The 57,671-nt window shown below is 61.1% G+C and carries 46 protein-coding genes and 1 pseudogene (1 of these 47 running past the window's edge); 23 read left to right on the top strand and 24 right to left on the bottom strand.

All coding sequences use genetic code 11. From position 1 onward, the window contains the following. Nucleotides 1–283: the 3' portion of a hypothetical protein gene (locus A462_RS11135; protein WP_008436720.1), read on the top strand. It extends 566 nt beyond the left edge of the window; 283 of the gene's 849 nt are visible here — the last part of the coding sequence; the start codon falls outside the window, past its left edge; its stop codon occupies nucleotides 281–283. A gap of 301 nt (nucleotides 284–584) precedes the next feature. On the opposite strand, the gene A462_RS34295 is transcribed toward A462_RS11135, so the two are convergent. Beyond that, nucleotides 585–779 carry a carbohydrate porin gene (locus A462_RS34295; protein ID WP_008436719.1) on the bottom strand — a complete coding sequence of 65 codons (195 nt, stop codon included), beginning with the start codon at nucleotides 777–779 and terminating at the stop codon, nucleotides 585–587. An 883-nt stretch (nucleotides 780–1,662) separates the two neighbouring features. Between A462_RS34295 and A462_RS11145 the strand changes: the two genes are divergently transcribed. The 4 genes from A462_RS11145 (at nucleotide 1,663) to A462_RS11160 (ending at nucleotide 4,683) form a co-directional block, all read left to right on the top strand. Continuing rightward, on the top strand, nucleotides 1,663–1,950 hold the full coding sequence (locus A462_RS11145; protein WP_008436718.1) for a DUF6124 family protein: 288 nt from the start codon (nucleotides 1,663–1,665) through the stop codon (nucleotides 1,948–1,950). Nucleotides 1,951–2,059: 109 nt separating this feature from the next. Then, on the top strand, nucleotides 2,060–2,569 hold the full coding sequence (locus A462_RS11150; RefSeq protein ID WP_008436717.1) for a hypothetical protein: 510 nt from the start codon (nucleotides 2,060–2,062) through the stop codon (nucleotides 2,567–2,569). Next, the gene (locus A462_RS11155) at nucleotides 2,566–3,114 is read left to right on the top strand and encodes a nucleotidyltransferase family protein (RefSeq protein ID WP_008436716.1); all 549 of its coding nucleotides are present in this window, start codon (nucleotides 2,566–2,568) and stop codon (nucleotides 3,112–3,114) included. The genes A462_RS11150 and A462_RS11155 overlap by 4 nt, the downstream gene beginning before the upstream one ends. Nucleotides 3,115–3,225: 111 nt before the next feature. Then, nucleotides 3,226–4,683 (top strand): ArnT family glycosyltransferase, encoded by a 1,458-nt coding sequence (locus A462_RS11160; protein WP_008436715.1) that lies wholly within the window; start codon nucleotides 3,226–3,228, stop codon nucleotides 4,681–4,683. A 6-nt stretch (nucleotides 4,684–4,689) separates the two neighbouring features. Here the strand turns inward: A462_RS11160 and A462_RS11165 are convergent, their stop codons facing one another. Then, nucleotides 4,690–5,913: an OprD family porin gene (locus A462_RS11165; RefSeq protein ID WP_032899532.1), complete on the bottom strand. Its 1,224-nt coding sequence runs from the start codon at nucleotides 5,911–5,913 to the stop codon at nucleotides 4,690–4,692. Between the two features lie 172 nt (nucleotides 5,914–6,085). On the opposite strand from A462_RS11165, the gene A462_RS11170 reads away from it, so the two are divergent. The 6 genes and pseudogenes from A462_RS11170 (at nucleotide 6,086) to A462_RS35260 (ending at nucleotide 18,265) form a co-directional block, all read left to right on the top strand. Beyond that, entirely contained in the window at nucleotides 6,086–6,982 is an 897-nt protein-coding gene (locus A462_RS11170) for a LysR family transcriptional regulator (RefSeq protein WP_003212270.1), read from the top strand. Between the two features lie 108 nt (nucleotides 6,983–7,090). After that, nucleotides 7,091–8,530, top strand: coding sequence for a YfcC family protein (locus tag A462_RS11175; protein WP_008436711.1), 1,440 nt, complete (start codon nucleotides 7,091–7,093; stop codon nucleotides 8,528–8,530). Between the two features lie 19 nt (nucleotides 8,531–8,549). Beyond that, nucleotides 8,550–10,352: a CocE/NonD family hydrolase gene (locus tag A462_RS11180; RefSeq protein WP_008436709.1), complete on the top strand. Its 1,803-nt coding sequence runs from the start codon at nucleotides 8,550–8,552 to the stop codon at nucleotides 10,350–10,352. A 64-nt stretch (nucleotides 10,353–10,416) separates the two neighbouring features. Further along, on the top strand, nucleotides 10,417–16,161 hold the full coding sequence (locus tag A462_RS11185; RefSeq protein WP_008436708.1) for a membrane-targeted effector domain-containing toxin: 5,745 nt from the start codon (nucleotides 10,417–10,419) through the stop codon (nucleotides 16,159–16,161). Between the two features lie 151 nt (nucleotides 16,162–16,312). After that, nucleotides 16,313–17,410, top strand: a pseudogene (locus A462_RS35265) (methyl-accepting chemotaxis protein); the annotation flags it as partial. Then, a complete protein-coding gene (locus A462_RS35260; RefSeq protein WP_443200826.1) occupies nucleotides 17,402–18,265 on the top strand; it encodes a methyl-accepting chemotaxis protein in 864 nt (287 codons plus the stop codon). The pseudogene A462_RS35265 and the gene A462_RS35260, both read left to right, overlap by 9 nt. A gap of 651 nt (nucleotides 18,266–18,916) precedes the next feature. On the opposite strand, the gene A462_RS11195 is transcribed toward A462_RS35260, so the two are convergent. Genes A462_RS11195 through A462_RS11210 form a run of 4 tightly spaced genes read right to left on the bottom strand, consistent with a single transcriptional unit; the run spans nucleotide 18,917 to nucleotide 23,060 of the window. Continuing rightward, the gene (locus A462_RS11195; protein WP_008436705.1) at nucleotides 18,917–19,285 is read right to left on the bottom strand and encodes a glyoxalase superfamily protein; all 369 of its coding nucleotides are present in this window, start codon (nucleotides 19,283–19,285) and stop codon (nucleotides 18,917–18,919) included. A gap of 30 nt (nucleotides 19,286–19,315) precedes the next feature. Continuing rightward, a complete protein-coding gene (locus A462_RS11200; protein WP_008436702.1) occupies nucleotides 19,316–20,779 on the bottom strand; it encodes an N-acyl-D-amino-acid deacylase family protein in 1,464 nt (487 codons plus the stop codon). Nucleotide 20,780: 1 nt separating this feature from the next. Continuing rightward, the gene (locus A462_RS11205) at nucleotides 20,781–21,641 is read right to left on the bottom strand and encodes a MurR/RpiR family transcriptional regulator (protein ID WP_003212283.1); all 861 of its coding nucleotides are present in this window, start codon (nucleotides 21,639–21,641) and stop codon (nucleotides 20,781–20,783) included. Nucleotides 21,642–21,656: 15 nt separating this feature from the next. Beyond that, nucleotides 21,657–23,060 carry a GntT/GntP/DsdX family permease gene (locus A462_RS11210; RefSeq protein ID WP_017478510.1) on the bottom strand — a complete coding sequence of 468 codons (1,404 nt, stop codon included), beginning with the start codon at nucleotides 23,058–23,060 and terminating at the stop codon, nucleotides 21,657–21,659. 192 nt (nucleotides 23,061–23,252) lie between these two features. Between A462_RS11210 and A462_RS11215 the strand changes: the two genes are divergently transcribed. Then, nucleotides 23,253–23,645, top strand: coding sequence for a lysozyme inhibitor LprI family protein (locus A462_RS11215; protein WP_008436701.1), 393 nt, complete (start codon nucleotides 23,253–23,255; stop codon nucleotides 23,643–23,645). Between the two features lie 129 nt (nucleotides 23,646–23,774). Here the strand turns inward: A462_RS11215 and A462_RS11220 are convergent, their stop codons facing one another. The 5 genes from A462_RS11220 to A462_RS11240 form a co-directional block, all read right to left on the bottom strand. Continuing rightward, complete coding sequence (locus A462_RS11220; protein ID WP_008436699.1) at nucleotides 23,775–25,220, bottom strand: SulP family inorganic anion transporter; 1,446 nt, start codon at nucleotides 25,218–25,220, stop codon at nucleotides 23,775–23,777. Nucleotides 25,221–25,427: 207 nt separating this feature from the next. Beyond that, nucleotides 25,428–26,321: an NAD-dependent epimerase/dehydratase family protein gene (locus A462_RS11225; RefSeq protein WP_008436697.1), complete on the bottom strand. Its 894-nt coding sequence runs from the start codon at nucleotides 26,319–26,321 to the stop codon at nucleotides 25,428–25,430. A 104-nt stretch (nucleotides 26,322–26,425) separates the two neighbouring features. Then, nucleotides 26,426–27,322 (bottom strand): LysR family transcriptional regulator, encoded by an 897-nt coding sequence (locus A462_RS11230; RefSeq protein ID WP_008436694.1) that lies wholly within the window; start codon nucleotides 27,320–27,322, stop codon nucleotides 26,426–26,428. A gap of 41 nt (nucleotides 27,323–27,363) precedes the next feature. After that, nucleotides 27,364–27,954 (bottom strand): NAD(P)H-dependent oxidoreductase, encoded by a 591-nt coding sequence (locus tag A462_RS11235; protein ID WP_008436691.1) that lies wholly within the window; start codon nucleotides 27,952–27,954, stop codon nucleotides 27,364–27,366. Between the two features lie 117 nt (nucleotides 27,955–28,071). Next, the gene (locus A462_RS11240) at nucleotides 28,072–28,836 is read right to left on the bottom strand and encodes a sulfite exporter TauE/SafE family protein (protein ID WP_008436688.1); all 765 of its coding nucleotides are present in this window, start codon (nucleotides 28,834–28,836) and stop codon (nucleotides 28,072–28,074) included. A gap of 190 nt (nucleotides 28,837–29,026) precedes the next feature. Here A462_RS11240 and A462_RS11245 point away from each other — a divergent pair, with 190 nt between their 5' ends. After that, on the top strand, nucleotides 29,027–29,941 hold the full coding sequence (locus A462_RS11245) for a LysR substrate-binding domain-containing protein (RefSeq protein WP_008436686.1): 915 nt from the start codon (nucleotides 29,027–29,029) through the stop codon (nucleotides 29,939–29,941). A 15-nt stretch (nucleotides 29,942–29,956) separates the two neighbouring features. Here the strand turns inward: A462_RS11245 and A462_RS11250 are convergent, their stop codons facing one another. After that, complete coding sequence (locus tag A462_RS11250) at nucleotides 29,957–31,387, bottom strand: amino acid permease (protein WP_008436684.1); 1,431 nt, start codon at nucleotides 31,385–31,387, stop codon at nucleotides 29,957–29,959. 165 nt (nucleotides 31,388–31,552) lie between these two features. Then, on the bottom strand, nucleotides 31,553–32,803 hold the full coding sequence (gene kynU / locus A462_RS11255; protein ID WP_003212302.1) for a kynureninase: 1,251 nt from the start codon (nucleotides 32,801–32,803) through the stop codon (nucleotides 31,553–31,555). A 142-nt stretch (nucleotides 32,804–32,945) separates the two neighbouring features. Between kynU and A462_RS11260 the strand changes: the two genes are divergently transcribed. Next, on the top strand, nucleotides 32,946–33,419 hold the full coding sequence (locus A462_RS11260) for an Lrp/AsnC family transcriptional regulator (protein WP_003212305.1): 474 nt from the start codon (nucleotides 32,946–32,948) through the stop codon (nucleotides 33,417–33,419). Between the two features lie 124 nt (nucleotides 33,420–33,543). On the opposite strand, the gene catA is transcribed toward A462_RS11260, so the two are convergent. From catA to A462_RS11275, 3 genes are read right to left on the bottom strand one after another with little or no spacing between them, the layout of a single operon-like run. Continuing rightward, on the bottom strand, nucleotides 33,544–34,473 hold the full coding sequence (gene catA, locus A462_RS11265) for a catechol 1,2-dioxygenase (protein ID WP_008436682.1): 930 nt from the start codon (nucleotides 34,471–34,473) through the stop codon (nucleotides 33,544–33,546). A 42-nt stretch (nucleotides 34,474–34,515) separates the two neighbouring features. Continuing rightward, on the bottom strand, nucleotides 34,516–34,806 hold the full coding sequence (catC, locus tag A462_RS11270) for a muconolactone Delta-isomerase (RefSeq protein WP_008436679.1): 291 nt from the start codon (nucleotides 34,804–34,806) through the stop codon (nucleotides 34,516–34,518). Nucleotides 34,807–34,822: 16 nt separating this feature from the next. Further along, nucleotides 34,823–35,947, bottom strand: coding sequence for a muconate cycloisomerase family protein (locus tag A462_RS11275; RefSeq protein ID WP_008436677.1), 1,125 nt, complete (start codon nucleotides 35,945–35,947; stop codon nucleotides 34,823–34,825). A gap of 114 nt (nucleotides 35,948–36,061) precedes the next feature. On the opposite strand from A462_RS11275, the gene A462_RS11280 reads away from it, so the two are divergent. Next, complete coding sequence (locus A462_RS11280) at nucleotides 36,062–36,937, top strand: LysR family transcriptional regulator (protein ID WP_003212314.1); 876 nt, start codon at nucleotides 36,062–36,064, stop codon at nucleotides 36,935–36,937. Nucleotides 36,938–37,076: 139 nt separating this feature from the next. Here the strand turns inward: A462_RS11280 and A462_RS11285 are convergent, their stop codons facing one another. Continuing rightward, nucleotides 37,077–38,075 (bottom strand): AraC family transcriptional regulator, encoded by a 999-nt coding sequence (locus tag A462_RS11285; RefSeq protein ID WP_008436676.1) that lies wholly within the window; start codon nucleotides 38,073–38,075, stop codon nucleotides 37,077–37,079. 312 nt (nucleotides 38,076–38,387) lie between these two features. Here A462_RS11285 and antA point away from each other — a divergent pair, with 312 nt between their 5' ends. The 4 genes from antA (at nucleotide 38,388) to A462_RS11305 (ending at nucleotide 42,920) form a co-directional block, all read left to right on the top strand. Further along, nucleotides 38,388–39,779: an anthranilate 1,2-dioxygenase large subunit gene (gene antA / locus A462_RS11290; protein WP_008436674.1), complete on the top strand. Its 1,392-nt coding sequence runs from the start codon at nucleotides 38,388–38,390 to the stop codon at nucleotides 39,777–39,779. Further along, nucleotides 39,779–40,270: an anthranilate 1,2-dioxygenase small subunit gene (gene antB, locus A462_RS11295; RefSeq protein WP_003212320.1), complete on the top strand. Its 492-nt coding sequence runs from the start codon at nucleotides 39,779–39,781 to the stop codon at nucleotides 40,268–40,270. The genes antA and antB overlap by 1 nt, the downstream gene beginning before the upstream one ends. A gap of 170 nt (nucleotides 40,271–40,440) precedes the next feature. After that, on the top strand, nucleotides 40,441–41,448 hold the full coding sequence (gene antC, locus A462_RS11300; protein ID WP_008436672.1) for an anthranilate 1,2-dioxygenase electron transfer component AntC: 1,008 nt from the start codon (nucleotides 40,441–40,443) through the stop codon (nucleotides 41,446–41,448). 71 nt (nucleotides 41,449–41,519) lie between these two features. Further along, nucleotides 41,520–42,920, top strand: a complete 1,401-nt coding sequence (locus tag A462_RS11305) for an amino acid permease (RefSeq protein ID WP_008436670.1) — start codon at nucleotides 41,520–41,522, stop codon at nucleotides 42,918–42,920. Nucleotides 42,921–43,097: 177 nt separating this feature from the next. Here A462_RS11305 and kynA read toward each other — a convergent pair whose 3' ends face one another. Next, entirely contained in the window at nucleotides 43,098–43,955 is an 858-nt protein-coding gene (gene kynA / locus A462_RS11310) for a tryptophan 2,3-dioxygenase (RefSeq protein WP_008436669.1), read from the bottom strand. Continuing rightward, on the bottom strand, nucleotides 43,952–44,602 hold the full coding sequence (gene kynB / locus A462_RS11315) for an arylformamidase (protein ID WP_008436659.1): 651 nt from the start codon (nucleotides 44,600–44,602) through the stop codon (nucleotides 43,952–43,954). The genes kynA and kynB overlap by 4 nt, the downstream gene beginning before the upstream one ends. 389 nt (nucleotides 44,603–44,991) lie before the next feature. Here kynB and A462_RS11320 point away from each other — a divergent pair, with 389 nt between their 5' ends. The 3 genes from A462_RS11320 to A462_RS11330 all read left to right on the top strand — a co-directional run bounded on the left by A462_RS11320 (nucleotide 44,992) and on the right by A462_RS11330 (nucleotide 49,387). Beyond that, the gene (locus A462_RS11320) at nucleotides 44,992–45,336 is read left to right on the top strand and encodes a cupin domain-containing protein (protein WP_003212331.1); all 345 of its coding nucleotides are present in this window, start codon (nucleotides 44,992–44,994) and stop codon (nucleotides 45,334–45,336) included. A gap of 557 nt (nucleotides 45,337–45,893) precedes the next feature. Next, entirely contained in the window at nucleotides 45,894–46,094 is a 201-nt protein-coding gene (locus A462_RS11325) for a hypothetical protein (RefSeq protein ID WP_003212332.1), read from the top strand. 239 nt (nucleotides 46,095–46,333) lie between these two features. Further along, nucleotides 46,334–49,387, top strand: coding sequence for a UDP-N-acetylmuramoyl-tripeptide--D-alanyl-D-alanine ligase (locus A462_RS11330; protein WP_008436656.1), 3,054 nt, complete (start codon nucleotides 46,334–46,336; stop codon nucleotides 49,385–49,387). On the opposite strand, the gene A462_RS11335 is transcribed toward A462_RS11330, so the two are convergent. From A462_RS11335 to A462_RS11355, 5 genes are all read right to left on the bottom strand, one after another. Continuing rightward, the gene (locus A462_RS11335; RefSeq protein WP_008436655.1) at nucleotides 49,384–50,247 is read right to left on the bottom strand and encodes an alpha/beta hydrolase family protein; all 864 of its coding nucleotides are present in this window, start codon (nucleotides 50,245–50,247) and stop codon (nucleotides 49,384–49,386) included. The two genes, A462_RS11330 and A462_RS11335, sit on opposite strands and share 4 nt — an antisense overlap. A 35-nt stretch (nucleotides 50,248–50,282) precedes the next feature. Further along, the gene (locus A462_RS11340; protein WP_032899551.1) at nucleotides 50,283–51,473 is read right to left on the bottom strand and encodes an HlyD family efflux transporter periplasmic adaptor subunit; all 1,191 of its coding nucleotides are present in this window, start codon (nucleotides 51,471–51,473) and stop codon (nucleotides 50,283–50,285) included. Nucleotides 51,474–51,499: 26 nt separating this feature from the next. After that, a complete protein-coding gene (locus A462_RS11345) occupies nucleotides 51,500–53,683 on the bottom strand; it encodes a type I secretion system permease/ATPase (protein WP_008436652.1) in 2,184 nt (727 codons plus the stop codon). Then, nucleotides 53,680–55,077: a TolC family outer membrane protein gene (locus A462_RS11350; RefSeq protein WP_085984651.1), complete on the bottom strand. Its 1,398-nt coding sequence runs from the start codon at nucleotides 55,075–55,077 to the stop codon at nucleotides 53,680–53,682. Before A462_RS11350 ends, A462_RS11345 begins: the two co-directional genes overlap by 4 nt. Nucleotides 55,078–55,259: 182 nt before the next feature. Beyond that, nucleotides 55,260–57,233 carry a BapA/Bap/LapF family large adhesin gene (locus A462_RS11355; RefSeq protein ID WP_238544250.1) on the bottom strand — a complete coding sequence of 658 codons (1,974 nt, stop codon included), beginning with the start codon at nucleotides 57,231–57,233 and terminating at the stop codon, nucleotides 55,260–55,262. Here A462_RS11355 and A462_RS33520 point away from each other — a divergent pair. After that, on the top strand, nucleotides 57,183–57,671 hold a 489-nt coding region (locus A462_RS33520), incomplete at its 3' end, for a hypothetical protein (protein WP_157222848.1). The two genes, A462_RS11355 and A462_RS33520, sit on opposite strands and share 51 nt — an antisense overlap.

Below are 57,671 nucleotides of genomic sequence, written 5' to 3'. Positions count from 1 at the left end.
AATATATTTTGACGAAAACTTTATCATCAACGAACAAAGAGAGCTCTACCTTACTAAAATTAAAGCACGATGGAGCCAGCAAAAATACAGAAGCAACCTATTAGGAAAGTCTCAGTACAACTTTATACTTTCCGACAAGGCCATTCGAAGTTTAGACAAAATATGCGAACAACATGAAATCAGTCGTGCTCGAGCAATAGAAATCCTCATAGCGCAAGAAGAGATAAACGCTACGTACATTGCTGAAAAACTGAAAAACTCCAAACTACTCAATCAAGATTAGTGGACTTTGCAGAAATAGATACCTGATAGATCTCCGGTCAAGACCCGACCTCACTCTCGGATTATTTCCCGCCCCAGCAGGATCTAGCTCAAGAGAGCGATACAATGGCTGCTCTCTATTTACATGCTCTACATTGTGCCAATCCATGCTGTGACGCAGCTGTTATGCAGAGCATATTGTACGGCCTGGGTCCGTCCTCCCCGACTGAACTAGTATGGGCTCTCATAACTCACGCAGGCAAAGAAACTGGGCCCAGCGCCAAACCTGGCACATCTTGCATTTACAACGTAGTTTCAAACTTCTAACCGGCAATCCAGGCATTGTCGACATCGTTGACGCCAGGACTCACCACGTATTGAATGTTTGGCCGCGCTGTCAGCCACTTGCTGACCAGGAAGTCGTAGTAAAGCTCCACTTTGGATGTAGAACATCCCGGGTGGATGTAGCGATCGATCTTGTTGGTGGCCTTGTCATGCACAGTGGCGTCGCTAAACAAGGTCAGCGCCCGTGCCGGGTTGGTCGCATCCTTGTAGACCTAATGCTGCACCACCCACTAGGCGCCGTGTTTGTTGTTGTGGGATTTGAAGCCTGTATCGCTCAGCGGCTCCTGTGCCACGTCCGCAGCAAGATAGAAATCGTCAGCCTTGGTGGTACTGTAGTAGCCGCCGACGCGGTATTCGCCGGGCGTTGGAGCAGGAAGTAGTAGAGACCGCCCATTTGCTGTACTCGAAGGCAATATGGCATGTGCTGACTCACCAGAGCGAGTGAAGGAATGCACAATCGCCAACAATGGCTATCAGAAGCCGTTGGCTCCGCTCAAAAGTGAGATCCGACGAACAGCTGTGGAATTGAGCATTGATCGACGTAAAGGTAGGAATTTAAGAAGATTCGCGAATGGTATTCCAAAAGGTATTCCAATAAAAAATTTAACCGAAAACAATCTATAATAATCAACATGTTATAGAATCAATTCAGATTACCCCGGCCCACCAAATACGAAGCACCACCAAAACCCGCCTCGTGCGGGTTTTGCTGTTCTGGGCTCCTGAAAACACACCGCCGATTGAACCTTCGGATTTTTCCCGCAAGACATCGCGCCCATGGTGAACTGGTGCTAATCAATCGACACGACTAGCCTTGAAACGTCGCTGCAAAATCAGCGACCGGGTTTAGCAGCTCGGTTAATATCAAGGCATGCAATGCCACCATCCGTTCAAGCGAGCATCCGCGTTCGCTTGTCCGCGTTATGGCGGCTGTGCGTGGGGCACTTTCGAGTGCGCTGGGTTCCTTGATTCCTGGTCTGCTAACCCGCGTACAGTCGCCACCCTTTTCGTTTAGCAGCGATGTCTGGCGACTCCACCAATCAAGGAGTTGCAGTCATGAAAAAGCACAGCCCCAACCCTCCAAGCCCGAGCCAATCCGGCACGGATATCTTCTCTATCGCCCAAAACATCGACCCCGAAACCCTGCTCGTACAGGCCTGCGAAACCCTCGCCTCACTGAACGCGCTCACTACCGACCTGGCTTTCGAGTTCGATGGCGCCTTTCGCCATAAACTCCTCGCCACCCAGCAATTGAGCGTCCTCGGCGAGTTGCTGGTGACGCGCGCACTGGACATTCTTGTGCCAACGGCAGATTCAGAAGCTACGGGAAGGTCCGTTTCCTGACAGGAAACATGACGATCCGTTTGAGCGCCCCAAAAGTAAGAAAAGGTGAGGGTCTATTTTCTTTTAAGATAAACCCCACCTTTGTTGAAACATAAGGATGTGTGCCGCAGTGAACAAGAATTCCTACGCCTACCTGATACCTGTCGTGCTGGGCGTACAGCTTCTGTTGGCCGTGCTGTTTATATGGCAGTTCAGCATCTCACCGGCCATCCACTTCAAACCGGTCGCGGAGAAAGCCTGTTTATCCGTATCTCTCGTCCTGACCCTGGCTGCGTCCGTGATTGTCTGGCGGGTAAGAAAACCTCAGCTGCGGCTCGAAAAAAAATGGACCCTGCTTAAGGCGTTTGCCGGGATGTTCATCCTATGCACGCTGTTCTCGGTGACGCTGTTTTCGTTGGCCATTTTATGTTCGGGCGGCACCCGCAGCAGCTATACGGCTCACTACGAATATTCGTCAGGCGGCAGTAAAAGCTGCAGCGGAATCACGGTCTTCGATGCTGAGCTGAATAATACGATTAAAATCTGCCGCCCCACGTGCATCGGTTATCGCGATGAAGTGAGGGTGGTGAAAGTCAGCAATGACCTGGGGATCGTTGTGAAAGAGGCCGTTATCCTTTGAGCGAGAAAGCCCTCCAGACCCTGATCAGCAGCGATGCCCAACGCTGGCACCTACTGGACATCGTCCGCTCCCTCGCCCTCCCCGACTGCTGGATCGGCGCCGGCTTCGTACGCAACGCGGTATGGGATCACCTCCACGGTCGCCCACTATCTCCACTGACCGGTGACGTCGACGTACTGTGGTTCGACGCCACCTGCACCGACCCCGACGAAGACCGCCGCCTCGAAGCCCTGTTACACGCAGCAGAACCCTCCATCATCTGGTCCGTCAAAAACCAGGCCCGCATGCACCTGCGCAACGGCGATGCGCCCTATCGCAACGCCAGCGACGCCATGCGCTTCTGGCCCGAGACCGCCACCGCAGTAGCCGTCAGGAGAACCGCAGAAGACCTATGCGAAGTTTCAGCCCCTCTCGGCCTGGAAGACCTGTTCAATCTCCAACTCAAACCCACGCCCCGCTTCACCCAGGAAAAACACGCCATCTACCAACAACGCATCACCTCCAAACGCTGGCTAACCCACTGGCCACTGCTGAAACAACCCTGACCCTACAAAAGCCTCACATTCATTCACGAATTATTAAGAATCGCCCTCGTATACTCGCCGATTGCCCGGGCCGTTCCCCCGAACGGCCCCCTGCCCCGGTAGCCAGAATCCATGACGCGTTCCGCTCCTCTGCTGCTCCTGCTCGCTGCGCTGTTGTTTTTCTTTGCCCTTGGCAATCACGAGTTGCAAGGCTCGACCGAGGCCCGTGTGGCCGGGATCGCCATGGCCATGCACCTGGATAACGATTGGGTGGTGCCGCGATTGTTCCGTGAACCCTTCCTGGAGAAACCGCCGCTGAGCCTGTGGCTCGACGCCGGGGCGATTCGCCTGTTTGGCGGTACCACTTGGGCAGTGCGCCTGGCGTCGGCGTTTGCCGGGCTGTTCAGCGTGATGCTGCTGTACGGAATGCTGCGCAAGTTTGGCCGGCCCAAGACGCTGGCGTTTGTCGCGGGCCTGATGCTGGCGACCATGGCCAGTTACTGGAGCAATGTGCGCGGCGTCGGTGAGGATTCGCTGCTCACCCTCGGGGTTACCATGGCGCTGCTGGCGTTCTATCAGGCCGCTCGGCCCGCGTCGGAGCGTGACAGTTCCAACCTGGGCACCTGGTTGCTGTTCACCCTCGGGATGGTGATCGCCACCTTGAGCAAAGGGGTTCTGGGCCTGGCCATGCCGGGTGTGGTGATCTTCGTCTATCTGGCCAGCACCAGCCTGATGGACAAACAATTCAAGCTGGGCGACTGGATCAAGCCCGGGCTGTTCACGCTGCTGGCGCTGGTGCCGCTGATGATCTGGCTGGGTTTCCTGTACCAGCGCGACGGGTTGCAGGGGGTACGTGAAGTGCTGCTGACCAACAGCGTCGGACGCTTCAGCGGTTCATTTGTCGAAGCCGGTCACTACGAGCCGTTCTATTACTACATCGTCAAATTGCCCGAAGCGTTTTTGCCGTGGAACATCCTGGTGTACCTGGGGCTGTGGCACTTCCGCAAGAGCCTGGTGCGCAACCGCTACCGGCTGTTTTTCAGCGTATGGCTGGTGGCGCAGTTCACCCTGCTGACGTTCGCCTCCAGCAAGCGCACGGTTTATCTGATGGCCTTGACGCCCGCCGCGGCAGTGCTGGCCGCCGAGTATGGCGGCGTGCTGCTGGGCTGGCTGAAAAGTCGTGGGCAGGTTTCACACGTTGCCGAACACGTTTATGAAAACCGACGGGGTCTGGTAGGTGGCTTCTTCACCGTGGTGGTGGCCTGCTACCTGATTGCGGCTTTCTGGTTCGCGCCCAAGGCCGATGTGCGCCAGTCGTTTGTGCCGGTAATCAGCCAGATCCAGGCGATGCAGGCGCAAGGCAAGGAAGTGGTGCTGTATCAGGCCAACGAGCGAATCGCCGGCGCCGGGGTGTTCTACATGCAGGGTTACTTGACGATTCTGCAGACGCCGGAGGAACTCAAAAGCTACCTCGCGGCCAAGCCCGGTAACGTGGCCCTGGTGGACAATACTGACCGGCTGAACGTCCCGGTGACGGTGGTCAAGGAGATGGCGATTAACCGTCAGCCGTACTATTTCGTCGAGCAGTAGGGCCTGTCACCACAGCGCCAGGTCGTACGTGAGGTAGATCCGGTAGTTGTCACGATCGCTCGCATAGGTCGAGCGATAAGTGGCCTTGCGCAACTCGATGCCTACGCCTTTGAAGGTGTTGTCCTGGATCACGTAGCGCAGGTTGGTGTCCGACTCCCACTCGCGGGCTTCGCGGCCCTTGAAGTCACCGTTCTGGCCCTTGTAGTAACGGGTCATGAAGGTCAGGCCTGGCAGCACGGCGGCAAAGTCGTAGTCATAACGCAGCATCCAGGTTTGCTCACCGGCCTGGATGAATTTGCCGACACCTGCGTTGCTGAAGGAATACACCGTCGACACGCTGGCGTAGGGCAACGCGGTATTGCCGGTGACTTTCTGATAACCCACGCCCAGCGCCTGCGGCCCTAGCCGGTAGGTGAACAACCCGCTGAACATGTCGCTGTCGACCTTGCCGTTGCGTGCCTCGCCCGCTTCGTTGCTGATGAAGTAACGCAAGTCGCTGGTCAGGCTGCCGGCACCCACTGGCTGTTTATGCAGCAGGCCAAAGAACTGCTGGCGATAGAATTCACGCATTTCGCCGTAGTACCAGGTACCGCTTAGCTTGGGCGTGAAGGCATAGGTGGCGCCGGCGAAATCAAAGTCGCTGCCCTTTTTGCCGCTGTAGCCCTGGGGATAAATGTCCACGCTGTCGGTCGAGTTTCGCAGCTTGAACTTGTCCAGGTGCCCGGCGTGCACGTACAGGTTACGGACGCCGCTGTACTCGACCTGAGTGCCCTGGAATGTTTGCGGCAACAGCCGGCCATCGTTGTACACCAGCACTGGAATCTTCGGCAGCAGCGTGCCGGTTTTCACCACGGCTTCACCGATGCGCATCTTGGCGGTCACGCCCAGGCTGGAGAATTCGCTGGCCGCGCGGCCATCGTCGTGCACCGGCAATAGCCCGGTGCCAGCATGGGCGCGGCTGGAGTCGAGCCGGATCCCCGACAACCCCAACGCATCCAGACCGAAACCCACCGTGCCTTCGGTATAACCCGATTGCAGGTTGAGCAAAAAGCCCTGGGCCCACTCCTTGCGGTCCTCGCCGCCGTCGCGGTAACCGTCGTTGAAATAGTAATTGCGCAAGGTCAATTTGCCGTGGGATTCCTCCCAGAAACCCTGGGCCATCAATGCCGGTGACAGGCTCGCCAGCAAGCCCGTGCACACCACTCCTCCCCTCGTGAAAAGCTCACGCATAACCGTCTCCCGAATGCCGTATTGTGATTTTTTATGGGCAGTTGCTGCCTGCGATACGCTGGACGGCGCCTCGCATTGCGGCGGACACTAACGGCTCCTCGAACGCCCGGCAACGTTATGCGAGAAGCGCATCAGGCTATGCGCAAAGCCCTCAAACCACAGGAAAATCACGGTGAATCTCAAGCAGCTCGAAGCCTTCAAGGCGATCATGTCCACCGGTTCGACCATCGGTGCGGCGACCCGCATGGGCCTGTCGCAATCCGCGGTCAGCCGGTTGTTGAGCCAGCTGGAAGAGGCATTGGGTTTCGCGTTGTTCCTGCGCAAAAAGGGCCGCTTGATGGCGACCCCGGAGGCTGAAGAACTGCTCGCCGAAGTGGCCGGCCTGGTCGACGGCATGCAGCGTATCCAGCGCCTGGCAGATGAGATGCGCGTGGGCCGTTCGCGCAAGAGCCTGATCAAGGTCGGGGTGCCCACCAGCATGACCCAGGAGCTGCTGCCGCGGATCGTCGCCGAGTTTCTCAAGGGCCGGGAAGACATCGTCGTCGAGCTGCTGACCGGTTCCTACGACATGATCGAACGGGCCGTGCTCGACCGCTCCGCCGACCTCGGTTTTGTGCGCTTGCCTACCGAGATTCCCGACTTCGAGATTGAACCGGTGCTGGAAACCGAAGGCGTGTGCGTGATGCCCGCTGACCATCCGCTGACCCGCCACGCCTGCATCGAAGTGCAACACTTGCGGGACGTGCCGCTGGTAATGCTGGGCCGGCAACGGGCCCTGCGGGCGGAGTTGAACCAGGTGTTTCGCGCAGCCAACCTGACGCCACAGGTGCGGGTGGAAGTGCACTCGGTGGGCGCCGCGTGCAGCTTTGTCGCCGAGGGGTTGGGGGTGTCGATCGTCAATGGTTTGCTGGCCAGCCACTTCATGCATTTGCCGATTGTGGTCCGTCCGTTTCGACCGGCATTGCCCTATGCATTCGGCCTGGCGTTTCGCGCGGATGAACCCAGGTCCAAGGTGGTGACGGCGTTTGCCGAGCACCTCAAGCACCGCCTGGCCGCACAAAACGCATAGCCCAACCCAGCCCGCGCATAACGTTGTCGCCGCTAAAACTTTGCCCTAGTGTCCGCTCCACAAGTGTCACCCGACACAACAATAACAGCGCACACCGGGGCAACCAGCATGACCGAACCGCAGATCGTCCGTACCCACTCGCCCACTGATACGCCGGTGGAAAAACCCGCGCAGCGCAAGCAGATCAACCCGGCCCTCATTCTGCTGAGCATCGTGCTGCTGGCTGTCGCCTTCACCTACGCGGTGAACTCGGGCAAGTTCCAGCGCCAGAAAGGCCTGGTGGTTCCGGGCTCCTATCAGGTGCTGGAAAAGCACGACTCCCTGGGCCAACTGTTCTCCGTCGAACCGCGCAAGGCCAGCGATACGGTCGCTCGGCCGGTATCGTTGGTCGAGGGCTTCATGGCCATTCCCCAAGGCATCGAAAAACGCGCCGCGCTGATTTTCATGGTGCTGTTCATCGGTGGGATGTTCGGCGTGTTGAACAAGGCCGGTGTGATTGATGCCGGTCTTGAACGCCTGCTGGGGCTGACCCGGGGCAATATCTACGTGCTGGTGCCCAGCCTCATGCTGGTGTTTTCCGCCGGCAGCACCTTCATGGGCCTGGCCAAGGAATTCATCCTGATCGTGCCGTTGATGGTGGCCATGGCCAACCGCCTGGGGCTGTCGAACCTGATCGGCCTGGCCATCGTGGCCATCTCGGTGAAGATCGGCTACCTGGCCTCCATCTCCAACCCGGTGGCGCTGTCCGTGGCGCAGCCGATGGTGGGGCTGCCGATTTTCAGCGGCCTGAGCATGCGCGTCCTGGCCTACTGCACGTTCCTGCTGGTGGGCATCGCGTTCGTACTGTGGAGTATCCGCAAGCATGGGTTTGATGCCAGCGCGCAGATCACCTTCGAACGCAAACCGCTGCCCCTGCGCCACCTGCTGAACCTGATCGTGCTGGGGGCCGGCATTGGTTTCCTGGTGTACGCCTCGAACCGCTGGGAGTGGAAATACCACGAGCTGTCGGCGTTCTACCTGCTGCTGACCGTGGCGTTCAGCGTAATCGCCGGCCTGGGTGCCAGCACCGCCGCCAGCGCCTTTGTCGACGGCATGAAAAAGGTGCTGATCGCCGGTGTGTTGATCGGCCTGGCGACCGCCGTGGAAATCATCCTCAGCACCGGCCAGGTGCTCGACACCATCGTCAACAGCCTCGCCAATCTGGTGGGTGATCATGGCCCGGTGGTCTCGGCCTACGGCATGTTCTTCGCACAACTGGGCCTGGATGTACTGATCCCGTCCACCTCGGGGCAGGCGGCGGTGACCATGCCGATCTTCGGGCCGCTGGGACAGCTCTCCGGCGTCAGCCCGCAAACCACGGTGTTCGCGTTTTTGATGGGCAACGGCCTGACCAACATGATCACCCCGACCTCCAGCGGCCTGTTGGTATTGCTGGCCACCGCCAACGTCGGCTGGGGCCAGTGGGCACGCTACATCCTGCCGCTGTTTCTGATCTATGCGGTGCTGGCGATGGTGTTGTTGGCCATTGCCGTAGGCACCGGGTACTGAACCCATGAGTGTTTTCCCCATGCAGACGCTGCACAACCAGATGATCGCCATGCGCGACGGCATCCACCTGGCCACCGATATCTACTTGCCCCACGGTCCAGGCCCTTTTCCGGTGGTGATCGAACGCACCCCGTACGACAAGAGCAAACCATCGCGCTCGGAAATCCAGCTCGACGGCCAGCATATTTCCCGCGAGCAAATGGCCGCGCGGTTCACGGCCCAGGGCTTTGTCGCGATCTTCCAGGATTGCCGCGGGCGCTATGCCTCCGAAGGCGTGTTTACCAAATACACCGCCGAGGGCGAAGACGGTTGCGACACCTTGGCCTGGATCGTCGAGCAGCCGTGGTGCAACGGCAAGATTGGCAGCATGGGCCTGTCCTACGCCGCCCACACGCAACTGGCGATGGCCTGCCTGCATCCGCCGGGCCTCGCCAGCATGGTGCTGGACAGCGGCGGCTTCGCCAACGCCTACCAATGCGGGATTCGCCAGGGCGGCGCGCTGGAGCTCAAGCAGGCCACCTGGGCGTTTCGCCAGGCCAAGGAAAGCCCGGCGGCCCTGGCGGATCCGAAGATCCTCGAAGCCCTGGAACAGGAAGACATCCACCAGTGGTTCAAGCGCATGCCGTGGCACGCCGGGCAATCGCCCCTGCGGCATGTGCCGGAGTACGAAGCCTATCTGCTGGAGCAGTGGGCCCAGGGCGACTTCGGCCCGTACTGGCAAGCGCCGGGCATCTACGCCGAGGGGCATTACCACGATCTGCCGGATATCCCGGTGCTGTTCATGTCCAGTTGGTACGACGCCTATGTCAGTTCGACCCTCGCCAACTACGCGGCGTTTTGCGCCGGCAGTACGGCGCAGCATCAGTTGATCATGGGCCCCTGGCTGCATGGTGATCGCAATATCACTCACAGTGGCGATGCGCAATTTGGTGCGCCAGCGGCCTTCGACGGGCAGGTGGCGAAAGACTGGTTGAGCTGCCGCCTGGACTGGTTTGAACGCACCCTCAAGGGTTCGCCGCTGCCTGCACCCGCGGCGGTGAAGGTGTTCTTGATGGGCGGTGGCACCGGTGAGCGCGATCAACAGGGGCGCTTGCAACATGGCGGGCACTGGATCGACAGTCATCAATGGCCGCTACCGGATAGCCGGCAACTCACCCTGCACCTCACCGCACAACGCCAACTGCAACCTGAACCACCGACCACCGAGGGCCAGCTCAGCTACTGCGCCGACCCTGCCGATCCGGTGCCGACCATCGGTGGCGCCCTGACCTCCGGCGCGCCGATTTTTGTCGGCGGCGCTTTCGACCAACGCGAGCGGGCGGACTTCTTCGGTACCCGTGGCGACCAGCGCCCCCTGGCCGAGCGCAGCGATGTCTTAAGCTTCCAGACCGAGCCACTCAGCCACGACCTGATCGTCGCAGGCCCGCTGCGCGTAGAGCTATGGATCGACAGCGATGCGCCCGACACCGACTTCACCGCCAAACTGGTCGACGTCTACCCGGACGGCTACGCCATGAACATCACCGACGGCATCCTGCGGGCCCGCTACCGAAACACCTGGGAGCACCCCATCCTGCTGACCCCGGGTGAGCGGGTCAAGGTGGTGATCGAACCCTTCGCCACCTGCAATCTGTTCCAGCGCGGCCACCGGTTGCGCCTGGACGTCGCCAGCAGCAACTTCCCGCGCTTTGACGTCAACCCCAACAGCGGCGAAGCACCCGGCCAGGCAGAACATCCCAGGGTGGCGCGCAACACGCTACACCTGAGTACCGATTGCCCGTCACGCCTGATACTGACCGTGGTCGAGGCCTTGAGTAACTAACTACCGCCATCCACACGTCGAGACTGCGCACCCTCAGGGACCATTGACTCCCTGAGGACCGGCCATGCCCGCCCAGCCCCCGAACACATCACCACTTACCCCGGAACAACTGAACGGCTACCTGCTGCAAATCGGTCATCGTCTACAGATTTTCCCCAACGGCCACGCACCGGCAGCGCAGTCTTCTACCGAGTTGCTGGAGGTGCAGGCATTGCACACCGCCCTGGCAGAAGAAAGCCGCTGGAGCCTGCAGAACGCACAAGTGCATTACACCGTCCCCGGCGACTGGCTGATCCAGGGCGAGCCCGGCCGGTTGAACCGCACGCGCATCAGCCAGGCATTGCACAAGAAGCTGGCCGCCCTGGAAATCGAACGGCGGCCCAACGGCCATCTACGCAAGAACTGGATACTCGACAGCCACCAGCCGATGCTGGAGGCCGAGGCCAGGCTGAAGGTCAAGGATCGCCTGCTCAGCCCTGCCGACCAGCTGCTGGTGACGAATATCGTCAGCGGCCCCGAGCTGCGCCCGGGTATCCATCGCCTGACGTTTCGCTACCGCCAGCAGACCATCGAGTTCGCCGGGGTGTTCATACTCACGCGCAGCCAGACACCAGTCACCCACCTGGAGATCGAGGACGGTGATGTGTTGCTGTTCACCCCTTCCCGAGGCCTGGAGGCTTTCACCTCGCTCAAACACCTGGACCGCACGTTGCAAGAGCGCATGAAGCAGGCGGCCTGGCGTCAGGAACTGCTGCAACACTTGCCGCGCTGTTACCAGCACTTGCGCGCGGCGAGTATCTGGCCGCTGGTGCCAGGCCCTATCGACAGCCTCCCGCTGAACGAACACACCTACAACGCCCTGCAGGACAAACAACATCAGGACATCGCGTTTGCCCTTGGCCTGGAAGGCCACCCCGCGCCGACAGACGTCGCCAGAATGACCCTCGAACTGGACCAGGCGCTGCGCTGCTCGCCTTGGGACCTGGCCTCGCGCCTGGAACTGCGCGCGCAACAGTTACTGGAAAAACTGCTCCACGAATCCGCCCCCGACTGGTACCGCAGCGCCAATGAGTCTCAGCGCAAAACCCTCGCCGAACACCTGCGCACTTACGAACACCTCAGCCTGCAAGTGCTGGCGCTGCTCGGCCCGGCGGCCTCGCCCGAGGCCATGGCACGCCTGCAATTGCTTGAGCACCTGGACGACGACATGGATATCCAGGGCCTGATCCCCGAGCAACTGCAGATCAGCACTGAACGCACCCTTAAGTCGGGCAACTCGTACAACCAGCACAACAACCTGGTGCAACTGGCAGTACGTGGCTTGCACCGTGGCGATGAACACGCCGGTTCCGAGTTTCTCGAGCACACCCAACTGACCTACGCCCAGCAGCCATTGCCGCCCGAGTTCCAGGACGTCACCCCGGCTTACCTCGCCGAGCTGCTGGCCAAGGTTCAACCAAGCCTGACCTTCGCCGAAGAACAAAAGCGCGCCCACAGTTTGCCCGCCGTACAGGAAGCCATGCAGCAGATGCTCGACAGCCGCCTGCACGCGCTGGCCTACAGTGCATCGTTGCAAAACCATATCAGCGCGGACGACTACGCACTGCTGCAAACCCTGAGTGAAGGCCCCTCGCCCACACTCACTGCCTGCTGCCTGTTCCTGCACAAGGCTCCGCTCAAGGACCTGTGGGTGCTGCGCCAGACCGATGCAACGGGCGCGGTCAAACGCTTGCTGCTGTGCACGCCTCACGCGCCACGCGCCGAACAGTTCCAGGCCTTTGGCAGCGAGCGGGAATTGCAGGCGCATATCCTCGGCTGGAGCCAGGAGATAGCGTTCGCTCCCGGTTCGCGCAGCATGAAAGACTACCTGCTTGAACAGTTGGTCAGCCGGATCCGGCCCAAATACAGCGCGATGCTTTCCGCCCTGGGTTTTACCCCGGCCAGCCTTGAGTATTTGATGATCAGTTTCGGCGCGCCCTCCACCTATGAGGCCTGCCTGGTGGAAATGAGCACCACGACGCTGGCCATGCAGGCCGATGAATACCTGTATCAGATGCCCAAGTGGCTGAGCCAGGCATCGGCAGCCGACCGACAGAAACTCGCCGATCTCAAGGAACAGGCACTGGGCGCGGCAAAGGCCTACGCCGCAAGCCCGGGTAGCCCACAACAGTTTCCCGACTTCGACAGTTACTTGCACAAGGCGGCAAAAACCGCCCTCAACCAACTGCTCGGCAACCCGATCCCGGCGGTAGACCCAAATCTCGTGGGCGTGATCACCCCGCGCGAACGCGTCAGCTACACCACGCTGTACCGCAATGGCTACGACGCCAGCCTGGGCTTTATCAACCCCGACGCCAGCACCACCGCGCAGTTCAAGGGAACGCCCGGCGTCGACCTGAGTCGACTCACCGCGCAAACGGTGAGCAACTCGGTCAGAGGCACCTGGATCGGTGACCGCTATGTCGCCGAGGTCGAGAAAACCCTGTTGGACCCGCAAGGCCCCCACTATGCATGGCGCCGCAACATGGCCCTGGAGGTTGCCCAACTGCACATGCACGTCGCTGCGCTTGAGTGCTGCCTGCAAGGCTGCCTGGCAACAAGCGACCTGGCCTGGCTGGAAAAAAGCATCGACAGCCTGGCCGATAACAGCGATGCCGTGCGCAATCGGTATCGGCTCTATCCCCTGCACATCAGCGGCCAAGTGATCGATGGCTGCTACCTGTTCCACCACGCCAACGACCTGCCCCTGCTCTACACCCCGCACGCACCGGATGGCATCGCCTTCAGGCCGCAACGGGAATTCAACGAACGCCTGAAAAACCTTGAAGGCATGGACACCTACTACATCAGCCGGGTCGCCAGCGTTGAGCGCGCGGCGTTCGAGCCGAGGTTGCATGCGTTGGTGGCCGGCCTGCCGGCACAGCTCAAGGGGGTGTATTCCAAGCCGGTGTTCGACGAAGTGCCTCGCACCGCACTGCCGCTGAAGAACCTGCATTACCATACCTACGACAAAAAGCTGCGTCACCGTATCGACGAAGTCAAAAGCACCACCACCGGGCGCTTGCAGATGATCATGGAGCTGGTCAGCGTGATCGGCGAAATCACCATTGCCGTGCTGACCGCGCCCTTCCCGGCACTGAGCCTGGCCTTGGGCGGCTTGCTGGTGTTCAAGGATTCGATGCTCGCCCTGCATGCCTACAGCCGCAACGACACCGCCGCCGCGCTGGGACACTATCTGGGTGCGCTGCTCAATGCCGGCGGGACGTTGTTGACCGACCTGCGGCCCCTGCTGTTCGCCCCCGTCAAGCTCGCCCGTCCGCCGTTACGCCATATTGCCCGGGTGACCAAGGACCAACAGGCCATGACCTTGATCAAGCAACTGCAACCGCAGCCCCCATTGCCCCAGGGCATGCAGCCTGTGCTGTTTGCCGGCGACAGCCTGTGGGCCTCGCACACCCCGGACAGCCTGGGGCGATTCCTGTTGTTTCGCTACGACAACACCAGCGGGCAATTGCGCTCCACCGGCAAGCTGGTGAACCAGACGGTGGACGGCCAGTGGCAGCGCTCCGGTGTCATCGGTGGCATGCCTGGCCCTGAAAGGCTCGGGCAGCCCTATGAGTTGTCGGAAAAGTTTCGCCGGGACGTATCGGCTGTCATCGCCCCCGAGGACCGGTCGGCGCTGTTCCTGCAAATCGCCTACCTGGATCGAGACCTCAATACCCACAGCATCTGGATCTCGCGTCGGCAACTCGCCCCGGCACTCAAACAGCACCTGGACAATGTCAGGGCCCTGACGGATGACGCCGACGCGTTTTTTGCACGGTTGCCCGCCGTGGTTCCCCGGGCCGAAACCCTGAACCCGGCGCCAGACATTGCCCTGCGTGATTTGCTCAAGCTGCTGATCGATGACGCGCACCACCTGGTAGTGGGCGAGGCACCGTTTTCCACCGCAGCTAAACAGGTGCTGATCGAAAACATGCAATACCTGCGCGAACTGAACGTGACGGTTCTCTATATCGAGCCGCTGTGGCGCGACATTCATCACTTGAAAACCCATTCACGGTTTTCCAGTGGTCTCTCCAAACGGGCCGAGGGCCAGCTCAAATCCATCGACAAGGAAAATTACCGCGACCCCGACGGGTTGCACGGCCACTGGATGCTGGTAAACACCGCGCAACAGCACGGGATTGAGGTTCGGCCGTTGAACGCCTCAAGCTCCTACGACCTGGAAAACACCCTGTGCCTGTTTGATTCACGCCCGGCCCCGATTCGCGCCAACCGGCTGACCAACTTTTACTCCCACACCCTCATCAACGACGACCAGGCGAAAAAACCGGGCGAGCGCTGGATAGCGTTGGTTGATCAAAAACGCATGAGTACCTATCGCGGCACGCCGGGCCTGGCCGACCTGCAAAAGAGCATTGCCCTGCGGGTCGACGACGCCTTCGACCAACCCACCCGAGTCATCGCGGATGTGGCCGGCGGCATTCCCGGCGATGCCCTGGCCAAGGGCGACCTGAAGCTGTCGCTGCACACGGCACGCCAACCGGCGCCGCACCCGGGGCCCTCGGTGGAGCGCTCACACGCGCTACGGCCAACGCGCCCTCTGCCTGTTGAGGCGCCGCGCCACTTCAGCACCTTTGACCTGCCCCATGAACACCTGGGCCTGATCAGCGAGGAAATCACCTTGCCGATAGGCACGCGTGAAGCGCTCTTCGCCACCGCCTACAGGGAGACCGCCAGCAGCCGTCGCGCGGCGCAAACCACCTTCGACCAGACCCGCAAAAAACTTCAGGATCAGGCCCAGGCGTTTTTTACCGAACACACACCGCCTGCTCGGGGAGCACTGCCTGCGGTCGACCCGGCCCTGGATGAGGCGAAATTTATCGATCAACTGCTGGACACCGCCGATGGCCTGGTAGTCGGCGAAGCCCACGCCGGTACGTCGAGCAAAGGCTTCCTCAGCCGGCACATGGAATACCTGAAGGGCCCGCGAGAAGTAAAAACCCTGTACATGGAGCAACTCACCACCGAGCTGCATCAAGCCGACCTGGATATCGTCCACAGCCTGGGCTTTATGCCAGATGAACTGTGGAGCTACCTCAACGCATTGGACAAAGGCCACGGCGTACCGGCCGACAGCCCCTACAGTTTTGTCAGCCTGGTGCAGGTGGCGATGAAGCATAACGTGCGGATCCGCGCGCTCGACTGTGTCGCCAGCTTGCGGGTGGACGGCATGACCGGCTCCAGGACATCAATGTTCAACTACTTTGCGACCCAGGTGATCCGCGCCGATCAACTTCAACAGGGGCCACACAAGTGGGTCGCGCTGGTGGGCGAAACGCACGCCAATACCCATCGCGGCGTGCCGGGCATTGCCGAGCTCAACAACGGCATCAGTCTACTGCTGGACGATGTGCCTCCCGGCTCGGCCAGCGGCTTTGTGCGTGAGCCCGCCAGCGTCCAGGCGCTGCCGCGCGAGCAGCAATGGCCATTGGTGCGCTACGACTTCAAGAAAAACGTCGAAGTCGCCGGTGCGCCATTGCCGCTACCTGCCACGCCCGCACCACCCCTCAGCCTCGAACAACGCCTGCGGCGCAAAGGCGACTACCTGCTTCAGCGCACCCTGGACGACGGGTTGGAGATGGTCCATAAAAACCGCGACGGCGTACTGGTCCACACCGCGTTGCAGCAGGATGCCAGGGGGCACTTCGTCAATCGCTGGAACCTGGATGACCGCCGTTTCAGCAGCAGGGAAGCGTTGATCGACATCATCACCACCAGCAAAAGAATGCGCCAAGTCCACTGATCCTCGCACCGCCCTCTGCATGAGGGCGGTGCGACCGCTCGTCGCTCACGTTCCATAAATCCTGCCCTCACGAAAAAACCGTTTCAGCTCTCGCCAGGGCTGCCGATACCTCCTGACTACCCATCGGCTGGTCGCTACTTCCAGCAACCGGATGTACCCGCAAATCTGTTCCTGGAGGAATGCGATGAATAGTTGGTTCGGCAACATCAGCGTCAATATGAAACTGGGCCTGGGCTTCGGCCTGGTACTGGTCCTCACCTCGATCCTCGCGCTCACCGGCTGGACCAGCCTGGGCGGCCTGATCGACCGCAGCAACTGGATGAGCGACATCACCCAGCTCAACGCTTCGCTGACCAAGTTGCGCATCGTGCGCCTGCAATACATGTTGGCCAACGGCGACGAAGCCGTGGCGCAAAACGTGCAGACCAACCTCGACGGTTTTGTCGCCCAGCAACAGAAGCTGCTGGACAGCTTCAAGAGCCCGGACAACCTCAAGCTGCTCAATGAGCAAAAAGCGATCATCACCGCTTACCAGCAGTCCTTGAACAAAATGCGCGAGGCCTACCGCAACGGTAACGCCGCGCGCCAGGTCATGGGCGACAAGGCTGACATCGCCAATGCGCAGATCAGTGCCCTGGACGCCAGCGTGCGCCAGATGCCCGAGAGCACCGAGCGCTTTGCCCAGTTCGAGGCCGTGACCAGCGCCAAGGAACAGTTCCAGTTAGCCCGCTACGAAGTGCGCGGCTACACCGGTAACGTCAACGCCGAGACTGAAGCCCGCGCCGCCGCGCAGATCGAGAAAGCCATCGACGGTCTGAAAGGCCTGCACGCAGCGTTTGGCGCCAGCCAACAGCCTGCACTGACCGCCCTGGAAACCGCCCTCGGCGCCTATCGCAGCGCGGTGCAGAACTACAAGGCGGCCAACGCCAACATCGTCTCGGCCCGGGCAGAAATGACCACCCAGGGCACCGACATTGTCACCATCAGCGACAAGCTGTACGACATCCAGCTGCAACGCCGCGACGCCGAAAGCGCCCAGGCCCGCAGCCTGCAACTGATCAGCACATTGCTGGCCTTGCTGGTGGGCATCGTGGCTGCGGTGATCATCACCCGCCAGATCACCCGCCCACTGCGCGAGACCCTCGCCGTGGTGGAGCGCATCGCTTCCGGCGACCTGAGCCACAACATCCAGGTGACCCGCCGCGACGAACTCGGCGTGTTGCAGCAAGGCATTCAGCGCATGGGCACCACCTTGCGTGAACTGATCAGCGGCATCCGTGACGGCGTGACCCAGATCGCCAGCGCCGCCGAAGAGCTGTCGGCCGTGACCGAACAGACCAGTGCCGGGGTCAACAGCCAGAAGATCGAGACCGATCAAGTGGCCACCGCCATGCACGAAATGACTGCCACCGTGCAGGAAGTCGCACGCAACGCCGAACAAGCGTCCCAGGCTGCCTCGGCCGCCGACGGTGAAGCCCGTGTCGGTGACAAGGTGGTGGCCGAAGCCATCGCCCAGATCGAACGCCTGGCAGCTGAAGTGGCACGCTCCACCGACGCCATGACGCACCTGCAACAAGAGAGCAACAAGATCGGCAGCGTGATGGACGTGATCAAGGCCGTGGCCGAGCAGACCAACCTGCTGGCGCTCAACGCCGCCATCGAAGCCGCCCGTGCCGGTGAAGCCGGTCGGGGTTTTGCGGTGGTCGCCGATGAGGTGCGCGGCCTGGCCCAGCGCACCCAGAAATCCACCGAAGAAATCGAAGGCCTGGTGGCCGGTTTGCAGAACGGCACCCAGCAAGTGGCCGCCGTGATGAACAACAGCCGCAGCCTCACCGACAGCAGCGTCGAACTGACGCGCAAGGCCGGTGTGTCACTGGAAAACATCACCCGTACGGTGTCGAATATCCAGTCGATGAACCAGCAGATCGCCGCAGCCGCCGAGCAGCAGAGTGCCGTGGCGGAAGAGATCAGCCGCAGTATCGTGAATGTGCGGGACGTGTCGGAGCAGACGGCAGCGGCCAGTGACGAGACGGCCAAGTCGAGTGTGGAACTGGCGCGTTTGGGCGGGCAGTTGCAGCAGATGGTCAGCCATTTCCGGGTGTAAATCCCAGGCACAAAAAAGCCGCCCCGGTCGAAACCGGGGCGGCCCACTTCTCAGACCTTAACGGTCATCAAAGCTGTCCCGCAGGAATTTCCACACGTGATAAACACGCAGGGAGTTCACTACGAGGTCCCACGTACGTCGTGCAAACTTGGACATACTCGGCCCTCCATCAGTTGGGCCTACCTCCAACGCACTTACCGGAACACGTGAGCCTTCGGACGCAGGTCAATGCTTCCAGTGAGGCGGCCGGGCTTTGGGTCCTCCCGCATGAATCCGGCACGGATTACTAGCCCGTGGCGTTCGGTCCATAAATTCGCGCGCGTACCCAGCCCACCTACAAACGACATACACAGAACGGGGGCGATACTAACCAACATCCTGCTCGAAGGTGTGACTTGGGAGAACTAATCCACCGGTAACGCTCCAAGAATTTATTGCCAGTTTTTGCAGTCGTCCTTAAATAGCGTAGATCTCAAAGAACTGAAAACACCGAGTGTCACCAGGCCTTGCGTGATGCCTGAACCGACAGTAGTATCCGGTCAGCAGGTCAATGCTTCCGGTGAGGCGCAACCCCAGCCGCGAACTGGGATTGCAATAAAAAACCGCCCTACTAAGGCGGTTTTTTATTGCCTGCGATTTATGCGCGCAGCCTCAGCTGCTGACTTCTTCAACAAACACCAACCGGTTCCCCGACGGGTCGCTGATGCTCATTTCGCGACTGCCCCATGGCGTGTCTTCAATCCCCGGCTTGGCGTTGCGGTAATGCTTGGCCAGCAATTGTTGCTGGTACGCTTCCAGCCCTTGAGCCTGAATCCGCACCGCCGCACCTGGCGTGCAATCGCCATGGTGCTCGGACAAGTGCAGCACGCAGTCCCCCAGCGACACCTGCAGGTACAGCGGAAAGTTGTCTTCAAACCGGTGCTGCCAATCGACCTTGAACCCCAGGAAATCGACGTAGAACTCCAGGGTTTTGGCCTCGTCGAAACTACGCAAAATGGGGGTGACGTTTCCTAAGTGCATGGCGATTGGCTCCGTGTTTGAGAGCGGCCACTATACGGCCGCAAACCCCTTACGCAAATCCCCGCTGCGCGCCAGGAATCGTCCGGGACGCTGCCCGTTGGCCTGCCCGTCGCTGTAGCTGAGCACGCCATTGACCCACACACCGTCAATCCCTTCCGCCGCGCGTTGCGGCTCTTTGAAGTCCGCCACATCCCGCACCCGCAACGGATCAAACAGCACCAGGTCGGCCCAATGCCCTTCACGGATCTCACCGCGCTCGGCCAAGCCAAAGCGCGCTGCCGACAGTCCGGTCATCTTGTGCACGGCGGTGTGCAGCGGGAACAAGCCAAGGTCCCGGCTGAAATGCCCCAGTACCCGGGGAAACGCGCCCCACAGACGTGGATGAGGAAACGGATCTTCCGGCAAACCATCCGAGCCAATCATCGACAGCGGATGCGCCAGGATGCGCTGCACGTCGGTCTCGTCCATCCCGTAATACACCGCCCCGGCGGGTTGCAGGCGGCGGGCGGCGTCCATCAGCGGCACCGCCCACTCGGCGGCGATATCCTGCAGATCCCGCCCGCCCATTTCCGGATGCGGCGCAGACCAGGTGATGGTGATGCGAAACGCATCGGTGACTTGCTTGAGGTCCAGGGTCGAAGAGCTGGCCGCATACGGGTAGCAATCGCAGCCCACCGGGTGGGTCTTCGCCGCGTGTTCCAGCGAGGCCAACAACTGCGGACTGCGCCCCCAGTTACCGGCGCCCGCGCACTTGAGGTGGGAAATGATCACCGGCGCCTTGGCATGCCGGCCGATCAGAAAAGCCTCGTCCATCGCCTCCAGCACCGGTTCGAATTCGCTGCGCAAATGGGTGGTGTACACCGCGCCATACGCCGTCAGTTCTTCACTCAACTGCAGCACTTCATCGGTCTCGGCGTTGAAGGCGCTCGCGTATGCAAGCCCGGTGGATAAACCCAGGGCACCGTCCGCCAGACTCTCCTGCAACTGCACGCGCATCGCGGTGATTTCACCCGGCGTGGCGGTACGGTGCAGGTCGTCCATATGGTTGCTGCGCAGCGCGGTGTGGCCGATCAGCGCCGCCACATTGACGGCCGGGTGGGCGTTTTCCACCGCCGCCCGGTAATCGCTGAACCGTGGGTAGGCAAAGGCCTCGGCGGTGCCCAGCAGGTTCATCGGGTCCGGTGGATCAGCCTGCAAGCTCACGGGCGAGGCGCTGATGCCGCAGTTGCCGACAATCACCGTGGTCACGCCCTGGCTCAGCTTGGGCAGCATCTGCGGGTGACGGATCACCACCGTGTCGTCGTGGGTGTGCACGTCGATAAACCCAGGCGCCAATACGCGCCCGGTGGCGTCGATTTCATGCTCGGCGCTGTCTCGGGACAGGTCGCCGATCTTCTCGATACGGCCCTCGTGCACTGCCACATCGGCGACATAGCCGGGGGTGTTGCTGCCATCAATGATCAGCGCCTGGCGGATCAGCGTGTGGTACTTCATCTCAATCTCCAAGCGGCAGGCTGTCAGGGCCACCGCGATAATCGTCCAGGGCCAGCTTGATCCGTCGCAGGCGTTCCTGGTTGTCGTCCGGCATGGCCAAGGCCAGCTCGGTAGCGAGCACATCGATGGCCAACAGCATTCCGTAGCGCGCCGCCGTTGGCTTGTAGATAAAACTGGTTTCGGCCGGTTGCAGCGGCAGCAGCACGTCGGCCAACTGCGCCAGCGGTGAATCCGGCAGGGTGATGGCGATGATTTTTGCGCCGTAGTTGCGTGCCAGCGCCACCACGCCCAATACCTCCGGGGTGATGCCGGTCAGCGAGCAGACGATCAGCGCATGCTCCGGGCCCAGGGTGGCGGCGGTCACGCGCATCATCACCGGGTCGTGGCAGGCGTTGATCGCGTAGCCCAGGCGCACCAGGCGCACTTGCAACTCGTCGCTGCACAGGCTCGACGGCCCGCCCATGCCGAACGCGTGGATCATCCGCGCATTGCCCAGCAGGCTCACGGCGTCGACAAAGCTGCGCTGGTTGAAACCGGACAGGTGCCGGCGCAACGTCGCCTCGATATCGCTGAGAATCTGCCGGTGGAACGCCGACTGCTCCGGCAGGCCCGCAGGGTCGAGGAAACGGCTGCCGACACCGCTGGCCTGGGCCAGTTGCAGGCGCAGGTCACGCAGGTCGCGGCAGCCGACGCTGCGGGCAAAACGCGACAAGGTGGCGGTGCTGACCTCGGCCCGTTGGGACAATTCTTCCAGGCTGGCGGACGCTGCAAAGCCGACATCATCGAGCATCAGCTTGGCGATACGCCCTTCGCCGGCGCTGAAGGAATCCTGGCGGGCGCGGATCTGGTAGAGGATGTCCATCGGTTCGGCTCCGGGTTACAAGATGCAGGACAAACCATAAGTCAGACCGAAGGCGACCACCGAAATCAGGGTCTCCAGCACGGTCCAGGTCTTGAAGGTCTGGATCACCGTCATATTGAAGTATTCCTTGATCAGCCAGAAGCCGCCGTCGTTTACGTGGGAAAAGATTACCGAACCCGCGCCGGTGGCCAGCACCAGCAATTCCGGGTGTGGATAACCCAGGCCCATCGCAACCGGTGCAACCACGCCTGAGGCCGTGGTCATGGCCACGGTGGCCGAGCCGGTGGCGATGCGCATCAGCGCGGCGAACAGCCAGCCCATCACCAGGGGCGACAGGTTGAAGGCGTGGGCCAGGCCGAGGATTTCATTGGTGACCCCGGCGTCCACCAGAATCCGGTTCAAACCACCGCCCGCGCCCACCAGCAAGGTGATGCTGGCGGTCGGTGCCAGGCATTCGTTGGTGAACTTGAGGATCGACTCGCGGTTGAAGCCCTGGGCCAGGCCGAGGGTCCAGAAGCTCACCAAGGTCGCCACCAGCAGCGCAATCACCGAGTTACCGATAAACAACAGGAACTGGTTAAAGGCGGTGCCCGGTGTGGAAATCAGGTTGGCCCAGCCGCCGATCATCATCAGCACCACCGGTAACAGGATGGTGCCCATGGTCAGGGCGAAACTCGGCAGGCGGGTGCGCGGCTCGCGGTCGATGAACTGGCGCTCCAGCGGGTTTTCCGCTGGCAGGTGAATGTGCGGCACGATGAACTTGGCGTACAGCGGGCCGGCAATGATCGCGGTGGGTATGCCAATCAAAATCGCATACAGCACCGTCTGCCCGACCGAGGCGTTATAGGCCAGCACCGCCATCATCGCCGCCGGATGCGGCGGCACCAGCGCATGCACCACCGACAAACCGGCCACCATCGGCAGGCCGACCATCAGGATCGACACGCCCACCCGCCGCGCCACGGTAAACGCGATCGGCACCAGCAACACAAAACCGACCTCGAAAAACAGCGGCAGCCCCACCAGGAATGCAATGCACACCATTGCCCAGTGCGCATTCCGCTCGCCGAACCGATTGATCAACGTGCGCGCCACCTGCTCGGCGCCGCCGGACTCGGCCATCATCTTGCCGAGCATCGTCCCCAGCGCGACTACCAGCGCAATATGCCCCAGCGTCTTGCCGACGCCGGCCTCGTAGGAACCCATGATCGTATCCGCAGGCATCCCGGCCAACAGCGCGAGGCCAATAGACACCAGGGTGATGACGATAAACGGGTTGAGCCGGTAACGCGCGATCAATACGATCAATGCAATGATGGCGATGGCGGCGTAGATCAGCAGCCAATACCCCGGTGATGCGGCCATGCGGTACTCCTCGGAAAGGGTCACGTCGAATAGGTTGTGAAAGTCATAAATCATTACCGAGGTGGATTTTCAATTTTTATGAAAGTAATTTTCGCCCACAGACACGCCCTGTCGCACAGGGATATGCCCTGGGTCAGTGGATGAAAATTCGGGGGGCGTTCTTACATGAAGATCGCCGGGCTGGAAACTCAACTGCGCAGGCCGAGTCTTAGACTGCACACCGACTCATGACCAGGAAAACCCAGAATGAATCGTAACCACCTGCTTGTCCCTTTCGCCGCCGGCGCGCTGTTGCTGGCCTTGGGCGGCACGGCCTCGGCCGATGAGAACCCGGCACTGAAAAAATGCATGGACGGCGCCAACACCACCGCCGACATGGTCGATTGCAACGCCAAGGAAACCAAGGTGCAGGACGCGCGCATGAACACCGCCTACAAAGCCGCCATGACCGCGATGGAAGGCAACCGTAAACAGCAATTGCAGGACGTACAGCGCCAGTGGCTCAAGTTTCGCGATGCCAACTGCGGCTTCATTGGCTCGGCAACCGGCGGCACCATTGATCAGGTCAACGGCTCCGGCTGCGTGCTGGACATGACCCAGACCCGCGCCCAGGAACTGGAAAACCTGGTCGGCCCATGATCGTTCCCACGCTCTGAGTGGGAACGCATCCTGTGACGCTCCGCGTCACGACTTCAAGAGCGGACGCGGAGCGTCCAAAGCGGCGTTCCCACGCAGAGCGTGGGAACGATCATCGTACTTCAACAACGGTCAGTCGTGCTGCACCCGCGCACGCTTGAGCAGTTTGCGGCAGCGCTCGGACAGGTGCAGCACCCGCAAATGCTTACCGGCCTTGGCGTAGCGCTCCCGCAAGGTCATCAACGCGGCAATCGCCGAATAGTCGACGAAGCTCAAGTGACGACAATCCAGCGTCACCTGGGCCGGGTCGTTGGCCGGATCGAACCGGTTCAGGAACGGCGTGGTCGAGGCAAAAAACAGCGTGCCGTGCACCCGATAGAGTTTGCTGCCGTCCGCTTCCATATGCTCGTCCGCGTACAGCTCACGCGCTTGCTGCCAGGCGAAGTTCAGCGCCGCAATCACAATCCCGCACAGCACTGCGGTCGCCAGGTCGGTGAACACGGTAATCACCGTCACCGCCATGATCACCAACACATCGTTCAGCGGCACCTTGTTGATCACCCGCAACGAAGCCCAGGCAAACGTCTGCTGAGACACCACGAACATCACGCCTACCAGCGCCGCCAGCGGAATGCGCTCGATCAGCGGTGACAGAAACAGAATGAACAACAGGATCATCACCCCGGCAAACACACCGGAGAAGCGCCCGCGCCCGCCGGAGCTGAGGTTGATCACGGTTTGACCGATCATCGCGCAGCCGCCCATGCCGCCAAATAAGCCCGAGACCATGTTGGCTGCGCCCAGGGCCACGCTTTCGCGGTCGGGGTAGCCGCGGGTTTCAGTGATTTCGTCGGTGAGGTTGAGGGTCAGCAGGGTTTCCAGCAGGCCGACCATGGCCATCAGGATCGCGTAAGGCGCGATGATGTGCAGGGTTTCGAGGGTCCAGGGAATCTGCGGCAACGCGAAGGTCGGCAGGCCGCCGGCAATGTGGGCCATGTCGCCCAGGGTGCGGGTAGGCAGGCCGAGCAGGTACACCGCCAGGCCCACGCCGAGGATCGCCACCAGGGCTGGCGGTACGGCGCGGGTCAGGCGCGGCAGCAGGTAGACGATGGCCATGGTTGCCGCGACCAGCCCGGTCATCACGTACAGCGGCGTGCCACTGAGCCAGGTGTCACCGCTCTTGAAATGCTCCAACTGCGCCAGGGCGATGATGATCGCCAGGCCGTTGACGAACCCGAGCATCACCGGGTGCGGCACCATGCGCACCAGCTTGCCCAGGCGCAACAGGCCGAAGGCGACCATGATCAAGCCGCCCAGCAACACCGTGGCCAGCAGGTACTGCACGCCGTGCTGCACTACCAGCGCAACGATCACCACCGCCATCGAACCGGCGGCACCGGAGACCATGCCGGGCCGGCCGCCGAACAGTGCGGTGAGGGTGCAGATGATGAACGCGCCATAGAGGCCCATCAGCGGGTTGAGGTGAGCCACCAGGGCAAAGGCGATGCATTCGGGGAGCAAGGCAAAAGACGTGGTGAGTCCGGCCAGGGCGTCGGCGCGCAGACGGGTGAGGTTCATTGAAGTACCGGGGAGTTGCGAGGGATAAGGCGGGGGATGGTACGGAATTGGGCGGGGTGGGGCTAGTGTTGGGTAAGACCGTTGGACCGAGTCGCCCCTTTCGCGAGCAAGCCCGCTCCCACACTTAACCGAGTTCCAACTTTGGAATGCGGTCAAATGTGGGAGCGGGCTTGCTCGCGAAGGGCTCGCCTCGGTCTCAAGCGAACATCAAACCATCTCGTTGCGAATCCACTCAACTACGGAGGTCCGCTTCGGCGCCCACCCCAGCAATTCCCGCGCATGCTTGCCGCGCACCCGGCTGTTGGAGCCCAAGCCATAGTTCGCCATCTCATAACCCCACTCGGCTTCGGCATCCGCCAATGGCCAATCCTGCGGTTTACCCAGCTTCAACGCTTCGGCAATCGCGGTGGTCATGTCGACAAACGCCGCTTCGCCACTTTCCACAAAGTAGAACGTGCCCGGCACATTCTTTTCCAGCGCCAGCAGGTACAGCGCAACCACGTCTTCGATATGCACGTTGGACCAGATGTTCTGGCCGGTACCTACATGACGAACCACACCGCTTTTGCGTGCCTGTTTAAGCAAACGTGGCAACTGCACGCTGTCGCGCTTAACGCCCAGACTGTGACCGTAGATCAAGGTGTTGCAGATCACCGCCGAGTTCACGCCGTCTTTGGCGGCAGCCAGGATCAAATTGTCGATAGCCACACGAGCGGCCTTGTCGACGGTCGGCTCCGGCAAGTTGTCTTCAAAATAGATGACATCGCTGGACTTACCGCCCGACGCATCGCCGACGATGCTCGAACCGCTGGTGTGCAGGAAGGTTTTGTTGGATCCGCGCAACGCGGCCAGCAAAGTTTCCACCGCGCCGCGATGGTCACTGCTGGCGGCGTTGATAACGGCGTCTGCTTTCTTCGCTTGCTCGGTCAACAACGCACTGTCATCCAGCGTGCCGATCACCGGCGTGATGCCCAATGCAGTCATTTCTTCAGCCTGCTCGGCGCTGCGCACCAGGCCGGTGACGTTATGGCCGGCCTTGACCAGGCCAGTGGCGATGGAGCCGCCGATAAAACCGGCAGCGCCGGTAATGAATACGTTCATGGAGGTGTCTCCCTGCGTGAGTAATTGATGGCGTCAGTATTGCGGACCCATCCATTCCGAATAAGTCCGCATTGCCCAATTCACTCTTGCGCAGGGGTCACGAATCAACGGGCGTAGCTGGACAGCTTGCCTTGGATAAAGTCCAGGAAGCACTGGATGCGCAAGGCCAATTGCGAGTTGCGGTAGTACACGGCATTGATCGGCTGGCGATAGCCGCTGTTGAACTCTGCCAGCACCGGTATCAGGCGCCCGCTTTTGATGTCCTGGGCGGTCATGAAGTCCGAGAGACAGGTGATGCCCTGCCCTTCCAGCGCCAGTTGGCGCAAGGTTTCACCGCTGGAGGCGGCGACGCCCGGCTGGATCTGCCAGCGATCGCCGTGCACATGGCGCAGCGGCCAGTGGTTCAGGGTTTCGGTCTGGGTGAAACCGAGCAAGGTGTGTTCGGCCAGTTCGGCAACGGTGCTGGGCGTACCGTGCTGTTCCAGATACGCCGGGCTGGCGAGGATATGCAGCGGGCTGCATCCCAGTGAGCGGGCGTGAAGGGTCGAGTCGGCCAGGGCACCGATGCGAATCGCGATGTCGGTGCTTTGCTCCAGCAGGTCGATGATCAGGTCGTTGCTGTTCAGCTCCAGCTGGATGTCCGGGTACAGGCCACGAAACTCGGCGATGTACGGCACGATCGCATGCAACATGAACGGCGACGCCGCGTTGATCCGCAGGCGCCCCGACGGGGTTTGCTGGCGCGACGACAGGCGTTCTTCCAGGTCGTCCATCTGCTCGAGGATCACCTTGGCCCGCTCGAAGAAATACTTGCCCTCTTCGGTCAGGTCCATGCGCCGGGTGGTGCGATTGATCAGGGTGGTGTCGAGCTTGGCTTCCAGGCGCGACAAAGTGCGGCTGACCGCCGACGGCGTCTGCCCGACCTGCTCGGCTGCGGCGGAAATCGACCCGCATTCAATCACGCAGACGAAGATCTGTAGCTCATCGGATCGGGCTTTCAACGTGAATCCTCTTTATAGCGGCTGCACGGATACTAGCCGCATTACAGACTCAGGTTAAACACCTGTGCCAGATGCTGTTCATAACGCGCCACGTCGGCTTCGATGGCCGGGCGTTTCATCACGTCCACGCAGAGGAAGGTCGGCAGGCCGGTCATGCCGAGGAACTCGTTGGCCTTGTGGAACGGGAAATACACCGCGTCCACGCCCTTGGCTTCGAAGAAGTCGGTGGGGTCGTCGAACGCTTGCTGGGGAGCGTTCCAGGTCAGGGACAGCATGTATTGCTTGCCCTGGATCAGGCCGCCGCTGCCGTATTTCTGCGACGAGTCGGAGCGGGTGCGGCCGTCGCTGGCGTACAGGCTGCCATGGCCTTCGGTGAAGACTTCATCGATGTACTTCTTGACGATCCACGGAGCGCCCATCCACCAGCCGGGCATCTGGTAGATGATCACGTCGGCCCAGAGGAATTTGGCGACTTCTTCGGCCACGTCGTAGCCGGCGTCGATGTGGGTTTCCTTGACGTCGATGCCGCCACGGTCCAGTACCGCCAGGGCGGCTTCATGCAGGGTGCTGTTGTAGCGACCGTCGGAATGGGCGAATTTCTTACCGCCGTTGAGCAGGAGTACTTTTTTCATAGGGGTTGCCTAAAGATTAAAAATGTCTGAAGGCAGGGTAACGGGGTCGGTGCTTTGGAATAAGCGTCCCGGCGGCAAAATACATTTGACCAAGGCGCACGAATCAACGGCATATTGTTAACCACTGATCAGCAGATGACCTCCCAGCGCGGCCATGCCGATAAAGAACACCCGCTTGAACAGCACGGCACTGATGCGCTGGCGCAGGGCCTGGCCCAGCCACATCCCGAGCAGCGCGGGAACCAGCGCCAGCAACGAGGCGTTCAATTCGCCGCCGCCCAGGCTGCCACGCCAGAACAGCCCGGCTGCCAGCGCCAGGGTCGACACGGTGAACGACAGCCCCAACGCCTGCACCAGCTGATCGCGGTTCAAGCCCAACGCTTGCAGATACGGCACCGCCGGTATCACGAACACCCCGGTGGCCGAGGTGATGACCCCGGTCAGCACGCCGCACAGCGGGCCCAGCCAGCGCTCGGTGGCCGGGCTTACCTTGAACGTCGGCAGCAACAGCCCGCTCAAGGCATACACCAGCAGCGCGCCGCCCAACGCCCGCACCACCCAATGCCCGCCATCCATGCCCAGCCACAACGAGCCCAGCCCGGTGCCGAGGAAAATCAGCAGGAGCATCGGCCACAGGCGTTTGATCAACGCGCTCAGGTGACCGCCGAAGGCCAGTTGCCAGAGGTTGGTGACGGTGGACGGGATGATCAGCAACGCCGCAGCCTGCGCCGGCAACATAGCCAGGCCGAGCATGCCCATGGCGACGGTAGGCAGGCCCAGGCCGATGACGCCCTTGACCGTACCGGCCAGCAGGAAGGTGCCGATCACCAGCAATGTCAGGGCCGGGCCGAGGTTTTGGTAGAACGCGAGTAAGGTATTCATGGGTCGATTTTGCAGGTTTGGGTGATGTCTGAAAATTCGCCATATACTGAGGCAGCCTCTTGTTTTGCATGAGGCAGATGGCCTCTTCGCGAGCAAGCCCGCTCCCACATTTTGAAAGGGTTCACAGATCTAAATGTGGGAGCGGGCTTGCTCGCGAAGAGGCCCGTACAGACACTGAGATCCCCAGCACATGCACTTTGACCTGATCGACCTGCGCCTGTACCTGCACATCCTCGACACCGGCAATATCACCGCCGGCGCCAGCCGCAGCCATTTGTCCCTGGCGGCGGCGAGTGCACGGATCCGGGCGATGGAAGCCTCGCTGGGCATCGAGTTTCTTGAACGTGGCCGCCGTGGCGTCACCCCGACTGCTGCGGGTAAAGCCCTCGCCCGTCACGCCCGCCTGCTGTTGCAGCAAGCCGATCACCTGCAGCAAGACCTCGCGGAATACGCCAACGGCGTCAAGGGCCAGGTGCGCCTGCTGTGCAACACCACCGCCCTTAGCGAATACCTGCCGGAGCTGTTGGCGGACTTTCTGCACGAGCACCCCAACCTCGACATCGACCTGCAGGAACTGCCAAGCCTGCGCATCACCCACGCCTTGCGCCAGGGCGCGGCAGACCTGGGGATTATTTCCGACGCAGTAGATACCCACGGCCTGCAAACCCTGCCCTTTCGCGACGACCCGCTGGTGCTGATCATGCCGCTGGATCACCCGCTGGCCGGGCGCACCGTGAGTTTTATCGACAGCTTGCAGCACGACTATGTGGGCCTGGCCGCCGACAGCGCGCTGGCGGTGTACCTGGAGGAACAGGCATTGCACGCAGGCTTTCGCTTGCAGACACGCATCCGCGCAGATGGGTTTGACGGGCTGATTCGCATGGTTGCCCGGGGCGCCGGGCTGGGGATCGTGCCCCTGGCCGCGCTGGAACGCTGGCCGTTGGAGCGGCGCTTCAAGGCCCAATCCCTGAGCGAGGATTGGGCCTGTCGCAAACTGCTGTTATGCGCCCGCGAGTTCGAGCAATTGCCCGGTTACGCCGCCCAACTGCTAAACGCCCTCTCCCCCTGTAGGAGCGAGCTTGCTCGCGAAGCACGTCAACGATAACGCGGGCTTTCTGATTTAACCCGGCGCCCTCGGGTTTTTCGCGAGCAAGCTCGCTCCTACAAGGTTTTGGCGACCCTTGCGGAAGAACACGTAGTACACCAGCGACAGAATCAGCAGGAACGGCACCCCGAACACCAGCGTCATCTTGAACGCATCGGTGAAAAACGTGGTGATCATCACCGCGCCCATCAGCACCAGGCCCAGCAGCGTGCTGTAGGGAAACAGCGCCAGCTGGAACGACAGCTTCGCCCCGCCGTGACGCTTGCGGTAGCGGCGGAAAAACAGGTGCGTGAGGAAGATCATGAACCAGGTGAAGATCGCGCCAAACATCGAGATCGCCATCATCAGGGTGAACGAGCTTTCCGGGTACACCACGTTCAGCAGGGTCGCCAGGGCAATGCCCGAGCTGGACAGCAACAAGGCGTTCAACGGGATCCCGCTCTTGCTCAAGGCGCCCATGGACTTGGGCGCAAAACCGGCGCGGGACAGGCTGAACATCATGCGGGTGGTGATGTAGAGCTGGCTGTTCATCGCCGACAGCGCAGCGATCAGGATCACGAAGTTCATCACCCCGGTGGCGCCGGGAATGCCGATGGTCTGCATCACCGTGACGAACGGGCTCTGGGCGTGGCCGGCCTGGTTCCACGGCACGATGGCCAACATCAGCGCCAGGGTCAGCAGGTAGAACACCACCAGCCGCACGATGGTCGCGCGGAAGGCTTTTTTCACCGCCTGCTCCGGGTCGGCCGCTTCACCGGCGGCCACCGCGATCATTTCCACGCTCAGGTAACTGAAGATCGAGACGATCACCGCGATCCACATGCCGCTCAACCCGTTCGGGAAAAAGCCGCCGTGGGCCGTGTAGTTCTGCACACCGTAATCCGGATTGCCGGAGCCGAACACCACGTACACCGCGAGGATGATGAAGCCAACGATGGCGCTGATCTTGATCGTGGAGAACCAGTACTCGAAGTTGCCGAAGGTCTTGACGCTGATGGCGTTGAGCACGATCAACACGCTGGAGAACGAGACGATCCACACCCATTCCGGCACGTTGGCAAACCAGTACTTCATGTACATCGCCACCGCCGTGACCTCGGCGCCCACCGCCAGCACAATCGCCGCCCAGTACGCATAACGCACCAGGAAACCGGCCAGCGGGCTGACGTAAAATTCGGCATACGCGCCGAAGGAGCCCGAGGTGGAATGCGCCACGGTCATCTCCGCCAGGCAGCCCATCAACAGCAAAGTGATCAGCGCACCGATGGCATAGCTCACCAGTACGCTGGGCCCGGCATAGCCGATGGCGTAGGCGCTGCCCATGAACAGCCCGGTGCCGATGGCGCCACCGATGGCGATCATGCTCATCTGGCCGGAAGTGAGCTGGCGCCTGAGGCCCAGTTCGCGATTGGTGATTTCGGCAAAGCCTTGGTCTGGCGTGGTCACGTGGCGTGCCCCTTTATTATTGTGATTGCACTGCTTTCTGGTTGAAACACTGTCCCCTGTGGGAGCGGGCTTGCTCGCGAATGCGGTGTGCCAGTCAATACATCAGAGACTGATAGACCGCATTCGCGAGCAAGCCCGCTCCCACATTTTTTGCTCTGCGTTTACTCAGGTGACGCTGTGACGAACCTTGAACTGCGGCTGGTCCCAGGTTCTCTGATCGAGAATCTCACCCAGGATTTCCACCGCATCCCACACTTCAGCAAAGCTGGTGTACAGCGGGGTAAACCCGAACCGCATGATCCGCGGCTCGCGATAATCACCAATCACGCCACGAGCGATCAAGGCCTGGATAACCGCGTAGCCTTCCGGGTGTTCGAAGCTGACGTGGCTACCCCGTCGGGCATGCTCACGCGGGGTGATCAGGGTCAGGTCGTGGGCGGCGCAACGGCTTTCCACCAACTCGATAAACAGGTCGGTCAACGCCAGGGATTTAGAGCGCAAGCTGGCCATATCGGTCTGGGCAAAAATATCCAGGCCACACTCCACCATCGCCAGCGAGGTAATCGGCTGGGTGCCGCACAGGTAGCGGGCGATGCCCTGGCTCGGGGCATAACGCGATTCCATGGCGAACTGTCGGGTATGCCCGAACCAGCCCGACAGCGGCTGCGTAACCACATCCACCAGCGCCGGGTTGACCCACACAAACGCCTGGGAGCCGGGCCCGCCGTTGAGGTATTTGTAAGTGCAACCAATCGCATAATCGGCACCGGCCTGATGCAGGTCGATCGGCACCGCGCCCGCTGAATGCGCCAGGTCCCAGATCGCCAGCGCGCCACATTCATGGCTCAAGGCAGTCTGGGCCTGCATGTCGTACATGTAGCCGGTCTTGTAGTTGACGTGGGTGAGCATCACCACGGCCGTGTCCTGGTCGATGGCTTTCGGCAGTTCGTCCGGGCTGTTGACCAAGCGCAGGGAGTAGCCCTGTTGCAGCAGTTCGGTGAGGCCTTCGGCGATGTACAGGTCGGTGGGGAAATTGCTCGCTTCGCTGACGATCACCTTGCGGCTTGGCGCGCGTTCGCGTTGCACGGTCAGCGCGGCGCTGAGCACTTTGAACAGGTTGATGGAGGTGGTATCGGTGATCACCACTTCACCGTCGCGGGCACCGATCAGCGGTGCCAGGCGATTGCCCAGGCGCTGGGACAGGTCGGCCCAGCCGGCACTGTTCCAACTGCGAATCAGCCCATTGCCCCACTCCTCGGCGATCACCGCTTGCGCCCGTTCCAGTGCCGCTACCGGGCGCGCACCGAGGGAGTTGCCGTCGAGGTAGATGACCCCGGCCGGCAAGGCGAATTGGTTGCGCAATGGCGCCAGCGGATCCTGGGCGTCGAGGGTCAGGCAATGGGTGCGGGTGGTCATGGTCAGTCCTGTTGTTGTAGTAACAATGAGCCAAATAATGAACGAAGCTTTAGAGAATTTTCGTGCAAAGTGGTGGGCAACAGGCTAATTAAGCTGTAGGAAATTCGAATTTAACCCCCAAACACGCGGATTTATTCTAACCATGATTCTCGACGCCACCGACCTGCGCCTTCTGCATTTCCTGCAACAGGATGGCCGTATCAGTAACCAGGAACTGGCGGAGAAAGTCGCCCTGTCGCCGTCGGCCTGCCTGCGGCGTTTGCGCCTGCTGGAAAGCGAGGGAATCATCAGTGGTTATCGGGCGGTGTTGAACGCCGAGCAGTTGGGCATCGAGCTGGAGGCCATCGTCCACCTGTCGTTACGCCAGGATGTGGAGGATTGGCACGAGACGTTTATCAAGAAGGTGCAGGGGTGGCCGGAGGTGGCCAGTGCGTATGTGATTACCGGGGCGAGCAATTATGTGCTGCGGGTGCAGGCGCGCAACCTCAAGCATTTTTCGGATTTCATTGTGAACCACCTGAACCGCACGGCGGGGGTGATGGATATTCGCTCGGAGATCGTGCTGCAGAAGATCAAGGATCGGGATGATCTGCTCGATCTGGTTGTTCGCAAATAGGCCAAACGATACAGAGCCAATGTGGGAGCGGGCTTGCTCGCGAAGGCGGAGTGTCAGTCACCGGAAATATTGACTGATCCACCGCATTCGCGAGCAAGCCCGCTCCCACATTTTTTTACCGCGTTCAGTCTTCGAGGGCGCGCACTCGCTGCATGCGCTTTTGTTCTACCGGCGCCGCCGCAGGCTGCAACTCGAAGTCAAAATCAATCTGCGCAAACTGCCCTTCCACACCAAATTCCTTCGCCAGGTTTGCGTCCTCGCTGAAGCGAATTTCGGCGATCAATTCATCCCGCGTCGCATAGGCAAAATCATCATGCAGGTACGGATCATCCGACAGGTTGATCTGCGTGGTCAGGTGCCGATGGCCCGGCGCCGAGATGAAGAAGTGGATATGCGCCGGCCGCTGGCCATGGCGCCCCAACTGGTCCAGCAACTGCTGGGTCGGGCCGGTCGGCGGGCAGCCATACCCCGACGGCACGATGCTGCGAAAACGGTAGTTGCCCTGGGCATCGGTCTCGATTCGCCGACGCAGGTTGAACTCCGACTGCGTGCTGTCAAACCACGAATACGTACCACCGGTATTGGCCTGCCATACATCGACAATCGCCCCCGCCAACGGTTTGCCATTGGTGTCGCGCACCTGGCCCTGCATGAACAGCGGCACGCCCGGGTCCTGCCCGTCGTCCAGCCGCGCCTCGAACTTGGACAGCGGCGCACCGGCCACATACAGCGGGCCTTCGATGGTGCGCGGGGTGCCGCCGGATTTGCCGGCTTCCTCGTCCGCCGCGTCCATCAGCATGTCCAGGTAATGCTCCAGGCCCAACCCTGCCGCGAGCAAGCCGGCTTCCTGGTTCTTGCCCAGTTCGTTGAGGTAGTTGACCGCCTTCCAGAACTCTTCCGGGGTCACTTCCAGGTCTTCGATGATGTTCACCGTGTCCCGCAGGATCCGGTAGATCAGCGCCTTGGCCCGTGGGTTGCCGCCGTCGTTAAGGTTGCCGCTGGCTTCTTCGAGAAACTGTTGGGCGTGAGCAGTCTGGGAAAGTCGGATGGTCATGGTGCAATCCTCATCTTGTAATTATTAGGTGAAAAAACAGACTCAGCGATCATCCTCACGGATCGACGATGGATGCCGGCACAGGGCATTCACTTCGATGGCCATGTAAGGATAAAGCGGCAGTTGCATCAGCAGGTCATGCAGTTCCTGCACGCTGTCGACATCGAACACGCTGTAGTTGGCGTACAGCCCGGCGATGCGCCACAGGTGGCGCCATTTGCCTTGCTCCTGCAGCCGCTGGGAAAAGGCTTTTTCTTCAGCCTTGAGGCTGGCAGCGCGCTCGGGGTTCATGTCGACGGGCAGGTTCACGGTCATTTTTACGTGGAACAACATCGCAGGTGTCCTCTTGTTATTTATCGCGACGGAAGAACGCCAGGCGCTCTTCATCGATGGCCAGGCCCAGGCCCGGAGCGGTGGAGACATGCAGGTGGAAATCGCGGTACACCAGCGGCTCGGCGAGGATGTCTTCGGTGAGCAGCAGCGGGCCGAACAGCTCGGTGTCCCACGCCAGTTTGTTCAAGGTGAGAAAGGCATGGGCCGAGGCCAGGGTGCCGATACCGCCTTCAAGCATGGTGCCGCCGTACAGGCCGATACCCGCCGCTTCGGCAATCGCTGCGGTGCGCAATACCGCACGCGGCCCGCCGTTTTTGGCGATCTTCAGGGCGAACACCGAGGCCGCGCCTTCGCGGGCCAGGTTGAAGGCATCTTCCACGCATTCGATGGACTCGTCGGCCATGATCGGCGCCGGGCTCGACAGGTTGAGCCGCACCATGCCGCCGCGGTTGTTGCGCGAGATCGGTTGTTCGATCAGGTCGATACCGTTGTCCCCCAGCACCTTGCAGGCGCGCAGGGCCACGGCTTCGTCCCAGGCCTGGTTGACGTCGACCCGCACACTGGCGCGGTCGCCCAGGGCTTTTTTGATCGCGATGACGTGGGCCAGGTCCTGGCTGACTTCACCGGCGCCGATCTTCAATTTGAAAATGCGGTGGCGGCGCAGGTCGAGCATCTTCTCGGCCTCGGCGATGTCTTTTTCGGTGTTGCCGCTGGCCAGGGTCCAGGCCACCGGCAAGGCGTCCCGCACACGGCCGCCGAGCAATTCGCTGACCGGCAGGTTCAGGCGTTTGCCGAGGGCATCGAGCAAGGCGCTTTCGATACCCGACTTGGCAAAGGTGTTGCCCCGGATGCTGCGCTCCAGGCGCAACATGGCGGCATTGATGTTGCTCGCGTCCTGGCCGAGCAGCAGCGGCGCGAAGTGCCGGTCGATGTTGATCTTGATGCTGTCGGGGCTTTCATTGCCGTAGCTCAGGCCACCGATGGTGGTGGATTCACCAATGCCTTCGATACCGTCGGCGCAGCGCACGCGGATGATCACCAGGGTCTGGTTCTGCATCGTGTGCATCGCCAGTTTGTGCGGGCGGATGGTAGGGAGATCGACGATGATGGTCTCGATCGACTCGATGGCGCAAATCGGCATGGCAATACCCGTTGGGTTCTTTATAGATTTGGCCTGATTCTGTTCCGGATCTCTGCTGGCTTCCAATATAGAATGAGTCTCGAACAATACCCTTAAGGTATGAATGGAGTCTTTATGGAACTGCGCCATCTGCGTTACTTCCAGGTGCTGGGGGAAACCCTCAACTTCACCCGCGCCGCCGAACGCCTGCACATTGCCCAGCCGCCGCTGAGCCGGCAGATCCAGCAACTGGAGGACGAACTGGGTGTGGTGCTGCTGGAGCGTGGGCGCCCGTTGCGCCTGACCGAAGCCGGGCGGTTTTTCTATGAGCACGCCAATGTGCTGCTGGAGCAACTGGGCAAGGTGTGTGACAACACCCGGCGCATCGGCCTTGGGCAGAAAACCTGGCTGGGCATCGGTTTTGCGCCGTCGACGCTGTACGGCGTGCTGCCGGAGTTGATTCGCCGGCTGCGCAGCCACGATGGCCTGGAGCTGGAGTTGGGCCTGTCGGAGATGACCACGCTGCAACAGGTTGAAGCTCTCAAGGCCGGGCGGATTGACGTGGGCTTCGGGCGGATTCGCATCGACGACCCGGCCATTGTGCAGCGGGTGTTGGTGGAGGACCGGTTGGTGGCGGTGTTGCCCGCCGGGCATCCCCTGCTGGGCGCCCCGGCCACCCTGGCGCAATTGGCCGCTGAACCCTTCGTGCTGTATCCCGGCAACCCGCGGCCGAGCTACGCCGACCATGTGATCGCGCTGTTCGATGCCCATGGCTTGAGCCTGAAGGTTTCGCAGTGGACCAACGAATTGCAGACCGCCATTGGTCTGGTCGGCGCAGGCATGGGCGTGACCCTGGTACCCGCCTCGGTGCAGGTGCTGCACCGCGCAGACATTGGCTACACGCCGGTGGTGGAGGCCACCGCCACGTCGCCGATCATTCTCAGCCGACGGATCAATGACCAGTCGCCGGGGCTCAGTCATTGCCTGCAACTGGTGGAAGAGTTGATTTAAAAGAACACCACACATCCAATGTGGGAGCGGGCTTGCTCGCGAATGCGCAGTGTCAGTCACCGAATGAGTTGGCTGATGCACCGCATTCGCGAGCAAGCCCGCTCCCACAGTTGATCTCCGTTGTTTTTGAGTAAAGTGTTCACCCCCGCATGCGCCGGGCGTCGTTGCGCTGCAGCGTCTGGCTGGGAGACTCGTCGAACAGCTTGCGGTATTCGGCCGAGAATCGCCCCAGATGAGTAAAGCCCCAGCCCAGGGCGATTTCGGAGATGGTGCGCGTGGAGCCATGTTCGAGGATCTGCTGGCGCACGGCACCCAGGCGGTATTTCTTCAGATAGGCCATGGGCGACAGGGCGAAGTATTTGCGGAAGGCATCGAACAGCTTGAAGCGCGACACGCCCGCCGCCGCCTCCAGATCCTCCAGGTGCACCGCTTCCCGGGCGTTGTCGTGGATGTACTGTCGGGCACGAATCAAATAGTGCGGCAGTTTCACCCCCAGCACGTCCCGCAGTTCTTCGGAATAGTTGTTCGGCTGGGCCAGGATCAGGCCCTTGATCAGCGAGCTTTCCAGGTCCCGGGTAAACGCCACCTGGTCATACAGCTCGCTGCTGCGCTCCAGTTCGGCGATGAAATACCGCGCCATGCGCCACCACGACGCGGAAGCGCCGTCCACCGCGTCCATCGCCGACTCGAAGCGCAGCGGCGCTTCAATCGGCCGCTGCAGCAGGCCTTCCAGGGATTCGCTCATCGCCGCGCGGGTGATCACCACCTGCAACTTGCGGCAGTCGCCGGAGATCTCCAGCACCTGATGTTCGTTGGGCGAAATGATCACCCCCTGGTCACGGTTGGAGCTGAGCCGTACGCCGTTCTTGCTCAGTTCCTGCTCGCCCACCAGTGGCAAGGTCAGGCTGTAGCTGCTGAAGTGCTCGGCGTCTTCAATGTCGATGGTGACATCGGTGCCGTATTCGATAATCCCCAGCGTCGTGGCGCGGGACTTGAACACATTGGCGCTGTGGTGAAAGCGGATGCGCTCCGGCGTCGCGGTTTGCAGGCGGTGCGGCCCGCAAATGCCGGACATCCAGCTGCAGGCGCCTTCAAGGTCGAAGCGCTCGATACGTATATCGCGTGTATTGCTACTCATCACGGGGCACCCACGGCAATTGTGGCCGGCGCGCTCTGACGGCGCGTCCTGGTAGATCGACAGCAAGTTTTGCGCCACGCCAGCGGGATCGCCACTGGGTGGATAGCAACCGTCGACTAAGTGGATAACAAGCAGACTTTTCCGACAATCGCCTTGCAAGACAGTAGCGCATTCCGCCACCGCCCTGCACCGCCGTGGGTATTTCGTGCCCAACTAAGTGGCCCACCTTCCCCCATTAACCGGATAGCCCGGTGCCCCGCCGCAGCCTCTTAATGGCCTACCCGTCTAGCCATTATCAAAAAGGTGCCTCCCATGAGTGGTGCAAGAAGCGTCGAGCAGTGGAAAAGCTTTATCGAAGGCTGCCTGGACTTTCGTCCGGTGGATGAGGTGTTCCGCATCGCCCGGGACATGTTCACCGAGCCGGAGTTGTTCGAGCTGGAGATGGAACTGATCTTCGAAAAAAACTGGATCTATGCCTGTCACGAGAGCGAACTGGCCAACAAGCACGACTTCGTGACGATGCGCGCCGGGCGCCAGCCGATGATCATCACCCGCGACGGCGAAGGCCAGCTCAACGCGCTGATCAACGCTTGCCAGCACCGGGGCACCACCCTGACCCGGGTTGGCAAGGGCAACCAGTCTACGTTTACCTGCCCGTTCCATGCCTGGTGCTACAAGAGCGATGGCCGGCTGGTGAAGGTCAAGGCGCCGGGGGAATACCCGGAAGGCTTCGACAAGGCCACTCGCGGCCTGAAAAAGGCGCGGATCGAGAGCTACAAGGGTTTCGTGTTCATCAGCCTGGACGTGAACGGCAGTGACAGCCTGGAAGACTTCCTCGGCGACGCCAAAGTGTTCTTCGACATGATGGTCGCCCAATCGGCCACCGGCGAGCTGGAAGTGCTGCCGGGCAAATCGGCCTACACCTACGACGGTAACTGGAAACTGCAAAACGAAAACGGCCTGGACGGTTATCACGTCAGCACCGTGCACTACAACTACGTGGCCACGGTGCAGCATCGCCAGCAGGTCAACACTGAAAACGGTACCGGCTCGGGCACCACCCTGGACTACAGCAAGCTTGGCGCCGGCGACGCGAACACCGATGACGGCTGGTTCGCCTTCAACAATGGCCACAGCCTGTTGTTCAGCGACATGCCCAACCCCACCGTGCGTTCGGGCTACGCCACCATCATGCCGCGCCTGATCGAAGAACACGGCCAGCAAAAAGCCGAATGGATGATGCACCGCCTGCGCAACCTGAACATCTACCCGAGCCTGTTCTTCCTCGACCAGATCAGTTCGCAGCTGCGGATCATCCGGCCCATCGCGTGGAACAAGACCGAAATCATCAGCCAGTGCCTGGGGGTGAAGAACGAGTCTGACGCCGACCGTGAAAACCGTATTCGCCAGTTCGAGGATTTCTTCAACGTCTCGGGCATGGGCACGCCGGATGACCTGGTGGAGTTCCGCGAAGCCCAGCGCGGCTTCCAGGGCCGTCTGGAACGCTGGAGCGATATCTCCCGCGGCAGCCATCGCTGGGAAACCGGGCCTACGCCCAACAGCGAATCCATCGGCATCCAGCCGGCGATGACCGGCACCGAATTCACCCACGAAGGGCTGTACGTCAACCAGCACCGCAACTGGCAGAAATTCCTGCTGGACGGACTCGACCAGCAAGCCCTGAAACTGCGGGAGGTGGAATGATGAATGCGCAATTGCAGTACCGGATCGAGCAGTTTTTTTACCGTAAATCCGAGCTGTGCGATGCCCAGGATTGGGACGCCTACGTGCAGTTGTTCGACCCGCAGAGTGAATTCCACCTGCCGCAGTGGGATTCGGAACATGTCTACACCCGCGACCCGAAGCGCGAAATGTCGTTGATCTACTACGCCAACCGCTCGGGGCTGGAGGATCGGGTGTTTCGCCTGCGCACGGGCAAGGCCGCGTCGGCCACGCCGATGCCGAGGACGCTGCATTTGATCAACAACGTGCGGATTGCCGAGCAACCGGACGGGCTGCTGGAGGTGAAGTTGAACTGGCATACGTTGTTCTATCGGCTGGCGACGTCGGAGCAGTTCTACGGCAGCGCCACTTACAGCCTCAAGCCCGATGGCGACAGTTGGTTGATCACCCGCAAGCATGCGCTGCTGCTCAACGACACCATCAACTCGGTGCTGGATTTCTATCACCTGTGACCTGATGCATTACACCTGTGGAGAGGGAACTTGCTCCCGCTGGACCGGGTTGGCGCTCCAGTGCGTAGCGCCCCCGGCTTTTTGGGGCCGCTGCGCAGCCCAGCGGGAGCATGCTCCCTCGCCACAGGTAAATCGCAGGCATAGAAAATCAAACTCGCGGAGTTCTGCGAATGAATCACAAAGTGGCCTTCAGTTTTGCCGACGGCAAGACCCTGTTTTTCCCGGTGGGCGCCAATGAGATCCTGTTGGATGCGGCGTTGCGCAACGGCATCAAGATCCCGCTCGACTGCCGCGAAGGCGTTTGCGGCACTTGCCAGGGCCGCTGCGAGTCCGGCGACTACAGCCAGGACTACGTGGACGAGGAAGCCCTCTCCAGCCTTGACCTGCAACAACGCAAAATGCTCAGCTGCCAGACCCGGGTCCAATCCGATGCGGCGTTCTACTTCGATTTTGATTCCAGCCTGTGCAACGCGCCGGGGCCGGTCCAGATCCGCAGCACGGTGAGCAATGTGCAGCAGGTGTCGCCCAGCACGGCGATCCTGCACCTGCAGCTTGAAGCGCCATTGGATTTCCTGCCCGGCCAATACGCCCGCCTGTCGATTCCCGGCACCGACAGTTGGCGCTCCTACTCTTTCGCCAACCGCCCGGGCAATCAGTTGCAGTTCCTGATCCGCCTGCTGCCCGATGGCGTGATGAGCAACTACATTCGCGAACGCTGCCAGGTCAGTGATGAGTTGCTGCTGGAAGCGCCATTGGGTGCCTTCTACCTTCGGCATGTCACCCGACCGCTGGTGTTGGTGGCCGGTGGCACTGGTTTATCGGCGCTGCTGGGCATGCTTGACGACCTGGCCGCCAGCACCTGCCAACAGCCGGTGCACCTGTATTACGGCGTGCGGGGTGCGGCCGATTTATGCGAGGCAACACGCATAAAAGCCTACGCCGATACGATCCCGGGGTTTCGCTACACCGAGGTACTCAGCGACCCACCTTCGGACTGGGCCGGCAAACGCGGCTACCTCACCGAGCATTTCGACCTGGCCGAATTGCGGGATCAATCGGCAGATATGTACGTCTGCGGCCCCCCTCCGATGGTCGAATCCATCAAACAATGGCTGCTGGATCAGGCACTTGATGGCGTTCAGCTGTATTACGAAAAGTTTACCGAGAGTAATATCTGACCCCTCAGCGGTATGAGGGGCTGGTTCGGTGTGCGATCAACCCTGAAAAAAACAAGTAGAAGGGAATGTTAATGGCGGATGACATGGTTAACCCGGTGGGCCTCAAGCGTGGCCTGAAGAACCGGCATATTCAGCTGATTGCCTTGGGAGGGGCGATCGGGACCGGGCTGTTCCTCGGCTCGGCGGGCGTGCTCAAGTCGGCGGGGCCGTCGATGATCCTGGGCTATGCGGTAGCCGGGTTCATCGCGTTCCTGATCATGCGCCAGCTGGGCGAAATGATCGTCGAGGAACCGGTGGCCGGCTCCTTCAGCCACTTCGCCCACAAGTACTGGGGCGGTTACGCAGGCTTCCTCGCCGGCTGGAACTACTGGGTACTCTACGTGCTGGTGGGCATGGCCGAGCTGACAGCGGTGGGCAAGTACATCCAGTTCTGGTGGCCGGAAATTCCGACCTGGGTCAGTGCGGTGGTGTTCTTTGTGCTGGTCAACCTGATCAACACCCTCAACGTGAAGTTCTTCGGTGAGACCGAGTTCTGGTTCGCGATCATCAAGGTGGTGGCGATTGTCGGCATGATCGTGCTCGGCTGCTACCTGCTGTTCAGCGGCACCGGCGGCCCGCAGGCCTCGGTGAGCAACCTGTGGAGCCACGGCGGGTTCTTCCCGAATGGCGGCATGGGGCTGTTGATGTCCATGGCGTTCATCATGTTCTCGTTCGGCGGCCTGGAGCTGGTGGGTATTACCGCCGCCGAAGCCAGCGAACCCCGCAAGGTGATCCCGAAGGCGATCAACCAGGTGGTGTACCGGATCCTGATTTTCTACGTCGGCGCCCTTACCGTGCTGCTGTCGTTGTACCCATGGGATCAACTGCTGCAAACCCTCGGCGCGTCGGGCGATGCCTACAGCGGCAGTCCGTTCGTGCAGATCTTTTCCTTGATCGGTAACGACACCGCCGCCCACATCCTCAACTTCGTGGTCCTGACCGCGGCACTGTCGGTGTACAACAGCGGCGTGTACTGCAACAGCCGCATGCTGTTCGGCCTGGCCGAGCAAGGCGACGCGCCGAAAGCGCTGATGAAGTTGAACAAGCAAGGCGTGCCGCTGCGCGCCCTGGGCATCTCGGCCCTGGTGACGCTGCTGTGTGTGGTGATCAACTACGTCGCGCCGCATGACGCACTGGAGCTGTTGTTTGCGCTGGTGGTTGCCTCGTTGATGATCAACTGGGCGCTGATCAGCCTGACCCACATCAAGTTCCGCAAGGCCATGGGCGAGCAAGGCGTGGTGCCGTCGTTCAAGACCTTCTGGTTCCCGTTCAGCAACTACCTGTGCCTGGCGTTCATGCTGATGATCATCTGCGTGATGCTGGCGATTCCGGGCGTACGGGCGTCGGTGTATGCGATTCCGGTCTGGGTCGGGATCATCTATGTGGCGTACCGGTTGCGGTTGAATAACGCGAAGGTAGTAACAGCGCAATAACCCATGTGGGAGCGGGCTTGTGTGGGAGCGGGCTTGCTCGCGAAGGCGTCGTGTCAGTCACCTGATGTATTGACTGACACACCGCTTTCGCGAGCAAGCCCGCTCCCACATTTTGATCGTATTCCAAATGAAAAGCCCCGGTACTGATGAGTACCGGGGCTTTTTGTTGGGCCTTGATTACAGCGTGGAACGCACTCGCCACAGCTCGGGGAACAATACGGTGTCGAGCATCTTGCGCAGGTAACCCACGCCTTCGGTGCCGCCCGTACCAGGCTGGAAGCCAATGATCCGCTCCACCGTGGTGACATGGCGGAAGCGCCATTGGCGGAACGAATCCTCCAGGTCGATAAACTTTTCGGCCAATTGGTACAGGTCCCAATACCGGCTCGGATCGCGATAAACCTCGCGCCACGCCGCCTCCACGGAATCATCGTGAACCGTTGGCGCCGTCGGGTCGCGTTCGGCGCGCTTGGGGTCGATCGCCAGCCCGGCCTTGGTCATCAGGTTGATCGCCTCGTCATACAGCGACGGCGTGGCAATCGCCACCTGCAGCTCCTTCAACAACTCCGGCCGGTGGGCGTGAGGCCGCAACAGCGCCGCGCTTTTGTTGCCGAGGATGAATTCGATTTCCCGGTACTGGAACGACTGGAAACCTGACGACTGCCCCAGGTACGGGCGGATCGACTTGTACTCCGACGGCGTCATGGTCGCCAGTACCGCCCAGGCGTGCACCAACTGGTCAAAGATCCGCGACACCCGCGCCAGCATCTTGAACGCCGGCGGCAGCTCACCCAGGCGCACGTGTTCGCGGGCGGCCTTGAGTTCGTGGAGCATCAACTTCATCCACAGCTCCGAGGTCTGGTGCTGGATGATGAACAGCATCTCGTTGTGGTCCGGCGACAGCGGGTGCTGGGCGCTGAGCACTTTGCCCAGGTCCAGGTAGTCGCCGTAGCTCATGGACTCGGAAAAATTCAGCTCGGCGTTATGCCATTCTTCCGGCGGCTGGTAGTCAGGGGAGAAAGGACACTGGCTCATCGCGTGGGCTCCTTGAGCGGGCGGAGAATGGCTCGTACCGGGCTGGCATCGAGGTTGGCAAAACGCAGCGGCAGCGCGATCAACTCGTAATCTCCCTCCGGCACGTCGTCGAGGACGATGCCTTCGAGAATCGCCATGCCATGCCGGGCGACGGCGTTGTGGGAGTCCATGGTCTTGGACTGCTGCGGATCCAGGGACGGTGTGTCGATACCGATCAGGCGCACACCGAGGCTGAACAGCAGCTCGACGGTTTGCGGGGCGACGGCGGTGAAATTCGAATCCCAGGTATCCAGCGGCGCCTGTTGATAAGTGCGCAACAGTACACGCTCCGGCAGGTTTTCCAGGCGGCCTTCCAACTGATGCGGCTGCACCAGCGCGCCGCTGCCCAGGCAATGCAGCACCCGGCACGGGCCCATGTACACATCCAGAGACACTTCGCCAATCGGCGCGCCGTCCGCGCTGTAGTGCAACGGCGCGTCCACATGGGCGCCGGTGTGGGGCGACAGGGTGATGCGTCCGACATTCACCGGGCACTCGGGGCCGAACTGCCAGACCCGCTCTTCCTGAAACGGCGTATCACCCGGCCAGGTCGGGGTCGCGGTGCTCAAGGGCGGGCTGATGTCCCACCACGTTTTTATTGGATTCATTTCAAGGCTCTCGGTCGTTACTGGGGTGAATGATACGAGGGCCGGCTGTAAATATTCTTGCGAATTCCAGCGCAAAGCGGGAAATCTTTCGCACTTACTGCGAGGAAATGGCTGATTGGCGCACAGATATTTCGTACCGACTCAATCCTTCAAACAACAAATATTCCCTGTGGGAGCCGGGCTTGCCCGCGATGAGGTCGGCACAGCTTGCCCTTCCATCGCCTGACACTCCGCCATCGCGGGCAAGCCCGGCTCCCACAGGGGTTGGCGGTGACTCACGGCTGTGCAAATGACTGCGCTTCTGGGCATCCCGATGTCGAGTCCAGACCACTGGCGGGCCGCCCAAGGCGATAGGGTTTGGACTTCCCTTCCACTGCCTCGGAATCATCATGTCCAAGCCAATCACCGTACTGCGCGACACCCATCCACTGCCGGTGCTGGACGCCTGCAAATGGGAAAAACTCGAAGGCGACCCGCACACCGTCAACCTCAACGCCTACACCAGCGAAGACGGCAGCAAGATCATGGGCACCTGGATCTGCACCCCCGGCAAATGGCGGGTGGAGTATGTGAAGTGGGAATACTGTCACTTCCAGGAAGGCTACTGCGTGATCACCCCGGACGGCCTGGAGCCGATCCATTTGCGGGCTGGGGATATCTTTGTGGTGGAGCCGGGGATGAAGGGGACGTGGGAAGTGGTCGAGACGGTGCGTAAGTATTTTGTGTTTGCCTGACCCCACCTCCTGGAAAGGGGTCGCCCTGGCCCCTTTTACCTCAACGACGACCGTCGCGCCCTTCTGATAAAAGCAGCACCTCCCTGCCCCTCTTCCAATAACAGTCGCTGTTATTCGTGACAACAACCCTTGATATTCGAAAACAATCAATTAGTATTTTGTGACAGAATATTGTGAGCGCCAAGTTCTTGAAAAAATCTCATGACGTAATGCGCAAAATACATAATCAAACTCACCAAACAGTACAACCACTACTTTAGTTATAGATAAGATTGACTTTTGACACCCCCTACACTTTGAGATAGCTTTCTTGCAACCGGTCTATACTCGAATCTCATAGCATTATAACCCGATGATAATAAGAGGTACGGAGAAGGTGCAGAACTTCACATAATCGCAACCTTCACTGCACATTGATGGAAAACGCGCAGCGATTTGAATTAGACTCCAATGAATCAGTTGATTACCCCATTGGTTTGTTCTAAGGACTCCACACGTCTTCCAGCACTTACTGCACGCGGCAGTCGAGACCGCGCTTTTGTAAAAGGATCAAGAAAATGCCTGAAAAAACAACACGTCTGACCATTCTCATCGACTTCCCGACCAAGCAGCGTCTGGAGTCGCTGTCCGAGGAAGTTGACCTTACTATTTCTCAGGTTATTCGCAAGCTGATTCGTGACCATCTCCAGCAATACGAGAGCCAAGTCCCGCCCTCCGTGCTGGAGCCGGAGAAAGAGGATTCATCGCTCTGCTCTTGATATATAAGCCTGGTTAATTTGCCTTTATAAAACTGTGCGGCATAACTTTCTGCTTATTTATCAGCTGGCGCGCAGTTTAATCATGAACACTGCGCGCCACCCCTCTCCAAGTTAAAGACTGGTGATGAACTATGCCTGTGAAACAGCAATGGCTTGCTTGTTATGCTCATCTAAGCAAAGAAATGAACGGGCCTGCTGTATCATCAGACACCGCGCAGCCCTGTACCTTGTTTTTCTCCATGAGCGACGGCACCCAGCGCGCGCATGTTTTTCATATCACGGCAGATAACTTCGAAGCCGCCTGGCAAACCGGTGTGCAGCGCTTGCAGGGAGCCTACGAACGAGACCGTGCGCAGTCAGGCAACATCGTCGAACGTTCATGGATACGCGTCGAATGCGCGATCAACGTAACCGCCATCACCTGGGCCGAACTCAATGCGCGCTTCAAGCGCCACAAGCGTAATTACTTCCGGCGCGGCATCGCCTTCGATGCGGCGCTGCACATCGCGATCACCGAACAGGAACTGAACGCCAACGCGATCCTGTATGGCGGCAACGCTATCAATCACGCGAGCTTCAATGCCGGCAATTTTTCGGTGTACGCCAGGCGCCGTTTTACCGGGCTCAATACAGCCGACCTGATCGCCACACTTGAACCCGAGACCCCCGTGTTCCTGTTCGACACCAAGGGCGTTTTTTGTGCCGAAGACGGCGTGCCCCACCCGCTGAACCCTGGCCCGACAGAAACCGGCTGGCGCACCCTCGCAGCGCTGGAGCCCGGCATGGTAAAGACGAGCATCATCAGCGCCGCAAGCTACCTGAGCACTCAGGTGCAGGGCGGCGGCCAGTTCGTCTACGGCTACTTCCCGTGCTTTGACCGGGCGATAAAAAACTACAACACCCTGCGCCACGCCAGTACCACCTATTCGATGATCGAGGCCTGGGCACTGACCGGCGACGAGGCGCTTAAATCCGCCATCGACCGCTCGCTGGCCTACCTTACCCAGGAACTGATCAAGTCCTACGTGCTGCCCGACGGCAGTGTGGCGGCATATCTGCTGGACACCGGTGACGAGATCAAACTGGGCGGCAATGCCGTGTGTTTGTTGGCGCTGGTCAAATACAGCGAAGTCACCGGCACCCGCCACTACCTACCCGTGCTGGAAGCCCTGGCCAATGGCATGGCCTGGATGCAGGACGCGACCACCGGCGCCTTCGTGCACGTCTTGCATGGCCGTGACCTTACCGTCAAAGAGGCGTTCCGGATCATCTACTACGACGGCGAGGCCGCGTTCGGGTTGATCCGCCTCTACGGCCTCACCGGCGATGAGCGCTGGTTAACCGTGGTGGAAAAAGCCTTCGACTACTTCATCGAAAAACAGCACTGGCGCGAGCACGATCACTGGCTCAGCTATTGCGTGAACGAACTGACCCGCTACCGACCTGACGAAAAGTATTTCCGCTTCGGCCTGAATAACGTCGCCGGTTATCTGGGGTTCGTGCAACAGCGCATCACCACCTTTCCGACGCTACTGGAATTGATGATGGCTGCGCAGCAGATGCTCGAACGCATCGCCCAGCAAGCGCAATTGCGCCACCTGCTCACCGAGATCGACCTGCACGCGTTTTACCGCGCCCTGCATCATCGTGCGCGCTATCTGTTCAACGGGTATTTCTGGCCGGAAACGGCGATGTATTTCGCCAATCCTGCGCGCATTGCCGGTTCGTTTTTTATCCGTCACCACGCGTTCAGGGTGCGCATCGACGACGTGGAGCATTACCTCTCGGGGCTGATTGCCTACCACCGCTACCTGCTCGACGGCGCGCCGCAAGTGAGCCTGGCCCAGGACGCAGCGCCCCTCGGCTGGGTCTGGGACGCCAACACCCTGGCTCGGGTGACACACGGCACCTGGGCCAAACAGCCGCCGCCCGGTTGGTACACGTCGGGTTTGACGCCGTCCATGCAGTTTTTCAAACCCCAGCGCATGCTCAATCGGCACCCCAGCAAGGTGGGACCGAACGAAGTGCAGTCGGCGCTGCGCTGGGCCCAGGCCAGTCCTGAGCGGCGCCCCTCGGCGTTCTTGTGTGTAGACCCGACGCCCTACCTGGACAGCGGCCTGCCGGTGTTACAGGTCGCCGATACCAGCGAGGCCATGCTGCAAATGGGTCGATACGCCAGGCAGCAATTCACTGGCCAGGTGTTCGGCGTCACCGGCAGCTTCGGTAAAACCACCGTGGTCGCCATGCTCGGCCACGCCCTGAAACACTGGGGCGAAGTGGGCCACACCGAGGCCAACGCCAACCTGCCCCATGGGATCGCCTGGAACCTGGCGAGCATGCCCCGGCCGGCCAAATTCTGGGTATTGGAAATGGCCGTGGGCCGCATGCCGATTAACTCGGAGCTGGTGCGCCCACACATTGCTATCGTGACCGGGCTGGCTCCGGCGCACCTGGAATACCATGGCACCCTGGAAAACCTGGCGCGTAAAAAGAGCGCGATCTTCCGCTCGATGGCACCGGGTGGGCACGCGGTGCTGTGCCGCGATATGCCGCACTACGAGGTGTTCGCCCAGGCCGCCGAAGTCGCGCGCTTGCACGTGACCAACTATGGCGAACACGCCGATGCCGATGTGCGCCTGCTCGACGTGTGCAGCGAGGCCGACCGGGTCTACGTCACCGCGCAACGTGACACGCAACGGCTGGATTTCAGCCTGAGTGCTCGCGGCCGACACATGGTGCTCAACGCACTGGGGGTGCTGGCGTCGCTGTTCGCCGCCGGGCTTGACGCCGACCAGGCACTGGAAGTGCTGACCGGCTTCCAACCGGTGGAAGGTCGCGGCAATATCCGCTCGATCAAATGCACCGACGGGCATTTCCAGCTGATCAACGATGCGTACAACGCCAACCCCGGCTCGATGGCTGCGGCCTTGCGTTCGATGGCCGACCTGCCCGTGGCCTCGCGGCACCGGGTAGTAGTGTTGGGCGACATGCTGGAGCTGGGCCCCGACGCCCAGCGCTACCACCTGGAACTGGCTGACTCGCTGCGCGCGGCGGCGCCCCGGCATTTGGTGCTGTGCGGACCGCTGATGCATGAGGTGTACCGGGTGCTGCGCAGTGAGCTGTCAGTGCAGTGGTTCGAGGATGCCACGGCATTAGGCCAGGCGTTGGCGCGCCACCCCGGCCAGTGGTTCCAGGCGGGGGATTGGGTACTGGTGAAAAGCTCCGGTGGTACCGGGTTGTCGCAGATCTGTGATTGGCTGAACACGACCGAACAGGCGGTGCCGGCGGGTTAGCCCGCGCAGCCCGCCGCTGTCTTCAGGCCAATGTCATTGCGCAGTTGGTGAAACATCGCAGGCACACCCTGCGCCTTGACCAACTGCGCCTGATGCCCGGCGCGAATCAACGCCCGGTAAAAACGCTCCTGCAACACAAATGGGGTTACCTGGTCGTCCACGCTGCCAATCACGAACAACTGCCGCGCAGGCGCAACGGCAATGCCGGCCAGGTGCTCCAGGGGATCGTAGGGGTGCAATAAACCATTGGTGTCGCGTCCCGGACGCGAAGGCAGGCCTTTGCTTTGACGCAACATCTGCGCGCGCTGCACCAGGGCAAACGCGCCGGAAGTCATCACTGCACATTTCACATCGGTACGCCCCAAGGTCAACAACGCCGCGGCCACCGTGGCGCCGCCGCTGTGCCCCAGCAACACAAACTGCCCGATGCCGTAACGCTTGCGCAGCTCGTTGAGCGCAGCGTCCAGCACAATGAATTCCCGCGCCTGGCGCCGCTGCCCATGGTTGCCGCTGGAACCGTAGGTGCCAGGTCGCGCCACAATCACCACCGGTACGCCCGCACGCCGGCTCAGGGCCTTGGCCTGCCTGGCCTTGGCGGCCAGGGTATTGCCACGGATCGACTCGGGCGAGCGGTGCATTTCCACGTTGCGGTCGCCATGAAACATCACGATTACCACGGGCGCACGGCTCAGCACCGCGCCGGAAAAATAGCGAATGCACTCATCGCCCCCGGCCAACTCGACCCAGAGTGAAGAGTCGACCTGGTTGCAGGTCGACTGGTCGGCCGGGGTGTTCCAAAGCAACGGTGTCGAACCCTCACTCAGGGCCCACGCGCCCGGCACGCCGGCCCACAACAGCATCCACCACAACGCAAACCTGGCCACAGCCACCTCGCCTAACGCTCGCGCAAGGCCTCCCGCGCACGGTTCATGGGCTTGATCAAATAGTCGAGCACGGTTTTCTGGCCGGTCTTGATATCCACCGAGGCAATCATCCCAGGCACAATCGAAAACGACTTGCCGGCCTTGTTTTTCAAGGTGTCAGCGTCGGTGCGGATGAACACTCGGTAGTAAAAAACTTCTGGCTTGACCTCGTCCTGGATAGTGTCCGGAGAAATGGTCACGACCTTGCCGTCCATGCCGCCATAAATGGCGTAGTCGTAGGCGGTGATCTTGACCTTGGCCACCTGGTCGGGATGGATAAAGGCGATGTCTCGCGGGGAGATACGCGCCTCGATCAACAACTGCTCATCCAGGGGCACAATCTGCATCAGGCGCCCGTTGGGCGGGATAACCCCGCCGATGGTGGTGACCTCGATCCCCTTGACGATACCGCGCACCGGCGAGCGCAGGGTCAGGCGAGTCACCGAGTCGGAGCGCCCGCGCATGACTGACGACAGCGTCTCGACGTCGGCATTGACCTTCGCCAGGTCCTCACCGGCCCGCACCATATACTCGGAGCGGGCCTGGGTCAGTTTCAACTCCAGCTCGGCCTTTTGGCGCTTGAGGCGCAACACCTCAACGTTGCTGGCGGCGCCGACCTTGGCCAGGCTTTCGGTGATTTCCAGCTCGCTACGCACCAGCCCGAGCGACGAACGCACGCCGGCCAATGATTCTTCGAGGCCCTTGCGCCGAGTGTTGAACAGGTCGGTTTCGGCGCGCACCAGTGCGGGGTAACGCTCAAGTTCCGGGGGGAACAGTAACGGTTTGCCGTCTACCTCGGCCTGCAAACGCGCGACGCTGGCCAGCGACGCCCGGTACTTGGCGGCACTTTCATCAAAGTTGGATTCGGTCTTGGTCGGGTCAAGCCTGGCCAACGTCTGGCCATTTTTGACGATATCGCCCTCCCCCACATTCAACTCCGTGACGATGCCGCCTTCCAGCGACTGGATGATTTGCTCACGCGAGGTCGGGATGACTTTGCCGCTGCCCGTCGAGACTTCGTCCACTTCAAAAAAGTAGGCCCAGGCACCAAACGCAATCAGCATGACAAACACCCAGCCCACCACGCGCGTGGCGCGCACCACGGTGCGTTCATCCACGCCGTCGTGGGTATGCCGGGCGCCTTCGTCTTCGGTGGCGAGCAGGGGTATGGTTTTCGGCGCAGGGCTTTTCACTGGGTTTTCCCCTTCGGTTTGGACAGGCGCGCAATCGCGTTGGCTTTGCTGTCATCGACGATGATCTGGCCGTTGTCGACCACGATCACCCGATTCACCAGGCTCAATACACTCATGCGGTGCGTGGCGATAATCAGCGTGCGGTGGGCTGCCCAGCGGTCGAGGTTGTGGATCAACTGGCGCTCGGTCGCTTCATCCAGGGACGCGGTGGGCTCGTCGAGCAACACGATATGCGGCTGGCGAATCATCAGCCGCGACAGCAGCAGCGACTGACGCTGCCCGCCCGACAGGCCCAGGCCACCTTCCAGGATCATGTGGTCCAGGCCGTCGGCGAACTTGCCGATGAAGTCGCCCGCACCGGTCAGCGCCAGGGCCTGGAGGATTTCCTGATCGCTGGCATGCGGCGCCCCCATGATCAGGTTGTCGCGCAGCGTGCCGTGGAACAGCCGCGAGTTTTGTGTCATCAGCCCCACGTCGCGGCGCACGTCGGCGGGGTCGATGTGGCTGAGGGCAACGCTATCCAGGCTGATGGTGCCAGCCTTGAGGTCGAGCATCCCGGCCAATGCCTGCAACAGCGTGGATTTACCCGCGCCGTTACGCCCCAGAATCGCGATGCGCTCGCCCGGCTGGATCTTCAGGTCGGCCACACGCAGCGCCGGCACGGGGGCATCGTCGGAATACTGGAACGTGGCCTGGCTCAGCGCGTATTGGCCTTTGATCACCGGCAGGTGCACGCGCTTGCTACCCTCGGGATGGTCCACCGGCAATTCCATGATCCGGTTCAGGCCTTGCAGCGCAACCTTGGCCTGCTGCCAGCGCGTCAGCACCTGGGTGATCTGGGACATCGGCGCCATCATCCGCGACGCCAGGATCGACGCCGCGACAAGGCTACCGGTGGTCATGTCGCTGGCCATGACCATGGGCGCACCGAACACCACCACCACGGCAAACACCGAGCCCTGCACATTGTTGCTCCAGGCCACCAGTTTGTTGGTGAGCAGGCGCAGGCGCAGGCTGGCGTCGCCGCAGGTGGCGTTGTAGTGATTCCATTGTTGCTGGAAGCGCTGTTCGGCCTGCAACGCCTTGATGTCGTCCAGGCCTTGTATGGTCTCCACCAGCATGGCGCTGCGCAACGAGCTTTCACGCATCGACTCATTCGCCAGTGCCGCGAGTTTTTTCTGCGCCAACAGCCCGGGCACTATCAGGAACAGCACAGCCACCATTGGCACCGCCACCAGCGGGCCGGCGATCAACCAGTAGATCACCAGAAACAGCAGGAAGAACGGCAGATCGGCCAGCGCCGTGGCGGTGCTGGAGGTGATCAGCTCACGCAGTTGCTCCAGCTCCTTGAGCTGCGAAATGAACGAGCCGGTGGACTTCGGCCGGGCGCTGTTACGCAAGCGAATGGCATGCCCGAACACCAGGTCGGAAACGCGCAGATCCGCGCGTTTGCCGAGCATGTCGGTGATGCGCACACGGGTGATGCGCATGATGAAATCAAACACCAGCGCCAGCATCACCCCGCCAAACAGCACATACAGGGTGGGCATGGATTCGGCCGGGATCACCCGGTCGTACACCTGCATCGAAAACAGTACCCCGGCCAACCCCAGCACGCTGGTGACCAGCGAAGCGAGCATCACATAGCCATAGGGCCGCAGGTCGCGCAGCACGATGTTTTTGAACCACGCCTTCTCGTAAGGCTTGATGTAGTCGTCGACACGCCGGTCACGCACTGCCGCCATGGGTCGCAGAATCACGCTCTTGCGCGCTTGCTCCAACAGGTCCTGGCGGGCGAGCCGGCTTTGCAGGCCGCCGTCGCCGCTGTAGGCGATGCCCAGGTTGTCGCCGTCGCCGAGGGTTTCGAGCACACCCACCTGGCCGTCGGCAAATTGCAGCACCACCGGTAATTGGCGCTGCATCAGCATGGTTTCGCTGAAGTCGGCAATCACGCAGTTCAACCCCGCCTGGCGGGCCATCTGCCGTACCACCTCTTCCACCGAAGCGCCTTGGGTCCATTGTGCAGCGATGCGCACGCTTTGGGCCGAGCATTCCAGGCGGTAATGCCGGGCCACGCTCAGGACGGCCTCCAGCCACACGTCATAATCCACTGCGGCCGCCGGGTTCAGCGGGTTTTGTACTGCGTTGGTTTCGTCCGCAAGCATCACAGCATCATTCATGGCCGAATCTCCACACCTTGCAGGGTGCTGTTGTCCAGGTGGAACGCCGTGCGCAGTGCGCCCGTGTTGTAGAGGCAATCGATTTTCAGGCGGCGCAGGTCAGCGGCGGTGTTTTCCCGGTCCATGCGTGCCTGGTGAATTTCCTGCTCGGCATTCAGCAGGTCGAGCAACGGCCGTGTGCCCAGTTCGAGGTACTGCTGGCGATACAGGTCGCGGGTTTCGGAGATGCTGCGCTCACGAAAATCCAGGGTGGATAGCCGCTGGCTGAGGCTTGAGATTTGATCCCGCGCCTCCAGCAACCCCTGGCGAACCGCAAGGCGCGCGGCGTCGTTGGCGGCATCGGCGGAACGCAGGGCCTGTTGCGCGGCGGATTTGCGAGCGGTGATTGCGCCGCCCTGGTACAGCGGCATTTTCACGTTGAGAAATACGCCATAACGGGTACGGTCGCGGCCGCCGGGGACGTTGCTGTCGTCGTTGTTGTCCAGGTAGTGCGTGATGGACGGGTCCAGCGACACGGTCGGCAACGCCTCGGCACGGGCTTGTGCAATCAGCGCCAGCGCATCGACACGCTGCGCCTGGGCGATCAGCAGGGTCGGCGTGACTGCCGTATCGGGTACCACGCCCACGCAGGATTGCTCCAGGCTTGCCGGAAAACCATGCGCCACGCTCACTGGCGCCTGCGACCCAAGCAGGCTGCTCAACGTGCTGCGCCAGCGATTGAATTGCGCGGTGAATTGCAATTGCGTCGCCACCGAGGCCTCGACCCGCGAGCGGGCCTGGATCAGGTCCGAACGGGTGCTGGCGCCCATGTCGCTGCGCTTTTTGGCCAGCTCTGCAATCGCCGAAATGCCGTCGATTTGCTCGCGAGCCAGTTGCACCAGCAACTGCGAGCGCTGCAGTTCGATCACGGCGAACGAGGTATCGCGCGCCACCTGATCGATCGACAGCAACACCGACGCCTGGCTGGCACTGACCCGTGCCAGCGCACTGTCGACAGAACTTGAGACCTTGCCGAAGTCATAGAGCATCTGCGACGCCGACAACGAAAACGCACGGCTCTGGCCGTTGCCCCTCAGGCCGCTGTCGTAGCCGGAGTTGAAGCCACCGCTGATTTGCGGGTAATAACCGGAACGGGCGATGTTCACGTTCTCGTTTTGTTGGTACAGCTGGCCGATCGCCTCGGAAATTGCCGGGTGCCATTCCACCGCCAGTTGAATGGCGCGTGTCAGGTCAAGGTTGCTCGGTATGACGTGCTCGGGTGCCACCGGTGCGCTGACGCCCGTTGGCCCACCGGGTAAATGTGTGCCCAGGTTGCTCGGGCTGATGATGTTGACGCGTTCTTCATCGTCGATATACGACGCTGCCATGACCGGCGCACGCTCGGGCGCGATCATTGCGACTGCCAGAATTACGGCAGACAGCTGCTTGGCCAAACTCTTTTGCCTCACTGCTAGTCACCTGACTGTTGTCAAACCTGATGAGTACAACAACGGACCGTGACTGACGTCACGGCCCATCGCTGCATTACCGTTGGTAGGGAAAACCGGGCCTCGCGGCCCGGCCGGCAGGGGTGGCGTTACACCACGCTGATGCCGCTCTGTACCCAGAGCTGATGGGTTTCATCTTCCGGACTGGTGTAGATCACGTACTCAAGACCGTTCTCTACCTGGGTCGCACCGGCGCTCCAGTCACCTGTCAGGTGCACGCTGTCCTGATCGTCGCCCTGGATCATCAAGCGATCCGACTCAGGCCCGGTGATGGACACCAGGTCTTCGAGGCTCAGGGTCAGGTCGACGGCGCTGACATCGTTCAGGTCGATGCTGTGCACCCCGCTGACTGTGCCAATCAGGTCGGTGAGGTTGATGGCTGCATCGCCGCCTTCCCACAACAACCCGTCTGCACCCGCGCCAGCATCGACATGGGTGAAGTCGGTGTCGTCGGCCACCACGGCATCGTGGTGATCGCCGTCAACGTTGGCGCCGTCATCCGCCGCCTGGTCCACCGCACTGTGGGCAGCGGCAATGCCGGCACCTTCAGTGGCTGGCGCACCCGGGTTGGCGTCGTCCCAGACCAGGTCGCGATCCGGCGAGTCGATGCGCACGTAGAGGTCGGCGGTGTCTTCCTGGCCGGTTGGCGTGGTGAGCTTGTAGGTGAATTTATCCACCTGGCCAATCTCGTCCAGCGTCAGCCCGGCATGCGGGGTGTAGACGTACTTACCATCGGCAAACACGGTCAATGTGCCGTGGTCACCGTTGATTTTCGTCCCCGTTTGCCCAGGAATCACATAGACCCCGTTGACCAGCACACTGAGTACCGTCAGCGGCGAACCGAGGACATCCGGCCCGGACAAGCTGTCGGACAGCAGGTTGCCAGTCGCATTGCTCATTGCACCGGTCACGAACTCCGTGAGGGAGGTGGTAGTGAGCTTCTGCGCAATGTGCAGCGCACTCAGCGACAGCACGGCACCGGTCGTCCCGGTCACGCGATAGGTCCCGGCATCCAACCCTTGGAACGTGTGGTTCGCCTGGGTAGTGGTCTGCTGCGTGACCCATTCGTTACCGATGAACTTCTGCAGATTGACGGTCGTGCCTGGCAACAACGCAATGCCGGTGACGGTGACGTTGATCGCAAGCTCTGCGGTCGTGCCCGTGGCAACGTTGATCTCGGCACCCGTACCCGTACTGCTGCCGAGCAGTGCCAGGTTGTAGCTCAGGGTCGCCAGGTCGGCCTGGGTGACCAGGTTGACGATGTCGATCTGTGCCGAACCCAGGTCATCATTGGCAACCGTGTTGATCACGCCGGGCGCAGATGGATCGGTAGCGCTCCAGTCCACGTTGACACTCGGGCTGTCGATACGCACATACAAGGTTGCCGAGGCCGAAGCACCGGCACCATTGACCAGGTGATACTCGAAGGCATCCACCTTGCCGATGCTGGCGACATCGCCGTTCGGGGTGTACTTGTACTCGCCGTTGGCGAAGATGGTCAGCTGACCATATTGACCCTGCAGCACCGTGCCGGTGGTGGCGTCGGCATCGACGAATTCGCCGTTGACCTCGACCTGCACCTTCACTGGCCCGCCGGTTCCCGGTTCATCCGGTTTACCGCCAATGCCCGGGTCGGTGATGACGTTGCCGGTGACATCCGGCCCTGCTTCCCCGGTGAAGTCGGTGAGGCTGTCATTGGTGACGCTCAACTTGGCCGTGGCCCCTGCACCAACGCTGACCAGGTTGGGGTCGAGCTTGAGGGTAAAGCGATACTGCCCGGCTTCCAGGCCTTCGATTTTGGCGCTGGAGCTTTGTCCGAACAGCCCCAACAGGTCGAGCAAGCCCGAACCGTTGCTGCCTTGCTGCACCGGCAACCATCCACCGGCACCGTCGCTCACTTCCAGCGTGGCAGTGAAGCCACCGCCCAACAGCGAGACCAGGTCGGCCTGGGCAAACTGCAGGTTCAGCGTTCCGCTGGAACCCTCGGCAACCGAGAACTCCTGCTGCTTGGTGTGATCGCCCAGAATGATGCCGCCGACACCCAACAGGGTGAACACGCGCATATCGGCCAGGCCGGTGTTGGATGTTACGGGTTTGATGGTTACTTCGCCGGTAGCGAGGTCGTCGAAGGCTTCGAGGTCGGCGTCGGCGTCGGCGTCGGCATCGGCATCGGCATCGGCATCGGCATCAGCATCAGCATCCGCGTCGGCATCAGCATCGGCGTCCGCATCGGCATCGGCATCCGCGTCAGCGTCAGCGTCCGCATCGGCATCAGCATCAGCATCAGCATCAGCATCAGCGTCCGCGTCCGCGTCGGCATCAGCATCGGCGTCCGCATCGGCATCGGCATCCGCGTCAGCATCAGCATCAGCGTCGGCGTCGGCGTCGGCGTCGGCATCAGCATCAGCATCAGCATCAGCGTCAGCGTCAGCGTCAGCGTCAGCATCAGCATCAGCATCAGCATCAGCATCGGCATCGGCATCGGCATCGGCATCCGCATC

Origin of the sequence: Pseudomonas sp. Ag1, assembly GCF_000278565.1 — a bacterium.
GTDB lineage: Bacteria > Pseudomonadota > Gammaproteobacteria > Pseudomonadales > Pseudomonadaceae > Aquipseudomonas.
This window is presented reverse-complemented; position numbering and strand designations above follow the sequence as displayed.

What these genes read in the sequence shown, in the direction of transcription:
- A462_RS11145 (WP_008436718.1), top strand. Translation starts at nt 1,663, where the DNA reads ATGAAAAAGCACAGCCCCAACCCTCCAAGCCCGAGCCAATCCGGCACG.
- A462_RS11160 (WP_008436715.1), top strand. Translation starts at nt 3,226, where the DNA reads ATGACGCGTTCCGCTCCTCTGCTGCTCCTGCTCGCTGCGCTGTTGTTT.
- A462_RS11165 (WP_032899532.1), bottom strand. Translation starts at nt 5,913, where the DNA reads ATGCGTGAGCTTTTCACGAGGGGAGGAGTGGTGTGCACGGGCTTGCTG.
- A462_RS11175 (WP_008436711.1), top strand. Translation starts at nt 7,091, where the DNA reads ATGACCGAACCGCAGATCGTCCGTACCCACTCGCCCACTGATACGCCG.
- A462_RS11180 (WP_008436709.1), top strand. Translation starts at nt 8,550, where the DNA reads ATGCAGACGCTGCACAACCAGATGATCGCCATGCGCGACGGCATCCAC.
- A462_RS11185 (WP_008436708.1), top strand. Translation starts at nt 10,417, where the DNA reads ATGCCCGCCCAGCCCCCGAACACATCACCACTTACCCCGGAACAACTG.
- A462_RS35260 (WP_443200826.1), top strand. Translation starts at nt 17,402, where the DNA reads ATGGGCACCACCTTGCGTGAACTGATCAGCGGCATCCGTGACGGCGTG.
- A462_RS11195 (WP_008436705.1), bottom strand. Translation starts at nt 19,285, where the DNA reads ATGCACTTAGGAAACGTCACCCCCATTTTGCGTAGTTTCGACGAGGCC.
- A462_RS11200 (WP_008436702.1), bottom strand. Translation starts at nt 20,779, where the DNA reads ATGAAGTACCACACGCTGATCCGCCAGGCGCTGATCATTGATGGCAGC.
- A462_RS11205 (WP_003212283.1), bottom strand. Translation starts at nt 21,641, where the DNA reads ATGGACATCCTCTACCAGATCCGCGCCCGCCAGGATTCCTTCAGCGCC.
- A462_RS11210 (WP_017478510.1), bottom strand. Translation starts at nt 23,060, where the DNA reads ATGATTTATGACTTTCACAACCTATTCGACGTGACCCTTTCCGAGGAG.
- A462_RS11215 (WP_008436701.1), top strand. Translation starts at nt 23,253, where the DNA reads ATGAATCGTAACCACCTGCTTGTCCCTTTCGCCGCCGGCGCGCTGTTG.
- A462_RS11220 (WP_008436699.1), bottom strand. Translation starts at nt 25,220, where the DNA reads ATGAACCTCACCCGTCTGCGCGCCGACGCCCTGGCCGGACTCACCACG.
- A462_RS11225 (WP_008436697.1), bottom strand. Translation starts at nt 26,321, where the DNA reads ATGAACGTATTCATTACCGGCGCTGCCGGTTTTATCGGCGGCTCCATC.
- A462_RS11235 (WP_008436691.1), bottom strand. Translation starts at nt 27,954, where the DNA reads ATGAAAAAAGTACTCCTGCTCAACGGCGGTAAGAAATTCGCCCATTCC.
- A462_RS11240 (WP_008436688.1), bottom strand. Translation starts at nt 28,836, where the DNA reads ATGAATACCTTACTCGCGTTCTACCAAAACCTCGGCCCGGCCCTGACA.
- A462_RS11245 (WP_008436686.1), top strand. Translation starts at nt 29,027, where the DNA reads ATGCACTTTGACCTGATCGACCTGCGCCTGTACCTGCACATCCTCGAC.
- kynU (WP_003212302.1), bottom strand. Translation starts at nt 32,803, where the DNA reads ATGACCACCCGCACCCATTGCCTGACCCTCGACGCCCAGGATCCGCTG.
- A462_RS11260 (WP_003212305.1), top strand. Translation starts at nt 32,946, where the DNA reads ATGATTCTCGACGCCACCGACCTGCGCCTTCTGCATTTCCTGCAACAG.
- catA (WP_008436682.1), bottom strand. Translation starts at nt 34,473, where the DNA reads ATGACCATCCGACTTTCCCAGACTGCTCACGCCCAACAGTTTCTCGAA.
- catC (WP_008436679.1), bottom strand. Translation starts at nt 34,806, where the DNA reads ATGTTGTTCCACGTAAAAATGACCGTGAACCTGCCCGTCGACATGAAC.
- A462_RS11275 (WP_008436677.1), bottom strand. Translation starts at nt 35,947, where the DNA reads ATGCCGATTTGCGCCATCGAGTCGATCGAGACCATCATCGTCGATCTC.
- A462_RS11280 (WP_003212314.1), top strand. Translation starts at nt 36,062, where the DNA reads ATGGAACTGCGCCATCTGCGTTACTTCCAGGTGCTGGGGGAAACCCTC.
- A462_RS11285 (WP_008436676.1), bottom strand. Translation starts at nt 38,075, where the DNA reads ATGAGTAGCAATACACGCGATATACGTATCGAGCGCTTCGACCTTGAA.
- antA (WP_008436674.1), top strand. Translation starts at nt 38,388, where the DNA reads ATGAGTGGTGCAAGAAGCGTCGAGCAGTGGAAAAGCTTTATCGAAGGC.
- antB (WP_003212320.1), top strand. Translation starts at nt 39,779, where the DNA reads ATGAATGCGCAATTGCAGTACCGGATCGAGCAGTTTTTTTACCGTAAA.
- antC (WP_008436672.1), top strand. Translation starts at nt 40,441, where the DNA reads ATGAATCACAAAGTGGCCTTCAGTTTTGCCGACGGCAAGACCCTGTTT.
- A462_RS11305 (WP_008436670.1), top strand. Translation starts at nt 41,520, where the DNA reads ATGGCGGATGACATGGTTAACCCGGTGGGCCTCAAGCGTGGCCTGAAG.
- kynA (WP_008436669.1), bottom strand. Translation starts at nt 43,955, where the DNA reads ATGAGCCAGTGTCCTTTCTCCCCTGACTACCAGCCGCCGGAAGAATGG.
- kynB (WP_008436659.1), bottom strand. Translation starts at nt 44,602, where the DNA reads ATGAATCCAATAAAAACGTGGTGGGACATCAGCCCGCCCTTGAGCACC.
- A462_RS11320 (WP_003212331.1), top strand. Translation starts at nt 44,992, where the DNA reads ATGTCCAAGCCAATCACCGTACTGCGCGACACCCATCCACTGCCGGTG.
- A462_RS11325 (WP_003212332.1), top strand. Translation starts at nt 45,894, where the DNA reads ATGCCTGAAAAAACAACACGTCTGACCATTCTCATCGACTTCCCGACC.
- A462_RS11330 (WP_008436656.1), top strand. Translation starts at nt 46,334, where the DNA reads ATGAGCGACGGCACCCAGCGCGCGCATGTTTTTCATATCACGGCAGAT.
- A462_RS11335 (WP_008436655.1), bottom strand. Translation starts at nt 50,247, where the DNA reads ATGCTGTTGTGGGCCGGCGTGCCGGGCGCGTGGGCCCTGAGTGAGGGT.
- A462_RS11345 (WP_008436652.1), bottom strand. Translation starts at nt 53,683, where the DNA reads ATGAATGATGCTGTGATGCTTGCGGACGAAACCAACGCAGTACAAAAC.
- A462_RS11350 (WP_085984651.1), bottom strand. Translation starts at nt 55,077, where the DNA reads ATGATCGCGCCCGAGCGTGCGCCGGTCATGGCAGCGTCGTATATCGAC.
- A462_RS11355 (WP_238544250.1), bottom strand. Translation starts at nt 57,233, where the DNA reads ATGCGCGTGTTCACCCTGTTGGGTGTCGGCGGCATCATTCTGGGCGAT.